This is a genomic window from Cryobacterium sandaracinum (genome assembly GCF_004403415.1).
Classification (GTDB): Bacteria; Actinomycetota; Actinomycetes; order Actinomycetales; family Microbacteriaceae; genus Cryobacterium; species Cryobacterium sandaracinum.
This window is the reverse complement of the sequence record NZ_SOGO01000017.1, coordinates 1-56,695: the sequence shown is the minus strand read 5'-3', so window position 1 is coordinate 56,695 and position 56,695 is coordinate 1. Positions and strand designations below refer to the sequence as shown.

Sequence of the window (56,695 nt, the reverse complement as noted above, 5' to 3'; positions counted from 1 at the left end):
CGGATCACAAGCTTGAACAGTGGTTTGTGTTCGGGAAGTTCGATCGGCAATCCGGCAGGGGCGGTGGAGCCGGATGCCTTTGCCAGGGTCTTCTTCACGATCCGGTCCTCGAGGGACTGGTAGGCCATGACGACGATGCGCCCACCGACCGCGACCGAATCGAGCACTGCGGGAATGGCGCGCTCGAGCACGGCGAGTTCCTGGTTGACCTCGATGCGCAGCGCCTGGAAGACCCGCTTCGCGGGGTGTCCGGCGCGCTGAACGACAACCGGTGTGACGGCGGTGATCACGGAGACCAGCTGGGCCGACCGCACGAACGGGGTGGTCTCCCTGGCCTCGACGATGGCCTTGGCGTAGCGTGCCGCCAGCTTCTCCTCGCCGTACTCGTGGAAGATCCGGCGCAGCTCCTGCTCGCTGTACGTGGCCACGATGCGCTCGGCCGTCAGGTCGCTGGTGTTGTCCATGCGCATGTCCAGCGGCGCGTCCTTGGAATAGGAGAAACCACGCTCGACCCGGTCGAGCTGGAGCGAGGACACGCCGAGGTCGAAGAGCACGCCGGACACCTCGCGGATGCCGAGGCCGGCCAGCGCGTCCTGAATACCGTCGTAGACGGTGTGCACGAGGTGAACCCGGTCGAGGAACGGCTTCAGCCGCTCCTCGGCGATCGCGAGGGCGTCGAGATCCCGGTCGAGTCCGACCAGGACGAGCCCGGGGAATCGCTGCAGAAACGCCTCGGCGTGCCCGCCCATGCCGAGAGTGGCGTCGACGAGCACGGCGCCGGGTCGTTCCAGTGCCGGTGCGAGCAGCTCGACGCAGCGGTCGAGCAGAACTGGGGTGTGGATGTCGTTGATGGCCATAGTCCCGGGTGGTTCCTGATTCCTGATTCCCATCCATTCGTCTCTGCCACCGGGGAAGTGTGTCAGGCAGAACGGCTGGGAGTCAGGCGTCAGGAGCTAGATGAGTCCCGGAATCACCTCCTCCGTGATGTTCGCGAATGGTTCTTCCTGTTCGGAGAGGTACACGTCCCAGGCGGCGGTGTCCCAGATCTCTACCCGGTTGCCGGCGCCGATCACGGTGAGGTCCCGGTCGAGCCCGGCCCAGGCGCGCAGGTTCGCGGGGATGGTCACCCGGTTCTGCTTGTCGGGCTGCTCTGCGCTCGCGCCGGAGAACATCATGCGACTGAAGGAGCGCCCGCTCTGGTCCGTGAGCGGCGCCTGGGAGATCTTCGCGTAGTACGCCTCGAACTCCCGGGTCGTGAACACGTAGAGGCAGTTCTCCTGGCCTCGGGTCATGACGATCCCGGGAGACAGCTCGTCCCGGAATTTTGCGGGAAGGATGATGCGGCCTTTTTCGTCGAGCTTGGGGGCGTACGTGCCAAAGAACATTCATCCCCCCTCTCATCCGGTCACGGTCCAGATCTTGCTCCACTTTACTCCACTTTGATCCACCAAACAGAATAAACACGCAAATATTGGAGAAATTCACCCTACTTATCCGCGGGAAAACGGGGGAAAGCGGAGTGGAGGGAAATTCAAGGCCGGGATTCATTTCGCACCGTTTTCGGGCACAAAAAAAGGGCCGATCGGATGATCGGCCCTGTCTGCGAGGTGCGGTGGAGCGGAAGTGCAGTCGAGCGGTGGTGAGAAGGTTACTGCTGGCCGTCCTGGCGACGATCCCAGCGTTCGTTCATGCGATCCATGAAACCGCGCTGAGATGACCGCTGCTGCTGGTTCGGACGGGAGCGCGGAGCGGATGCGGACATCCGCCGGGCGGACTTGCTGGGCGTGGTCGCGAACAACACCCCGGCGAACATGATGATGAAGCCGAGGACACCGAGCCAGAGCTGCTGGATGGCCACGCCGGCGATGAGAGCACCGATGCCGGCAACCGCGGCCAGAACCCCGATGGAAATCGAGCGGTAGTCGGGCCGGAGGCTGCTGCCACCGACGGTCGCCACGAAATCGGCGTCATTGTGGTAGAGGCCGCGCTCCATTTCTTCGAGGAGTCGCTGCTCTTGTTCCGAAAGCGGCATCTCATTCCTCCTGTTTGGGATCGCGCTGTGCTTCACCGATTCTAACCCCGCCGTGATGGCTAGGCTAGGCAAGTGGCGCAAAGCAATCATCTGATCGATCTGGTTCATTCTCGCATCGACGAATTCCTCGAAACCCGTTTACCAATTGTGACTACCATCAGCTCCGATCTCACGCCGCTGGTGGAGTTCTCACGGCAGTTTCTCAGCGGTGGCAAACGCTTCCGGGCGCTGTTCTGCTACTGGGGCTGGCAGAGCGTCGGCACAGGCGGATCCACTGGTGCGAACGGGGATTCCGACCACGCCCTGACCGCGCTGGAGCCGGTCATCTCCGCGGCGGCGGCCCTGGAAATCTTCCATGCGGCAGCACTCGTCCACGACGACATCATCGATAATTCGGATACCCGGCGCGGCGCGGCCTCCGCCCACAAACTCTTCGAGGGCATGCACGGCCAAAGTGGATGGGCAGGCAACCAGGTCGCGTTCGGCCGGGCCGCCGGAATCCTTCTCGGCGACCTCTTGCTGGGCTGGAGCGATGAGCTGCTCGACGAGGGGCTCGCGGCAGCCACCGACGCGTCGGCCGCGGCCCGGGCACGGATAGAATTCAACCGGATGCGCACCGAGGTCACTGTGGGCCAGTACCTCGACATCTTCGAAGAACGCGCCTGGTTCTCCCAACCCGAAACAGAACTCTTCGACCGGGCGCTGCGGGTCATCGTCTTCAAGTCGGCCAAGTACAGCGTGCAGGCGCCGCTCGTGATCGGCGCAGCCCTGGCCGGCGCCGGCCCGGACCACCTCGACGCCCTGCGTGCCTTCGGACTGCCGCTCGGCATCGCATTCCAACTTCGGGACGACCTGCTCGGGGTGTTCGGCGACGCCTCCGTCACCGGCAAACCGAGCGGTGACGACCTCCGAGAGGGCAAACGCACTGTACTGGTCGCTCTGGCGCGCGAGAACCTGACGGACACGGCCCGCGAGAACCTGGACGCGCTCCTCGGCGACCCGCTGCTGACGGAAGCACAGATCGGGATGTTGCAGCGCGCCATCGTCGACAGCGGCGCCGTCGAGCGGACGGAGGCGCTCATCGACTCGAACGTCGCCGAGGCCCTCGCAGCTCTCAAGGGATCACCGATCAGCGGCGCGGTCACGACGCGGCTGATGGAGCTGGCCGAGACGGTGACCCGCCGGGCGTTCTAGGAGCGCGGAAAAGTCAGGCGAGCGCCTGGGCGACCCGGCGCACTTCGGCCTTACGGCCGGCAAGCAGTGCCTGGACCGGGGGAACGCCGAGGCTGCCGTCGACCTCAAGGAGCCAGCGCATCGCCTGCTCGTCACTGAAGCCGTCGTCGGAGAGCACGATCAGCGTGCCGCGCAGCTCGGGCAGCGGGGCGCCGTCCCTGATGAACGCGGCGGGAATCTGCAAGGGGCCGTTGTCACGGCGCATGGCGAGCAGCTGCTTGTCGTCGATCAGCTGACGCACGCGGCTCTGGCTGACGCCGAGCACCCGGACGAGGTCGGCGATGGACAGCCACTCTTGATCTGAGAACGATTCGGTCACTCATCAAGCCTCCCATGATTCGACGGGGCGGACAAACTCTCATGGCGCAAACGCGCGTGTTGATGCCCAGAATGGGGGCCAACCTGATTGACTGGGCAATGCTGTGCCAGCACCGCTGTCGCACGCGATCGACGGGAGCGGAATGTCGGCACCAGCCAGCAGGAACAGTCCAGCCAGCAGCACCAGCGACGTGAATCCTTCGACGCCCGGTGCGGGCCACCACCGGCACGCCACCGAACGACGGGGTCTGGGCGTCCTGGTCACCGTCCCGCTCGTGCTGATCAGCACGATCGCGATCAGCCTGAACCTGGCGTCGCCGGCGGATGCCGCCACCATCGCGAAGAAGCCGCTCAAGAGCAAGAGCATCCTGCCGACCGCGGTGCCCGCCGGCGCAGGTCGGCAGAGTATCGCCGCCGTCGCGGCGCCGACCCAGTACCAGGTCGTCGAAGGCGACACCGTGAGCAGCGTGGCCGGACGATTCGGTCTCTCCACCGCATCCGTGCTCGCCCTCAACGGCCTTGGCTGGTCCGCGGTGATCTTCCCGGGCCAGATGCTGACCCTGGCCGGTCTGGCGCAGCCGTCCGCTCCGGCTCCGGCGCCCGTCGCCGCCGAGATCTCGCGGTACCTGATCCAGAGCGGGGACACGCTTTCCGGCGTTGCCGCCGCGCACGGGCTCTCCCTCGAGGCCCTGCTCCGCGTGAACGGGCTCGACGCGGGCAGCATCATCTTCCCCGGGCAGGCCGTCGTGCTGCCGCCGGGCGACGGTGCCGCGCCGGTCTCGGCCGCGCCGGCCGCAGCCTTCGCCCCGCTGAATGCTTCCGGCACGCACACGATCGCCGCCGGCGAGACCATCGGAGCCCTCGCGGCCGCGGCGGGCGTCTCGGTGCAATCCGTTCTCGACGCTAACGGCCTCGGCTGGTCCAGCATCATCTACCCCGGCCAGGTCCTGTCGATCCCGTCCGGCTCCGTTCCCGCGGCGCCGGCGATGGAATCGGCGATCCTCATCGAGGAGGCCGCCCCTGCGCCGTCTGCAGCGCCCGGCGCGGTAACGCCGCTCAGCGAGGACATGCGCCGGTACGCCGAAATCATTATCGCGAGCGGTCGCCGCGCGGGTGCCGGCGACTCCGCAATCGTGATCGCCCTGGCCGCCGCGGCCCAGGAATCCGGGCTGCGCAACGTGCAGTACGGCGACCGCGACTCCCTCGGCCTCTTCCAGCAACGCCCCAGTTTCGGCTGGGGAACCCCCGAGCAGGTGCTCGACCCGGAGCGGGCCAGCCTCGCCTTCTTCGGCGGCCCCGTGAACCCCAACCCCGGCAACACGCGCGGACTGCTCGACATCCCCGGCTGGGAGTCGATGACCGTGACCGAGGCCGCGCAGACCGTGCAGATCTCGGCTCACCCGAACCACTACGCGAAGTGGGAAACATCGGCCCGGGCCTGGCTGGCCGATCTCGGCTGACCTGCAGCTCGCATCCGCTCAGGCTTGAAAACCCTGACTTGCGAGTGTTCCGGCACAGGGAACGGCTTCGCAATCCCTAGACTCGACTAGTGAGCGATACCCCTGCCGATCCCATGGTCGGTCGTCTGATAGACGGCCGCTATCAGGTGCGCTCACGGATCGCCCGCGGTGGCATGGCCACCGTGTACCTCGCGACCGACCTGCGCCTCGAACGCCGGGTCGCCATCAAGATCATGCACGGGCACCTCGCCGACGACAACACGTTCAAGGCCCGGTTCGTGCAGGAGGCCCGCTCGGCCGCCCGGCTCGCGCATCCGAACGTGGTCAACGTCTACGACCAGGGCCAGGATGCCGATATGGCCTATCTGGTCATGGAATACCTGCCCGGCATCACTCTGCGCGACCTGCTCAAGGACTACGGCCGGCTCACCAGTGAGCAGACGATGGACATCCTCGAGGCGGTGCTCTCGGGCCTCGCCGCCGCGCACAAAGCGGGAATCGTGCATCGCGATCTCAAGCCGGAGAACGTTCTCCTGGCCGACGACGGGCGCATCAAGATCGGCGACTTCGGACTCGCCCGGGCCGTCAACAACAACACGGCCACCGGGCAGGCCCTGCTCGGCACGATCGCCTACCTCTCCCCCGAACTCGTCACGCGGGGCATCGCGGATGCCCGCAGCGACATCTACGCGCTCGGCATCATGACCTACGAGATGCTTACCGGCGAGCAGCCCTATGTCGGCGAAGCGCCCATGCAGATCGCCTACCAGCACGCGAACGACAACGTGCCCATACCAAGCGCGCGGATACCCGCGATTCCGCACGAGCTCGACGAACTGGTGCTCTGGGCCACCGCCCGCGACCCGGAGCAGCGCCCCCGGGACGCACGTGTCATGCTCGATCAACTGCTCGACCTCGACAAGCTCGTGCGCCCGACTCCCCCGGCGACCGGACAATCCGCGACCATGGTGCTGCCCGGCGGCGTGACCGCAGCGGTGGCCGACGCGGACACCCAGATCCTCGGCGGTGCCCCGCTCGCCCCGGCGGTGGCCGGCGTGGCCACGGCGGCTTCTGCCTCGGCACCCGCCACCACCATTCTCCTGGCCGACAAGGCCCGCACACGCAAGTTCCGCGGTTTCTGGCTCTTCGCGCTGGTGCTCATGCTGGCAGCCCTTGCCGGCGGAACCGGCTGGTTCTTCGGCAACGGCCCCGGCTCGGAGGTCCCGATTCCCGCCCTCGTCTCGGTGTCCCCCGACGACGCGACCGCCCAGCTCACCGGGCTCGGGCTGGAGGCGGCGCTCGGCACCGAGTTCAGCGGCACCATCCCCGCCGGCCTCGTCTCCAGCACCAACCCGGATTCGGGCACCCGCGTGGCGAAGGGCAGCACGGTGACGCTGCGTGTATCCCAGGGCCCGCAGCCGATCGTTCTGCCCGTGCTGGCGGGATTGACGGCCGATGCTGCGACCTCCGCCGTCACGGAGCTGAAGGCAGGCATCGGGGCGACCGATTCCCTCTTCGACGACACCGTGGAATCGGGCCTGGTCATCTCCGCGAGCCGCGAATCCGACGCCGGGGACGTCTCCCAGGGTGGGGACTACTTCGTGGGCATGAACGTCAATCTGGTTCTCTCACTCGGCCCCGTACCGGACGTGTCCGGCGAATCCGTCAAGGACGCCACCGCGATCCTGGCGGAGAAGGGGCTGCTCGTCACCCCCGGCGACGAGGTCTACAGTGAGTCGATCGCCGAGGGAGACGTTGTGAGCGCGGTCCCCGTGAACGAAGGTCCCGTGCGCACCGGCGACACGTATGCACTCACTACCTCCCTCGGCCCGGCACCCGTCACGGTGCCCAACATCGTCGGCCTCCCGTGGAACGAGGGCAAGCAGGTGCTCACCGACCTGGGATTCAAGCTGAGCTACAATCTCGGCGCGGATGCCATCGCACCGCTCCTGAGCGTCGCATCGACGAATCCCGAAGCCGGCACCGCCGCGCCCAAGAACAGCACCATCACCCTCAAGCCGACGAACCCGTTCGGCTAGACAGCCGTCCCGGCCTGGCCCCGGCCGTACCCGGCGGTTCCCATGCCGGAGCGGGCACCCGGGGCCGGGTTAGCGAGCGGCAAGCTCCTCGGCAACCAGGAAGGCGAGCTCGAGCGACTGCATGTGATTCAGGCGCGGGTCGCAGAGCGACTCATAGCGGGTCGCCAGCGCGGCCTCGTCGATGTGCTCGGAACCACCCAGGCACTCCGTGACGTCGTCGCCGGTAAGTTCGACGTGAACGCCGCCCGGGTGTGTGCCGACGCCGCGGTGCGCCTCGAAGAAGCCGCGCACCTCGTCGACGACGTCGTCGAAACGACGGGTCTTGTACCCGGTGGGCGTGGTCACACCGTTGCCGTGCATCGGGTCGGTGACCCAGAGAGGCTTGGCCTCACTGGCCTTGATCGCCTCCAGCAGCGGCGGCAGGGCGCTGCGCACCTTGCCCGCACCCATCCGGGTGATGAACGTGAGACGACCGGGTTCGCGGTTCGGGTCGAGCTTGTCGACCAGGCGCAGCATGTCGTCGGTTGACGTGCTCGGGCCGAGCTTGACCCCGATCGGGTTGCGCACCCGGGAGAGGAAGTCGACGTGCGCACCGTCAAGGTCACGGGTGCGCTCCCCGATCCAGATGAAGTGCGCGGAGGTGTTGTACGGCGTGCCCGTGCGGGAATCGATCCGGGTCATCGGACGCTCGTAGTCCATCAGCAGACCCTCGTGGCTGGTGTAGAACTCCGTCCGACGCATGGCTTCAAAGTCGGCGCCGCACGCGATCATGAACTTGATCGCGCGGTCGATCTCCTTGGCCACCTTCTCGTAGCGCTGGTTGGCCGGGTTGGCGGCGAAGCCCTGGTTCCAGCTGTGCACCTGGCGCAGGTCGGCGAAACCGCCCTGCGTGAAGGCACGGATCAGGTTGAGGGTGGAGGCGGCGGTGTGGTAGCCCTTGACCAGGCGGGCCGGGTCGGCCTCGCGCGATTCGGGTGTGAAATCGTAGCCGTTGACGATATCGCCGCGGTAAGCCGGCAGGGTGACGCCACCCCGGGTCTCGAAATCGCTGGAGCGTGGCTTGGCGAACTGGCCGGCCATCCGGCCCATCTTGATCACGGGCATCGACGCGCCGTACGTCAACACGACGGCCATCTGCAGCACGGTCTTGACCCGGTTGCGGATCTGCTCCGCGGTGGCGCCGCTGAACGTCTCGGCGCAGTCCCCGCCCTGCAGCAGGAAGGCATGGCCGCCGGCGGCCTCGGCGAGCCGGTTCCGTAGGATGTCGACCTCGCCGGCGAAGACGAGCGGCGGCTGCGTGGACAGTTCGGCAGATGCCGCGGCAACCGCATCCGCGTCGGCCCAGGTCGGCTGCTGCTTGATCGGGAGGGTGCGCCAATAGTCCAGGCCGGCAACCACAGATCGATCTGCGAGCACGACTGGTTCGGTGGGGTCTACCACGGGACTATTCCTTTTTTGTCTGGTCCGGCAAGAAAAATATTGCGGGCCGGGCTATCGGGTCGGGGTCTGTCGGCCCCTGGGCAACCGTCTGATTCTATCGGGTCAGGCTGGCCCGCTTTTCTTTCACGCTGGTCGCGTAGACGTCCACATACTCCTGCCGGCTGAGGGCCTGCAGCTCGTACATCAGCTCGTCGGTCACGGACCGGAGCACAAACCGGTCGCCCTCCATGCCGTCGAAGCGGCTGAAGTCGAGGGGTTCGCCGATCACGATGCCGATCCGGCGCACCTTCGGGATGCGGGTGCCCGTCGGCATGGCCTTCTCAGTGTCGATCATGGCCACAGGGATGACCGGGACCTCGGCCTCGAGCACCATCCGCGCCACGCCGGTGCGGCCCCGGTACATCTTCGCGTCGGGACTGCGGGTTCCCTCAGGGTAGATGCCGAGCACGCCGCCGGCACCCAGGACGCGCAGGCCGGTGTTGAGGGAATCCTCGGATGCCTTGCCACCCGACCGGTCGATCGGCAGCTGGCCGGTGGCCTTGAAGAACTGGCGTGTCGCCCAGCCCTTGAGCCCCTTGCCCGTGAAGTACTCACTCTTTGCGAGGAAGACGACGCGACGCGGAACGACCAGCGGCAGGAACACCGAGTCGATGAACGACAGGTGATTGCTCGCGAGGATCACACCGCCCTCTTTGGGGATGTTCTCGAGCCCGACCACCCAGGGCCGGAAGATAGCCAGCAGCAGAGGGCCGATGACAATGTTTTTCATGAGCCAGTAGAACATCGTTGCTCCCTCGGTAACCCGGAAAGCCTACTGCGCGAAAACGTGTTTCCGCGCCAGGTCGGCCGCACCGACGACACCGGCGTCGTTGACGAGCTGCGCGATGGCGAATTCGGCCTCCGGGTGGAAGCCCCTGGCCGGCAGATTTTCGAGGTACGCGGCGCGGATGGGCTCGAGCAGCAGTTCACCGGCAGCGGCGACGCCCCCGCCGAAGACGAAGATCTGCGGGTCAAGTACGGCCGCCAGGCTTGCGCAGGCCTGCCCGAGCGAGCCGCCCAACTGCCTCAGGGCGGCCAAGGCGCCGTTGTCACCGTCCTGGATCAGCCGGCCGACCTCTTTGCCGGTCAGCTTGCCCTTGCGCTCACGGGCAGCCGCGAGGCCGAGGCCGATTCCGCCGGCATCCGCCAGCTCGGTGGCAATTCGAAGCAGGGCGCGACCCGAACCGTACTGTTCGATGCAGCCGTGGGCGCCGCAGCCGCAGAGGCGACCGCCGGGCACCACGCGCAGATGCCCGAGCTCGGCGGCACAGCCGAAGCCACCGCGGAAGAGACGGTTGTCGGCGACGATAGCTCCGCCCACTCCGGTGCCGATGGTGAGGGTGACCATGTCGGTGTAGCCCCGGCCGGCGCCGAAGGTGAATTCCGCCCAGCCCGCGGCGTTCGCGTCGTTCTCGATCAGGATGGGCAGGTCGAGCCGCGCCTCGAGAGTGGCCCGAAGCGGCTCGTGGCGCCAGTTGACGTTGGGCCCGTAGTAAACGGTGGACTGGGCGGCGTCGATGAAGCCGGCCGCGGCGATCCCGGCGGCGACGACCTCCTCGCCCCCCGAGAGCTCCGTGATCATGTCGACGACGGCGTCTTCGATCCCGCGAGGATCGCTCGCGGTGGTCGGGCGTCGATCCGAGCGGATGATCGTTCCGAATTCGTCGACCAGGGCCGCGGCGATTTTGGTGCCGCCGATGTCGATACCAATGGCGTGCACAGAGGACTTCTTTCGTCGATGGATAAAGTGGGGCGCTCTGCGGGGCGAGACAACGAAGCCGGTGCGTCCCCCTAGAGTGTAGTGAACCAAGACACGGCCAGGCGAAACGGCTGCTTCCACGAAGTGACGTGGATAGAGTGAGGCAAATCGCCCGCCCGGTACCAGAGGAGCTACCGTGAAACAGTACGATCTGCCCGCCATCGTTCCCGCAGACCCACAAGCCAATGTCACCGATCTCCTGGTCGAACGCCTCAAGGCGACGCCCGACTCCGTGTTGTTCTCACTGCCGAGAAACGGAGCTTGGTCCCCCGTCACCACCACGGAGTTTCATGCCCAGGTCGTCGCGCTGGCCAAGGGGCTCGTCACGGCAGGAATCCAGCCCGGAGACAAAATCGGCTTGATGTGCAAGACCCGGTATGAGTGGACGCTGATCGACTTCGCCACCTGGTTCGCCGGTGCCGTGCTGGTCCCCGTTTACGAGACCAGCTCCCCCATCCAGATCCAGTGGATCCTGGGTGACTCCGACGCCGCGGCGGTGATCGTCGAGACCGCCGAGCACTTTTCCCGCTTCGACGAGGTGCACCCCGAGCTCGGCAGCGTGCAGAAGGTCTGGCAGATCGACCTCGGTGACCTCGACAAGCTCGCGGCCTCCGGGGTCGACGTGCCGGATGCCGAAATCGAGCGGCGTCGCTCGCTGGCCGTGGGTTCGGACATCGCCACCCTGATCTACACCTCGGGTTCCACCGGCCGTCCCAAGGGCTGCGTGCTCACCCACTCCAACTTCGTCGAGACGTCGCGCAACTCGGCGGTGGCGCTGAAAGAGGTGCTCACCGACGCGAACGGCGCTTCCACGCTGCTGTTCATCACCACCGCGCACGTTTTCGCCCGGTTCATCTCGGTTCTCTGCGTGCACGCCGGTGTGCGCGTCGGTCACCAACCCGATACCCGGAAGCTGCTCGAATCGCTCGGCACCTTCAAACCCACTTTCCTGCTCGCAGTGCCGCGGGTGTTCGAGAAGGTCTACAACTCCGCCGAGCAGAAGGCGCTGGCCGCCGGCCGAGGCAAGATCTTCGAGACGGCCGCCCAGGTTGCCGTCGACCACTCGATGCTGGTCGATCAGGGCAAGAGCGTTCCGCTGATGCTCAAGCTCAAGTTCACGCTCTTCGACCGTCTGGTCTACAGCAAGCTGCGCGCGGCCATGGGTGGCAACGTGAAGTACGCCGTCTCCGGTTCGGCTCCACTCGGCATGCACCTGGGTCACTTCTACCACAGCCTCGGCATCAAGATCCTGGAGGGCTACGGCCTCACCGAGACAACCGCGCCGACCACCGTGGGTCTGGCCACCAAGTTCAAGATCGGCACCGTAGGCCCACCGCTTCCCGGCGTCTCGGTGCGCGTCCTGGACGACGGCGAAATCGAGGTCAAAGGCGTCAACGTCTTCACGGAGTACTGGAAGAATCCCGTGGCCACCGCGGCCACCTTCCACGACGGATGGCTCCGCACCGGTGACATCGGCGCCATGGACAGCGACGGCTTCCTCACCATCACCGGGCGCAAGAAGGAGATCATCGTCACGGCCGGCGGCAAGAACGTCGCCCCGGCGGCGCTGGAAGACCCGATCCGGTCCAACCCGCTGATCGGCCAGGTGGTCGTCGTCGGCGATCGCAAGCCGTTCATCGCCGCCCTGGTCACGCTCGACCCCGACATGCTCGCGGTCTGGTTGAACAACAACGGCGAGGACGCGGGAATGACGCTGGCCGAGGCATCCGTCAACGCGAAGGTTCTCGCCGAGGTGCAGCGCGCCATCGACCACGCCAACGACCACGTATCGCGGGCGGAGTCGATCCGCAAGTTCACGGTGCTGACGACCGAGCTGACCGAAGCCGCCGGGTACCTGACCCCGAAGCTGAGCATCAAACGGGACATCATCCTGCGGGACTACGCCGATCAGATCGAGGCGATGTACCTGGGCGCCCCGGTGACCGGGACGAACCCGGTCAGCAGCTAGCACTCCCCGCGACGACCAAAACAGGTCCCGTCGTCACAGTGGCGACGGGACCTGTTTCGCGTCGTCCGGCCGCCTGGGTCGGAACCAGTAGATAAGGGAGCCCCAGCGCCGTGCGCAGCGTCGAACCAATTCGACGGAGATTCTGCCGTAGAACTGCCGTTTCTGCACGTTGGGGGCGTTTCCGGCAAAATCTCCGTCGAATTCGTGGGGGGGGCGGAGGCCCTTTAGGGCCTCGGACCCGAACGACTGGGGTCAGAACCAGCTCGACGCGCGGACCTCTTTCATGGCGGCCCGCCGGTTCTCCTTGTCGAGGCGGTCCAGGTAGAGCAAACCGTCGAGGTGGTCGGTCTCGTGCTGCAGGGCCTGGGCCATGATCCCGGACCCGGAGAGTTCGACCGCCGTGCCGTCGAGGTCGATGCCGGTCACCCGGGCGAACGGGTACCGTTTCGTGGGATACCAGAGGCCCGGCACCGACAGGCAGCCCTCGTCGACGAGCTCGGGCTCCCCCGAGACCTCCACGAGGACCGGGTTGAGGATGTACCCGATCTCGCCATCGACGTTGAAACTGAATGCGCGCAGATTCACGCCGATCTGGGAGGCCGCGACGCCGGCCCGGCCGGGCAGTCGCACACTGTCGACCAAGTCCTCGATCAGGCTCCGCACCCGGGCGTCGATCGTGCCGATCGGGTCGGAGACGGTTTTGAGGACGGGATCTCCGAAGAGACGGATCTGGCGCTCGGGCAAAGGTGACTCCAAGTCATGGATGCGGGGGTACAGGGGTACCGGATCGGTTTAGACGCCGCGGTCGGCCGGAAGACCCTCCACGACGACGGCCGCGAGGGTGCGGGCCGCGAGCCGGGTGATGGGCTTCAGATCGTCGAAGGAGATGATGCTGCCCGCGGCGAGCTGCGGGTCCCAGGGGATGCGCACGATCTCCCGCACCCGAGAGCGGAAATGCGATTCGATCTCTTCCAGCTTCACCAGATTCGTGCCCTGTGTCGCCGTGTTGAGCGCGACGACCGCGTTGCGAACCAGGTCGCCGTAGCCGTTGGCTTCCAACCAGGTCAACGTTTCGGACGCCAGCCGCGCCTCGTCGATGCTGCCCCCGGAGACGATGACGATCGAATCGGCCCGCTGCAGCGTGGCACGCATGACGGAGTGCACGATTCCGGTGCCGCAGTCCGTGAGCATGATCGAGTAGTACCGCGCCGCCAGGTCGGCGACGACGTTGTAGTCGTTCTCGTCGAAGGCCTCGGAGAGGAGCGGGTCGGTGTCGGATGCGAGGATGTCGAGTCGGGTCGCGTCGCGGGAGACCAGCGACGAGAAATCGGTATAGCCGCCGATGGACGCGGCCTTCGTGACCACGTCGCGCACGGTGGACCGGGTCTGTTTCGTGACCCGCTCGGAGAGGGTGCCCCGGTCGGGGTTCGCGTCGACGGCGATGATGCGGTCTTCGCGGGCATCGGCCAGGGCCATGCCGATCAGTGCGGTGACGGTCGTCTTGCCGACCCCGCCCTTGCGGGTGAGGATCGGCACGAAGCGGGTGCCGCCCTCGAAATCCTTGCGGATGCGCGCGTCGAGTTGTTTGGAGGCGCGCACCGTGGCCGAGTCGCCGAGGTTCACCAGATGCAGGGTCGCCGAGTAGACGAAACTGTTCCAGGCTCCGCGGGGCGGCGGTTTGGTGCGACGGTTGACGGCCAGCAGCCGATCGGGCGTGAGCATGGCGGCGGACTCGGGGGCCGATCCGCCGGCGGGGCGCAGACTCTCCCGGCGGGTGTGCGGAACGGCGTCGCTCACGGCCGGACCGGAGAGGGCGCGGACCGCCCCCGTGACGGCTGCGGACAACCGATCGGCGCGCGCCACGGCCGGGGTGCTGATCTCGATCGTGTGCGTAGCCGGGCGTTTCAGGTTCTCCGGCAGGGCCGCCGCCAGGTTCACGATCGTGTGCGGCGGTAGTTCGCTATGGTACTCGTCTCCCGGCTCGGCGAGAGGCTCGATGGAGGCGTCCGGACCGGACGCCTCGGCGCCTGTGCGCTTATCTGACAAAAAGATCAGTCCCTTCGTCGATAGATCGCACCAAGCCTAGCGTGGACGCACCACCACCAGCAGATCGCCCGCGTCGACCTGCTGGGTTCGCGGCACGGCCACCCGTTCGATGTTTCCCGCGATGGGCGAGGTGATCGCGGCCTCCATTTTCATGGCCTCGATCGAGGCGACGGCCTGCCCGGCCTCGACGGTGTCGCCCTCCTCGACCTGGAGGGTGACCACCCCGGAGAACGGCGCGGCGATCTGGCCCGGCCGGTTGGCATCCGCTTTTTCGGCGACCTTGATGCTGACCGTGATGTTGCGGTCCCTCACGAACACGGGTCGGAGCTGTCCGTTCAGCGTGGTCATGACGGTGCGCATGCCCTTGTCATCGGCCTCGCCGATGGCCTCAAGCCCGACGTAGAGGCGCACGCCCTTGTCGATCTCGACCGCGTGCTCAATGCCCTGCTGGAGACCGTTGAGGTAGTCCACCGTGTCGAGCACGGACAGGTCACCGAAGAGTTCCCGGATCTGCTCGAATTGGCGCGTGGGCGCCGGGAAGAGCAGCTGGTTCAGCATCATTCGGCAGGTGAGGCCGTCGCTGCCCAAGGCCGCGCGTTCCTCCTGGGTGAGCTCGGTGATTCCGACGCGGACGTTGCGCCCGGCGAGAACCTTGCTGCGGAAGGGCTCGGGCCAGCCGCCGGGCAGGTCGCCCAGCTCCCCCGCCATGAAGCCGATCACGGAGTCGGGCACGTCGTAATTGCCCGGGTTCTCAGCGAAGTCGGCCGGGTCGGCACGCACGGCGGCGAGGTAGAGGGCGAGGTCGCCGACCACCTTGGAGGACGGCGTCACCTTCGGTACCCGGCCGAGGATGTCGTTGGCCGCGGCGTACATGTCCTCGATCAGTTCGAAGTCGTCGGCGAGGCCGAGCGCGACCGCTTGCGTACGCAGGTTGGACAGCTGGCCGCCGGGGATCTCGTGCTTGTAGACGCGGCCGGTGGGCGCGCGCAGACCGGATTCGAAGGGATGGTAGACCCGGCGTACATCTTCCCAGTACGGCTCGAGGTCGCAGACGGCCTGTAAGGATATGCCGGTGTCGCGTTCGGTGTGGACGAGCGCGGCGACGAGGGACGACGCCGACGGCTGGCTGGTGGTGCCGGCCATCGGGGCGCTGGCCACGTCGACCGCGTCGGCGCCGGCGCGGCTGGCCGCGAGCAGCGTGGCGAGCTGGCCGCCCGGAGTATCGTGCGTGTGCACGTGCACCGGGAGGTCGAAGCGCGACCGCAGGGCGGTGACGAGCTTCTCGGCCGCGGCGGGGCGCAGCAGGCCGGCCATGTCCTTGATCGCGAGGATGTGCGCGCCGGACTCCACGATCTGCTCCGCGAGCCGGAGGTAGTAGTCCAGGGTGTAAAGCTTCTCGGCCGGGTCGAGCAAATCGCCCGTGTAGCAGAGCGCGACCTCGGCGATGGAGGAGCCCGTCGCCAGCACGGCGTCGATGGCCGGGCGCATCTGCGAGACGTCGTTGAGGGCGTCGAAGATACGGAAGATGTCGACGCCTGTTTTGGCGGCCTCGCGCACGAACGCATCGGTCACCTCGGTCGGGTACGGAGTGTAGCCGACCGTGTTGCGGCCGCGAAGCAGCATCTGCACGTTGATGTTCGGCAGGGCCTCTCGCAGCGACGCCAGTCGTTCCCAGGGGTCTTCGCCGAGGAAGCGCAGCGCCACGTCATAGGTGGCGCCGCCCCAGGCCTCGATCGACAGCAACTCCGGGGTCATCCGGGCCACATACGGGGCCACGGCGACGAGGTCGCGGGTGCGCACCCGGGTTGCCAACAGTGATTGGTGGGCGTCGCGGAAAGTGGTGTCCGTCACGGCCAGGGCGGTCTGGGCACGCAGGTCCGCGGCGAAGCCGGCCGGGCCGAGCAGCTGGAGCCGTTGGCGGGAGCCGGCCGGAGCCGGTTCGGACAGATCGAGCTTCGGCAGCTTCTCGGCCGGGTTCAGCAGGGTCAGCGGCACCCCGTTGGGCTTGTTGACGGTCACGTCGGCGAGCCAATTCAAGATCTTCGTGCCGCGGTCCTTGGAGGCGCGGCCGCGCAGCAGCTCCGGGCGCTCATCGATGAAGGAGGTGCTCAGGTTGCCGGACGCGAAGTCCGGGTCGTCGAGCACGGCCTGCAGGAACGAGATGTTCGTGGACACGCCACGGATACGGAACTCGGCCAGGGCGCGCTTGGATCGGGTCACGGCGGACGGGAAGTCCCGGCCCCGGCAGGTGAGCTTGGCGAGCATCGAGTCGAAGTGCGGGCTGATCTGGGCACCGGGGTTGATTGTGCCGCCGTCGAGCCGGATGCCGGCGCCGCCGGGCGAGCGGTAGGTGGTGATCTTGCCCGTGTCCGGGCGGAATCCCATGGTCGGGTCCTCGGTGGTGATGCGGCACTGCAGGGCCGCCCCGCGCAACACGATCTTGTCCTGCGTGAGTTCGAGCTCACGGAGCGTCTGGCCCGCGGCGATGCGGATCTGGGACTGCACGAGGTCGACATCCGTCACCTCTTCGGTCACGGTGTGCTCGACCTGGATGCGCGGATTCATCTCGATGAACACGTGCTGGCCGGCGCGTTCGCCGACCGTGTCGAGCAGGAACTCGACCGTGCCCGCGTTCACGTAGCTGATCGAGCGGGCGAAGGCGACCGCATCGGCGTACAGACGCTGGCGGATCTCGTCAGAGAGGTTCGGCGCCGGAGCGATCTCGATGACTTTCTGATGGCGGCGCTGCACGGAGCAGTCGCGTTCGAACAGGTGCACGGTCTCGCCGGAAGCATCGGCCAGGATCTGGACCTCGATGTGACGCGGCCGCAGTACGGCCTGCTCGAGGAACATGGTCGCGTCGCCGAACGCGCTGTTGGCCTCGCGCATGGCTTCCTCAAGGGAGCCGCGGAGATCGCTCAGCTGAGCCACCCGGCGCATGCCGCGGCCGCCGCCGCCGGCGACGGCCTTGGCGAAGATCGGGAACCCGATATCGTCGGCCGCGGCGATCAGCTCGTCGACGTCGCGTGAGGGCGCGCTGGACCCCAGCACCGGAACGCCCGCCGCGATGGCGTGCTCCTTCGCGGTGACCTTGTTGCCGGCCATCTCGAGCACGTGCTCGCCCGGGCCGATGAAGGTGATGCCGGCCTGGCGGGCCGCGAGGGCCAGCTCGGGGTTCTCCGAAAGGAAGCCGTAACCGGGGTAGATGGCATCGGCTCCGCTCTCCCTGGCCACCCGGATGATCTCGCTCACCGTGAGATAGGCGCGCACCGGGTGTCCCGGTTCGCCGATCTGGTACGCCTCGTCGGCCTTCAGGCGGTGCAGCGAATTGCGGTCCTCGAAAGGGAACACCGCCACGGTTTTGGCACCCAGCTCATAAGCCGCCCGAAAAGCCCGGATCGCGATTTCCCCGCGGTTGGCAACAAGAATTTTCGTAAACATGCAGACCTTTCAAGCGTGACGTCGCGCACAGCTGACGGTTAGGTTCTCCAAGACTAGTGAAGGTAACGTATCTACTTGTGCACGTACTAAGCGTTAGCTCCCTCAAGGGAGGAGTAGGCAAGACCACGGTAACCCTGGGTCTGGCGTCCGCTGCCTTCGCCCGCGGCGTGCGAACCCTGGTGGTGGACATTGATCCGCAGTCGGATGTGTCAACCGGAATGGACATCGAGGTCACCGGCCACCTCAACATCGCCGATGTGCTCGCCTCTCCCAAGGAGAAGGTCGTTCGCGCCGCCATCGTTCCCAGCGGCTGGACGCGCGGCCGCCCCGGCACCATCGACGTGATGATCGGCAGCCCGTCGGCCATTAATTTCGACGGGCCGCACCCGAGCATCCGCGACATCTGGAAGCTCGAAGAGGCACTCTCCACGGTCGAAAAGGACTACGACCTAGTTCTGATCGACTGTGCTCCGTCGCTGAACGCCCTTACCCGCACCGCGTGGGCGGCCAGTGACCGCGTTGCCGTGGTCACCGAACCCGGCCTGTTCTCCGTGGCCGCGGCCGACCGGGCGCTGCGCGCGATCGAAGAGATCCGCCGCGGACTCAGCCCTCGTCTGCAGCCGCTCGGTATCATCGTCAACCGTGCCCGCGTGGCGTCTCTCGAGCACCAGTTCCGGATCAAGGAACTCCGCGACATGTTCGGCCCGCTCGTACTCAGCCCGCAACTGCCGGAACGCACCTCGCTTCAGCAGGCGCAGGGCGCAGCGAAGCCGCTGCACACCTGGCCCGGCGACAGCGCCCAGGAAATGGCGCGCTACTTCGATCAGTTGCTCGAACGCGTGCTGCGCACGGCCCGCATCGGCGAGTACGCGGAACAGCACTAGCCAGGGAGCGTCAGCCGGACAACGTTGACCGGATAGGTTGACCGGTTAGTGTCAGCCGCACAGCGTCAGCCGATCGTGTCGACTGCGTGTGAACGCTCCGCTAAGAGACCTTGCGGCTGCCCCGGCGAAGGGACAGCTCGTCCGACGGGTCGATCGGAAGGGTCTCCAGTTCGACCAGGCTCGTCTCGACCTCGCGTAGCACCTTGCCCACGGCGATGCCGAACACGCCCTGACCGCGGCTGACGAGGTCGATGACCTCATCGTCGGAGGTGCACAGGTAGACGCTGGCGCCGTCGCTCATCAAGGTGGTCTGGGCGAGGTCGTTGACCCCCGACTCGCGCAGTTGGTTCACCGCTGTGCGGATCTGCTGCAGCGAGATGCCGGTGTCGAGGAGCCGCTTGACCAGTTTGAGAACCAGGATGTCCCGGAAGCCGTAGAGACGCTGGGAACCCGAGCCGGCAGCACCGCGCACGGTGGGCTGGACCAGGTCGGTGCGGGCCCAGTAGTCGAGCTGACGGTAGCTGATTCCGGCGGCCCGGGCCGCCACGGCGCCACGGTAGCCGAGGTTGTCGTCGAGCTCGGGCATTCCGTCGGTGAAGAGAAGGCCGAGTCCGTAGCGCGAGGCATCGTCACGCTGATTCAGCTCGCTCATACGATGGCCTCTCGGAGGTGGGTCTGCGATACGGATGATCGCTGCATCTACGCTACCGAGGCGGACCGTCCTGATCAACGACATCCGGTCGAGTAAATTGGCGTGTCGGGCTCGACTACTTGGTCAGGCGCCCCAGGGCAGAACGGATCAGACTGCCGCGGATCACTTCGAGCTGGCCGGCGATCTCGACCGCCATTTCGGCGGCCTTAGCCCGGCTCGATGCGTCTTTACGGCGGGAGAGCGGCACGAGGGCACTCTCGATCAGGCCGAGCTCGCGTTCGGCCGCGCCACGGAATCCACGCAGGTGGCGGGGCTCGATTCCGCTGCGCTGCAGTTCGACCAGGGCCCGCAGCACGCTGAGCGCGTCGTCGCCGTAGAAGTCGGCCGGCAGGATGATCGATGCGGAAACGGCGTCGTGCAGCAGCATCGCGGAGGCCCCTGCTTCGCGCAGCAGTTCGTCGCGGTCCAGCCGGCGGGCGATCGACAGCATCGACGGTCCCGGCGTCACCCCGCCGGGCAGGGTCGGCGAGAGGCCCGCGTCAAGGTCGGCCAGGTAGCCCCGGATGACCTTGAGGGGGAGGTAGTGATCGCGCTGCATGGAGAGGACCAGGCGCAGCCGGTCCAGGTCACCGGCGCAGAATTTGCGGTAGCCAGACTCCGTGCGCGCCGGCGCGACCAGTCTCTGTTCCTCCAGAAACCGAAGTTTGGACGGGGTCAGTTCCGGAAATTCCGGCGTGAGCCGGGCAAGCACCTGTCCGATGCTGAGCAGTGACGTCGCGCCCGGCGCTCTGGCCCGGGCTGCGGACGCGGGCACTACTCGCTCGCCTGAAGCTTGAGGTCGTGCCGCGAGGCGTAGAACGTCAGCCGGAACTTACCGACCTGGACTTCGGCGCCGTCGTGCAACAGCGCGGTGTCGATGCGGACCCCGTCGAAATACGTGCCGTTGAGGGACACCAGGTCTTTCACCTCGAACTTGGATTCGTGGCGCAGGAACTCCGCGTGCCGACGAGATACCGTGACGTCGTCGAGGAAGATGTCCGCATTGGGGTGACGGCCCACAGTGGTCACGTCCGCATCCAACAGGAAACGAGCGCCGGCGTTCGGGCCGCGCCGGACAACGAGCAGCGCCGAGCCGGAGGGCAGAGCCGCGATGGCTTCCTGTTCTTCGGCCGTGACGTCACCGTCGAGTGATGCCAGCTGGGCCGCGAATTCCTGCCCGAACGTCATCGTCGTGTCGGTATTGGAATAGTTATCGGGCGCGGCCTTGCGCTGGGGTTCATTCGTCTTTTTGGAATCGTTCACCGTACACCTCCTGGTCCTCCAGCGTATCGGATGGAACGGGCTGAATTGCCCGCGGAATGCGAATCACCCGGACGGTCTCGACGGCGTAGATTATGCCTGCCCACCAGTAAAGAAACGCTCCCCAGATGCCAAAGGCCCAGCCCACCGGGAGCGACCACCAGGACACCGTGGGGAAGGCCTCTCCCAGCATGATCATCGGCAGGGCGTAGAAGAGGCAGAAGGTCGCGACCTTGCCGAGCTGGTGAACGGGCAGAGGCCCGAATCCGTAATTCGCGAGGATGACGCCGAGTCCGAGCAGGAACACGTCCCGTCCCACGATGACCAGGACGATCCACCAGGGCATCAGGTCGCGCCAGGCCAGTCCGAGGAGGGCGGCGAAGATGTACAGCCGGTCGGCGGCCGGGTCGAGCAGCTGGCCGAGCCGCGTGATCTGGCCGAACCTCCGGGCCAGGTAGCCGTCGAGGAAATCGGTGAGGCTGGCCACCATCAGCACCAGGAGCGCCCAGGCATCCTCTCCGCGCACCAACACGACCAGAAAGACCGGCACCAGCGCAAGGCGCAGCATGCTGAGCAGATTGGGCAGGGTGATCACCTTTGAGCTGACGCCGGTTCCCTCTGCCCCTGTCACAATCATCGAGTCTACCGACGCGGCGGCCGAACCGGAATGCGGCCTCGTCAGTTTCCCGACACCCGTTTATGCCCCTTGTCGGCGCGTTTCTCGGATTTATCCGACGCGCCCGGCTTCGCCTGGCCGCGGCTGCGCTCCACGCTGCGGCGGAGGGCCTCCATCAGGTCGAGCACCTCTCCCCCGCCTTCCTCGCCTTCCCGGGGTTCGCGGCCGAAGGTGAGCTCGGTGTCGAGGGCTTCGCCCGCGGCGAGCTTCGCCTCGAGCAGTTCGCGGAGCTGGTCCTGGTAGTCGTCCCGAAAATCCTGCGGCGAGAACTCGGCGGCGAAGGAGTCGACCAGTGCGGCCGAAAGCTCGAGCTCCTGGGCGGAGATGCGCACCGACTCCTGGAGCATCGGGAATTCAACGGCCCGCACCTCGTCGCCCCACAGCAGCGACTGCAGCAGCAGCACGTCCCCGCGCACCCGGAGGGCACCGAGTCGGGTCTTCTGCCGCAGCGCGAACCGCACGATCGCGGTGCGGTCGGTGGCGTCGAGCGCACGCCGCAGTAGAACGTAGGCCTTGGGTGAGCCGGAGGGTTCGAGAAAATAGCTGCGCTCGAACATGATCGGGTCGAGCTGGTCGCTCGGCACGAACTCGACGACCTCGATCTCGCGGCTTCTCCCGGCCGGCAGCGTGCGCAGATCCTCGTCGGTGATGACAACCGTCTTGTCGCCGCTGTCCCAGGCCTTGTCGATGTGCGCATAGTCGACGACCCGTCCGCAGCGCTCGCACCGGCGCTGGTAACGGATGCGCCCGCCATCGGCGTCGTGCACCTGGTGCAGGGCGACGTCGTGGTCTTCGGTGGCGCTGTAGACCTTGACGGGCACATTGACCAACCCGAAGGTGATCGCGCCCTTCCAGATCGATCTCATCACTTCAGTACACACCCGGTGCGCCGAGAGGGCTAGGCACGCTGTGGCCGCGAGAGCATGCTGGAGCTATGAACGAGCGGCCGCCCTCCCCTGACTCCCGCCAGGTCGTCACCGTCGGCGGACACCGGATCACACTCACGCATCTCGACAAGGTGCTCTACTCGGAGTCGGGGACCACGAAGGCCGACGTTCTCGGCTACTACGCGTTCATCGCCGACGTGATGATCCCGCACACCGCGAACCGCCCGGCGACCCGGAAGAGGTGGGTACACGGTGTGGGCACCCGGGACGCACCCGGACACGTGTTCTTCCAGAAGAACCTGGACCAGGCGACGCCGAGCTGGGTGAAACGCCGGCCGATCCAGCATTCGAACCACGTGAGCGAGTACCCGCTGGTCAACGACCTCGCGACGCTGACCTGGCTCGCCCAGATCTCGGCGCTGGAGATCCACGTTCCGCAGTGGCAGTTCGGCCGGGGTGGACGCCCGCGCAACCCGGACCGACTGGTGATCGACCTGGACCCCGGCGACGGGGTCACCCTCGACGAGTGCGCGGAGGTCGCCCGTCTGGCCCGGGCCATCCTGCGGGACATGGGCCTGGACCCGCTGCCGGTCACCAGCGGGTCGAAGGGCATCCACCTCTACGCACCGCTGGACCTCACGCACACCTCGGACCAGGTCTCCCAGGTCGCACACGAGCTGGCCCGCGCGCTCGAAGCCGACCATCCGGACCTCATCGTCAGCGATATGAAGAAGGCTCATCGACCGGGGCGGGTGTTCGTGGACTGGAGCCAGAACAGCGCCCACAAGACGACCATCACCCCGTATTCGTTGCGCGGAACGCTGCATCCGATGGTGGCCATGCCGCGCACCTGGCGGGAACTGGCCTCCCCCGGGCTCGCACAGATCGACTACAAGCAGGCGATGCACCGGGTGCAGCGTAGCGGGGACCCGCTGGCCGCGCTGCTCGAGGCACATTCCGGCCGGGGCACCACGGATGCCGGTGGTGCCGGTGACGAGACCGGTAAAGGCGCCGGGGCGGGAGCCGGTGCGCTGGCCGTCTACCTCGGCAAACGAGACGCTTCCCGCACCTCGGAGCCGATGCCGACCGGTGCGCCGGACGCATCCGCGGGTCGGTCATTCGTCATTCAGGAGCACCACGCCCGCAACCTGCACTACGACTTTCGGCTCGAGCACGACGGGGTGCTGACGTCGTGGGTGTTGCCGCGCGGGGTGCCGACCGATCCGGCGAAGAATCGGCTCGCCGTGCGCACCGAGGACCATCCGCTCGAATACGCCACGTTCGAGGGTGATATCCCGGCCGGCGAATACGGGGCCGGCACCATGAGCATCTGGGACCACGGCAGCTACGAGCTGGAGAAGTGGCGGGATGACGAGGTGATCGCCGTGCTGCACGGCGAACCGGGCGGCAGGCTCGGTGGCACGCGGCGCTTTGCCCTGATCCGCACGAAGGGCACGGACGTGGCCGACCGGAACTGGCTGATCCACCTGATGAAGACACGGCCGGCCCGGCGGGCCGGGGACGTGGGCACCGGGGCGGGCGCGACGGCCAAAACGGGCGGCCGGTCCGCACGCCGAACACAATACGGGCCCATGCTTGCCACGCCCGGTTCCATCGCCGACCTGTCCGAAGACGACGAGTGGACCTACGAAATGAAGTGGGACGGCATCCGCGCGCTCGCCTATCTCGGAGCCGCCGGCCTAGGCCCGGACGTGCGCTTGTTCACCCGGAACGGCAGCGACATCACGCACGCGTATCCCGAGCTGGTGCGCGCGTTGCCGGGAGCGGTTTCGGCCGACTTTGCGGTGCTCGACGGGGAGATCGTCGCGATGGACGCGGGCGGGCGGCCGAACTTCGGGCTGCTGCAGACGCGGCTGGGCCTGACCGGTCGCCGACAGATCGAAGCGGCCGAGGCATCCACCCCGGTGCGGTTTCTGGCTTTCGACGTGCTCGAACGTGACGGGGAGCCGCTGCTCGACCTGACGTACACGGCCCGGCGCCGTGTGCTCGAGGAGATTGTCACCGGGTCCGGTGCGGTGCAGGTGCCGCCGGTCTTCACGGGCGACTCCACCCAGGCCGTGGCGACCAGCAGCGAGCTCGGCTTCGAGGGGATCGTCGCCAAGACCCGGGACGGGCGCTACGAGGCCGGTCGGCGGTCCCGATCGTGGATCAAGATCAAGCACCATCGCACCCAGGAGGCGGTGATCGGCGGGTGGCGACCGGGCAACGGGCGCCGAGCCGACACCGTGGGCTCCCTCCTCCTGGGGATTCCGAACGGAGACACGCTGACCTATATCGGCCGGGTCGGCACCGGGTTCCGGGACGCAGACCTCGAGGACCTGCGGGCGCGACTGGATGCCATCGCTGCGGTGGACAACCCCTTCACCGGCATCCCGCCCGCCGGCGCCCGCGATGCGCGGTGGGTGCGCCCGGTGCTGGTGGGCGAGGTGGAATTCTCCGAATGGACCGGCACGGGGCGAGCGCGCCACCCGGTCTGGCGCGGTTGGCGGCCGGACAAGTCACCGGGCGAGGTGGTGCGGGTTTAATGGCGGTGCGGGTTCAGAGGCGGGCGAGTAGGGCCGGCCAGCTGGTGGCGAAGCCAGGATGCAGCGGCAGCGCGTCGACCTCGTGGCGCGGTACCCAGCGCAACGCGATGCTCTCCTGGTCGCTGATCACGGGTTCGAAGCGCTTCGTGGCGCGCACCACGACCGTCGTGTACGACCAGAAACCGAGGTCGAGCACGGAGCTGAACTGCACGGAGACCAGCTCCGGGGGCACGCCGGCCTCTTCGCGGGCCTCCCGCAGAGCCGCTTCGAGCGCACTCTCGTGTTCGTGGCGCGCCCCGCCGGGCAGCCCCCAGGTGTCACCCTGGTGGCTCCAAAGCGCGCGGTGCTGCAGCAGCACCCCCAGCTCCTCGTGGTGCACGAGCAGGCCGGCCGCCCCGAAAAGACCCCAAAACTTGCGGCCGTCGGGCCCGTACACCCACCCGTCACCGTTTGTGCTCATGGCTCAAGCATGCGCCACGGTCCCGTGAATACGCACCGTGTTGAGTTGCGTTCGACTCGCGGCGCAGGCTTTGGATGGTGGCGCTCGGTAGATCGTGCGCCGGCTTTCAGAGGGTGCGCCACGACGAGCGAGCCGCGCCGAGTGGGTACCTGGGCGGGTTAGAGGGCGACGATGGCGTGCACAGGAGCGTCGCCGAGGCGCGTTCGGCCGACCAGTTCGGTCAGCTCCAGCACGACGCCGACGCCGGTCAGGCGGTAGCCGGCGCGCTCGATGAGCCGGGCGGTCGCGGCGATCGTGCCGCCGGTGGCCAGCACGTCGTCGACGACCAGCACGCGGGAACCCGGCGCGAGCTGGCCGATCTCGAGCTCGAGGCAGGCCGAGCCGTACTCGAGGTCGTACTCCTCGCTCAGCACCGATCCGGGGAGCTTGCCACCTTTGCGCACGGCGAGCACGGCGACATCCGCCGCGTAGCCGATCGCCGCGGCCAGCAGGAAGCCGCGGGCCTCAATGCCGGCCACCGCGTCGAATTCACCCTGGAACCGGCCGGCGAGCTCGTCGATCAGCGCTCGAAAAGCGGCGGCGTCGGCGAACACCGGGTTGAGGTCGCGGAAGAGGATGCCCACTTGCGGAAAATCCTGGTACGAGGCGAGAAGGGCGTTGACATGGTCTGCAGCGGGGGTGGGCACCCCACGAGTTTAAGCGTGCGGCCGACGGATGCCGTGCGGGCCTCCCGACGCCCCTCAATGGACGGTTCGGACAGGGCCCCGTGCTAGCCTCGCATTTGGCTAATCAGATTAGGTATTTTTTCCGGTATCTTGACTGAATCACCCGAAGGGATGGCTAATGCGGCCGGTCGAAGTGCTCGAAGAACTCGTGGTCCTGCTGGACGAGTCCGGCCGCGAAATCGGTACGGCCCCGAAGCTCAGTGTGCACGACACAGACACCGCGCTCCACCTCGCTTTCTCCTGCCACGTGCTCAATCCGGCCGGCGAGGTTCTCGTCACCCGACGCGCCCTGTCGAAGAGGACCTGGCCGGGCGTCTGGACCAATTCCTTTTGCGGCCATCCGCTCCCGGGCGAGGAATTTCCCGCTGCCATCGAGCGGCGCGCGCTGTTCGAGCTCGGACTCTCGATTGCGAACCTGACGGTCACCCTGACTGACTTCCGCTACCGCGCCGTCGACAGCAGCGGCATCGTCGAGAACGAGATCTGCCCCGTCTACCTGGCCCGCGCCACCGGCGAACCCGTACCCAACCCGGACGAGGTCATGGAATTTGCCTGGGTGGAGCCGGCCGCCCTGCAGCGCTCGGTGCGGGACGCCCCGTGGGCGTTCAGCCCCTGGTTGGGGCTGCAGCTCCAGGAATTGACCAGTTTCGATGCATGAAATCCAGGCGCTCGGGGTAGGGACGGAGTTGCAGCGTTTTTTCGCCGCCGCCCGCCTGCGTGCCAGCGACTACGGCGAACACTATGTCGCGCTCTGGGACTCTCTCGAGCAGGCCAGCAGCGGCGGCAAGCGTGTGCGCCCCGCACTGGTGCTGGCTGCGTTCACCGGCCTCGGCGGCACCGACCTCACCCTGGCCACTCCGGTCGCGGTCAGCTTCGAACTGTTGCACACGGCCTTCGTGATCCACGACGACGTGATCGACCACGACCTCGCCCGCCGCGGCGTGGCCAACATCGCCGGGCAGTTCACCGAGCGCGCCCTCGCCCACGGAGCCGGCGACCAGGCCGGGGCGTGGGCCGCGACGGCCGCGATCCTGGCCGGCGACCTGGCGCTGAGCGAGGCCCACCGCGCCCTCGCGATGCTGCCGGTCGAGCTCGAACTGCGCGGCCGCCTGCTCGACCTGCTCGATCGAGCGGTGTTCGTCTCCGCTGCCGGGGAACTGGCGGACGTCACCAACGCCGCGTCGAAGCATCCGCTCACGGTGGCCCAGGTCATCTCCACCCTGGAGCAGAAGACGGCGGTCTACTCGTTCGAGGCTCCCCTGCAGGCCGGCGCCATCCTGGCCGGCGGCTCGGCCGAGGCGATCGACGTGCTCGGCGCCTACGGCCGCCTGATCGGCGTGGCCTTCCAGCTGACCGACGACGTTCTCGGGGTCTTCGGCAACCCGGAGAAGACCGGCAAAAGCGTGCTCACCGACCTGCGGGAAGGCAAGCAGACGACCCTGATCGCCCACGCGGGCACCACCCGCGGCTGGCCAGAGATCGCCCCCTTCATCGGCAAGGCCGACCTCACCGAGGCGGAAGCGGACACCGTGCGCGGCCTGCTTCGTGACTGCGGTGCCCTGCAGGCAACGGATGAGCTGGCCACCGACCACTGCACTCGCGCCGTGGCCGCGCTCGACACGGCCGCCGTACCGGCGCCCCTGCGCGCGCTGCTCACCACCCTGGCAGGCACCGCCGTGAATCGCAGCCGATGAAACGTGACAGCCCCGACGACCACACCGGCATCGCGAAGTACAACGCCGCGGCCCGGGCCAGCTCCGCCACGGTCATCGGCCACTATTCCACCTCGTTCGGCCTCGCGGCCCGTCTCCTCGAGCCGCGCGTGCGCAGCCAGGTGCGCACCATCTACGCCCTGGTCCGGGTCGCCGATGAGATCGTGGACGGCGCCGCAAGCCAGGCCGGCGTGAACGTGGACGGCCAGCGCGACCTGCTGGACGCGCTCGAACGGGAGACCAGCCAGGCGATGGGGTCGGGCTACAGCACCAATCTGGTCGTGCACGCCTTCGCGGCGACCGCCCGGGAAGCCGGAATCGACACCAGCCTGACCACACCCTTCTTCGCCTCGATGCGCCGGGACCTCGACCCGTCGCCGTTCGACGCGGCCGGAGTGGCCGAGTACATCTACGGTTCGGCCGAGGTGATCGGGCTGATGTGTCTGCGCTGCTTCGTGCAGGACACGCGGTGCACGACCGATGAGCTCCAGGTTCTCGAGGCCGGTGCCCGGAGCCTCGGCGCGGCCTTCCAGAAGGTCAACTTCCTGCGCGACCTCGCCGCCGACCGGGACGCCCTCGGCCGCAACTACTTTCCCGGTGTGAACCTGCTGACCATGACCGAAACACAGAAGAACGAACTCCTCGACGACATGGACGCCGACCTCGACGCGGCGGCCCGCGTGTTGCCCATGCTCCCGGTGGGGAGCCGCCGCGCGGTCACCGCTGCACACCACCTCTTCGCCCGCTTGTCGGCGAAGCTGCGAGTCACCCCCGCGCGAGAACTGATGAGCGCCCGGGTACGGGTGCCGGATCCGGAGAAAATCATGATTGCACTCACCGCGTCGTTCGGACCGGGAGCGTGGAAGCGATGAGCGCACCGACCAGGCACACCGTTGTCATCGGCGGCGGCATCGCCGGACTGGCCAGCGCCGCGCTGCTGGCCCGGGACGGCCACCAGGTCACCCTGCTCGAGGCGCAGGCCACCCTCGGCGGCCGGGCCGGCTTCTGGGACGTCGACGGCTTCCGGTTCGAGACCGGGCCGTCCTGGTACCTGATGCCGCAGGTGTTCGACCACTTCTACCGGCTGTTCGGCACATCCTCCGCGGAACAGCTCGACCTAACCCGCCTCGACCCGGGCTACCGGGTCTTCTTCGAGGGCACGACGGAGCCGGTGGACATCGCGGCCGAGCGGGCCGACAACATCCGTCTGTTCGAAAGCCTCGAACCCGGTGCGGGCGCGGCCCTCGACCGCTACCTCGTCTCGGCCAAAGAGACATATGACATGGCAGTCAAACGGTTCCTGTATACAAGCTTCGCCTCCTTCACACCCCTGCTGGTTCCGGATGTCCTGAAGCGGCTCGGTCGGTTGGCCCGACTGCTGCTGCAGCCGCTGGACAAGTTCGTGGCCGGCTATGTGAAGGACCACCGTTTGCGCCAGATCCTCGGCTACCCAGCCGTGTTTCTCGGCTCCTCGCCCGACCAGACCCCGTCGATGTACCACCTGATGAGCCACCTCGACATGGCCGACGGCGTGCTCTACCCGCAGGGTGGGTTCACTCGGCTGATCGACAGCATCGCCGACATCGCGAAAGCTCAGGGCGTGACCGTGATCATCGAGGCGACTGTGACGGCGATCCACACCACCCCGGGCGCCGCAACCGCCGTCGCCGGGGTCAGCTATCGCACGGGCGACGGCACCAGTGTCACCCTCGACGCCGACACGGTCGTCTCGGCCGCCGACCTGCACCACACGGAGACCGAGCTGCTGCCGGCATCCGCGCAGACCTACCCCGAGCGCTGGTGGCGGAAACGCGTCTCCGGTCCGGGCGCCGTGCTCGTGATGCTCGGCATCAAGGGAGACCTGCCCGAGCTGAAACATCACAGCCTGTTCTTCACCAGGGACTGGGCCGAGAACTTCGGCCGTATTTTCGGCAAGAAGACCAGCGTGCCCTCGCCGGCCTCCTTCTACGCCTGTATGCCCAGTGCCACCGACCCGGGAGTCGCCCCTGAGGGCTACACGAACATGTTCCTGCTGGTGCCGATCCCCGCCGACCCGGGCCTCGGCCACGGCGGGATCAACGGCCAAGGCTCGGCCGCGATCGAGAAGATCGCGGATGACACCGTCAAACAGCTCAGCGACTGGGCCGGCATTCCCGACCTGGCGGAGCGGATCGTGGTGCGCCGCACGGTGGGACCCGGCGACTTCGCCGACGACCTCAACTCCTGGCGCGGCGGGGCCCTCGGCCCGGCGCACACCCTGCGGCAGAGCGCATTCCTGCGCGGCTCCAACGCCTCCGCGAAGGTCGACGGTCTGTTCTACGCCGGCGGAACCACCATCCCGGGCATCGGACTTCCGATGTGCTTGATCAGCGCTGAAATTCTCCTCAAGCGGATCAACTCGGACACGAGCACGGGACCGCTCCCGGAACCGCTGCCGAACTCCGTGCGGGCGCCGCTGCCGGAAGCCCAGTGACTTCGGCAGCACAGTGAATCCGGTAGTGCTGTGACGTTCGCGTATCTGCTGACCCTGCTTCTCAGCCTGGGGGCGATGGTGCTGCTCGACCGTCGCTTCCGGCTGTTCTTCTGGCGGAACCCGGTGCGAGCTGCCATCGTGCTCGGCGTCGGGTTGGTGTACTTCCTCGTCTGGGACCTCTTCGGAATCGGCCTGGGCATCTTCTACCGGGGCGAGACGACCCTGATGACCGGTCTGCAGCTGGCCCCGGAGCTGCCCGTGGAGGAGTTCTTCTTCCTCACCTTTCTCTGCTACCTCACCATGAACGCCGTGCAGGGGGCGCGCCTGCTGCTCGCCTCCCGGGCCAAACGGGCCGGCGTCGAAGAGGGGAGCGACGGGTGACCTACCTGCTCCTGAACACCGTCTTCCTTCTGCTCGGCACGGCTGTGTTCCTCACGGCCGTGCGCCGCGGCCGGCTCTCCCGGCACAGCATCCGTGCCGCCGGGATCGCCATGGCCGCCGTGCTCGTGCTCACGGCCGTTTTCGACAGCATTATGATCGGGGTCGGACTGGTCGACTACGATCCCAGCCGCATCTTTGGATTGCGGATCGGCCTGGCCCCGATCGAAGACTTCGCCTATCCCGTTGCGGCAGCGCTCCTGCTGCCCGCGCTCTGGGCTCTGCTGGAAAGAAAACCGAATGACTGAGACTCGCACCCCACCGCTCTGGAAGACCCGGCAGGTGCTGCTCTCGTCACGGCCGCTGAGCTGGATCAACACGGCGTTCCCGTTTGCCGCCGCGTATGTGGTGACGACCGGCCGGGTGGACGCCTTGCTGCTGGTGGGCACCCTCTTCTTCCTCATTCCGTACAACCTGCTGATGTACGGAATCAACGACGTCTTCGACTACGAGTCCGACCTGCGCAACCCGCGCAAGGGCGGCGTCGAGGGAGCCATGCTGGACCCGGTCCTTCACCGCACGGTGCTCGTCTCCGGAATCGTGACGGCTGTGCCCATGCTGGTGGCGATGCTCGTCCTGGCCGGCGCGGAGCATCCGTGGTCATGGTTCATTCTGGCCGTGAGCCTGTTCGCGGTGGCCGCGTACTCCGTTCCGGGACTGCGGTTCAAGGAGCGCCCGATGGTGGACTCGATCACCTCGAGCACCCACTTCGTCAGCCCCGCCGTCTACGGTCTCGTAGTGGCCGGCGCCGTCGTGACGCCCGGCCTGGTTGCCCTGCTCGCCGCGTTCTTCCTTTGGGGCATGGCCAGCCACGCGTTCGGCGCCGTGCAGGACGTCGTGCCCGACCGGGAAGGCGGCATCGCCTCGATCGCGACCGCGCTCGGCGCCGCGCGGACCGTGCGCCTCGCGATCGCATTCTGGGCCCTGGCCGGACTGCTCATGCTTGTGGCCGGCTGGCCCGGGCTGCTGGCCTCGGTGCTCGCGGTGCCCTACATTCTGGCGGCCTGGCCGTTCCGGTCGGTGTCGGACGAGCGGTCCGAGACCGCGAACGCCGGCTGGACGCGTTTTCTCTGGCTCAACTTCCTGACCGGATTCCTGGTGACCATGCTGCTGATCGCCTGGGGGAAGCTCGGGCCTTTCTAGGGTGCGGGCCGTTCGGGCCTGCGCGCCGTAGAGTCGAGGGATGGAGCCTCTGACCACCGCCCGTGTCGACAGCTGGACCTGGGCCGTGCGGATGTTCAAGACCCGTTCCCAGGCCACGGCCGCCTGCCGAGCCGGTCACGTGAAGGTGAACGGCGAGCGGGCCAAGTCCGCGCAGACCGTGCGGATCGGCGACGAGGTGCGGGTGCGCATCAGCGGTTTCGACCGCATCCTGGTCGTGTCGAAGATCATGGTCAAACGGGTCAGCGCGCCAGTCGCGGCGGAGTGCTTCGTCGACCAGACTCCCCCGCCGCCCCCGCGCGAGGAGGTGGCGCTCCTCCCGATGCGGGACCGCGGCGCCGGCCGTCCCACCAAGCGCGAACGCCGCGAGATCGACAAGCTTCGGGCGCCCGAGGTGCTGCCGCCTGGCCCCGACGACGAGTAGCAGCGTCCCGGCTCAGTCGTGGGTCAGGCCCGGCCGAGCTCGCGTGTCGCCGGATGTGCCAGATCACCGCCCGTGCAGCCGGGCGGTGCGGTTCGGACATTCACCCCTCGTTCTGGCTCTCCGCCGAAACGACGGTGGAATCGCAGCCAGACGGGCGCGGCCAGGGTGGCGGCCTACCTGCCGTTCATGCCGCGCACGGCCGGGCCCGGCAGGGTGGAGGCCGAGCAGAGGTAGAGCCAAGGAACCGGCGTCTTCCAAGATGCCGTCGACGATGCTCAGCTTCTCCGTGCGCTGGGCGCCGGCGGGCCGGCTCTCCCGCTCGGTGACGTGCACGCTCAGCCCGGTCCGGGCCAGGACGAGCGCCGCCCCCGGCCCGTGGGCCCGGCTCCAAACACGTCGACGTCAGGCACGGGACCTCCAGGCCAGGGTGATGGGGGCCACGAGCAGGCCGACCTCCGAGCGCACCCACCACTCTCGGGTCTCTCGGCGTTCGTCCGGAGTGGAGTAGCGGTAGCGGTAGACCCGGGCGCGCACGTAGCGGGGCGGGGCCTGCGGGAACGGGTTGACCCGCACCATCCGCAGCGTGGGTCGGTCGCCCTCGAGGAGGCGGGCCAGGAACATCTCGAACCAGCGGGTGCCCGGGTCGCCGAGCGCCAGGAACCACATCAGCCAGTCCAGGCGCAGGTGGTACGGCGCGAACTGGCGGGGCCGGTGCTCGGGGTCGCCGGGCTTGCCGCGGAATTCGTAGGCGCGCCAGCCCGTCTCGTCAGTCGGGTCGGCGGCGTCGCTGCCCTCGACGACCACCTCGTGGCGCTGCCGGGTGACCGTGCCGAACGCACCGTAGGCGTTCACCAGATGGTACCGGTTGAAGCTCGCATTCATCAGTTGCCGGCGGGCGACCAGGTTGCGAAGCGGCCAGTAGCTGAGCACCAGGAGCAGGGAGGTGGCCAGGCTGACCACGATCACGAACCAGAGCGGGCCATCCGGTGCGGCCTCCCCGGCCGGCAGCCACGGCAGCACCGCGCGCAGCGTGGCGTCGTCGACGGCAGAGAAGGCCAGCACGATGGTGATCCAGTTCAGCCAGGCGAAGTTGCCGGTGAGCACCAGCCAGAACTGGCTGAGGATCACGATCAGGGCCGCGACGGATGCGACGGGCTGGGGCGCAAAGAGGAAGAACGGCACGACCAGCTGCGCGAAGTGGTTGCCGATCACCTCCCCGCGGTGGAACCACGGGGGCAGATGGTGTGCGAACCAACTGAGCGGGTTCGGCATCGGCTGCGTTTCATGGTGGTAATAGAGAGCGGTCAGGTCTCGCCACTCCCGGCCGCCGCGGATCTTAATCAGGCCGGCGCCGAATTCCAGCCGGAAGAGCAGCCAGCGGCAGAACAGGATCACGAAGAGCGGAGGGGCCACCTGCTCGGAGCCGAGGAAGGCCACCACGAAACCGGCCTCCAGCAGCAGACTCTCCCAGCCGAACGAGTAGAAGGATTGGCCGACGTTGACGATCGACAGGTAGCCCACGAAGAGCAGGAGGAAAGCGACCATCGGCAGCCAGGGCGACCCGAGCTGCGGCAGGCCGGCCACGAGCGTGGCCGCCACGGCGGCGCCGGACCAGGCGAGGGAACGCAGCATCCGGTCGGAGTAATGCCAGTGGAAAATACTCGGCGACGCGCTGAACCTCACGCGGGCCACAAAACGGGCCACCGGGAGCAGGCCATGGTCGCCGAGCAGCGCGGGGAATTGGTTGACGGCCGAAACGAAGGCGATCAGGTAGCAGGCAGCCACCCCGCGCTGCAGCACCTGCCGCGCGATCTCGTATTCTCCGGCCCCGAACCAGTCCATTTGCGCACAATCTAGGCCTTCCCCGGCCTGGGTTCAATCGGACCGGCTGTAATCGGAGCCGCCCCCTTGACGGGGGAAACTAAACCGGTATAGCCTTTCTAAACCGGTTCAGGTTGGGTCGGCTGTCAATGAGGAGGCCCAGAAACGTGCCTGCGAACATTCCTGCCACCACCACCGTGAACCCCACCGCTCAGTCCACCACGAAGTCCGCCGCGAAGTCGGTCGCGAACCCCCCAAAGGTCACCATCGAGGTGGTCGCCAAGCGGGCCGGCGTCAGCAAGGGCCTCGTCTCCTTCGCTCTCAACAACCGGCCCGGAGTCGCCCCCGAGACCCGGGTGCGCATCCTTCAGGTCGCCAAGGAGCTGGGCTGGAAGCCGTCCCTCCGCGCCCGGTCGCTCTCCACGCAGCGGTCCTACGCGCTCGGCCTCGTGATCGCCCGCAACCCGGACGTGCTTGCCTCCGACCCGTTCTTTCCCTCCTTCATCGCGGGCGTCGAGAGCATCCTTGCCCCGGAAGGTCGCGCCCTCGTGCTCAGCGTCGTTCCCGACGAGGAGACCGAGTTGAAGACCTACCGCTCACTCGTGGCCGACGGGCGCGTCGACGGGGTCTTCCTCAGCGACCTCCGCCACGGCGACCCGCGCATCCCGCTCCTCGCCGAGCTGGGTCTGCCGGCGGTCACGCTCGGACGCCCCGACGGGCCCAGCCCCTTCCCCGCGGTGACCGTGGACGACACACCTGGTGTGATGGCATCCGTCGCTCACCTCGCCACCCTCGGCCACCGCCGCATCGCGCACGTCGCGGGCAGCTCGACGCTGCTGCACGGCAGCCGCCGGCGCGCGGCCTTCGCCGCCGCCCTGCGCGAGGCGGGCCTGCCGGAGGGGCAGACCGTCGAGACCGATTTCTCCGTGGGCGCCGGGTCAGATGCCACTCGGCGCCTCCTGACCCAGGACACGCCCCCGACTGCGATCGTCTACGCCAACGACCCGATGGCCATCGCCGGTCTCGGCATGGCGCACAAGCTGGGCGTGCGGGTCCCCGACGACCTCTCGATCACGGGCTACGACGACATCGACTTCTGCCGTTACGTGTACCCGCCCCTGACCACCGTCAGCGCAGCACCGATGGCGTGGGGGCGCGCGGCGGCGAGCACGCTTTTGGCCCTGATGGAGAACGGCTCGGCGGACGACGTGGACCTCCCGGCGGCCCGGCTCGTGGTGCGCGGGTCGACCGCCCCGCCCCACGGCTGACCCACAGCGCTGACACATGTTTACCGCAGCAAGGCTGCTGCGGGTTTCGAGAAATGGAGCACCACATGCACAGCAATGGAATGGCCAAGCGGATTCTCACCGTTACGGCGGCATCCGCCACAGTGGCCCTGGCACTGAGCGCTTGCGCGTCAGGGGGGACGACGGGTGACGCGGCCACCAACCGCGGGCCGATCACGATCTGGTACTCGAACAACGAAACCGAGATCGCCTGGGGCAAGCAGATGGTGGAGGCCTGGAACGCCGAGAACCCGGATGAAAAGGTGAAGGCGCAGGAAATCCCGGCCGGTAAGAGCAGCGAGGAGGTCATCGGTGCCGCCATCACGGCCGGCAACGCCCCCTGCCTCGTATTCAATACGGCCCCGGTCGCGGTGCCGCAGTTCGAGAAGCAGGGTGGTCTCGTCGACCTCTCCAGCTTTGAGGACGGCGCCGCCTACATCGAGGCACGCAGCGGCGACACGGCCGAGCAGTACCAGGGCGCCGACGCGAAGTACTTCCAGATGCCGTGGAAGTCCAACCCCGTCATGATCTTCTACAACAAGGACATGTTCACCGCCGCCGGACTCGACGCCGAGAACCCCCAGTTGGCCACCTACGACGAATTCCTCGCCACCTCGCGCACCCTCGTCGAGAGCGGCGCCGCGCCGAACGCCATCTACCCGGCCCCGACCAGTCAGTTCTTCCAGAGCTGGTTCGACTTCTACCCGCTCTACGCCGCCGAAACCGGTGGCACGCAGTTGATCGAAGACGGTGAGGCCACCTTCAACGACGAGGACGGCGCGAAGGTCGCGGAGTTCTGGAAGACCCTGTACGCCGAGGGTCTTGCCGGCAAAGAGCAGTACCAGGGCGACTCGTTCGCCGATGGCCAGGCCGCGATGTCCATCGTCGGCCCGTGGGCCGTGTCGGTGTATAAGGACGCCGTGAACTGGGGTGCGGTTCCCGTTCCCACCAGCGAGGGCACTCCGGCCGAGGAAACCTACACGTTCAGTGACGCGAAGAACGTCGGAATGTTCACGGCCTGCGAGAACCAGGCCACCGCCTGGGATGTGCTGAAATTCGCCACCAGCGAGGACCAGGACGGACAGCTTCTCGAGCTGACCGGCCAGATGCCGCTCCGCGAGGACCTCCCAACGGTGTACCCGGAGTACTTCGCGGCCAACCCGGCCTACGAGCAGTTCGGCGACCAGGCATCCCGCATGGTCGAGGTTCCCAACGTCTCCAGCTCGGTCGCCGCCTGGCAGGCCTTCCGCGACGCGTACACGAAGTCGGTCATCACCGGCGAGGGTGAAATCCCCGCCGCCCTCGACTCCGCCGCCGAGAAGATCAAAACCCTGATCTCCAAGCCGTAACGGATGTCCCAGTCAACCGCGAGTCGGACCGTCGCCGGGAGGAGCACAACTCCTCCCGGCGGGGGCCCCCGCCGCCGCAAACACCCCCTTCTGGGCAAGAACCCATTCGGGCTCCTGCTCAGCGCCCCCTACCTCATCTTCGTTCTGGCCGTCTTCGCCTACCCGCTGGTCTTCGCCTTCTGGATGTCGTTCCACGACTACTTCTTCGCAGCACCCGGCGCCGCTGTGGACCGGCCATTCGTCGGCCTGGACAATTTTCGGGAAGTGCTGGCCGACCCGGCCATCATCCGTTCCTTCGGCAACGTGGGAGTCTTCCTGCTGATCAACGTGCCGTTGACGGTCATCCTCTCGCTCATGCTCGCCACCGCCTTGAACAAGGCCGTGCGGTTCCGCACCTTCCTGCGCGTCGCCTACTACGTGCCCTACGTGACCGCGAGCGTCGCCGTCGTCGGCGTCTGGATCTTCCTGTTCAGCGGCAACGGCCTCGTGAACCAGATTCTCGGGCCGCTCGCGCCCGATCCGGCGTGGCTGATCAACGAGGACTGGGCCATGCCCACCATCGCGATCTTCGTGACCTGGAAGGGCCTCGGATTCTTCATTCTGCTCTACCTGGCCGCCCTGCAGAACGTGTCGGAGGAACTGTACGAGGCCGCTTCAACGGATGGCGCGGGCAGGATCCGAAGTTTCTTCTCGGTCACCGTGCCGGGCGTACGCCCGGCGACTGTGCTCGTGCTGCTGCTCTCGACGGTCACCGGCGCCAACCTCTTCACGGAGCCGTACCTGCTCACCGGCGGCGGCGGCCCGAACGGGGCATCCTCGTCACCCGTGCTGATGATGTACCAACGCGGGATCGAACAGGGGTCGCCCGACACGGCGGCCGCGATCGGCGTCATCCTCGTGATCGGAGTTCTCATCCTCGCGTTCATCCAGCGCAAGCTTGCAGGCGGTGACGAATCATGAGCCGCGGGCAGAACATCCTGCGGGGTGTGGTGCTCACGGTCGGGGCGCTTGTGTTCCTGTTCCCCTTCTACTACATGGTCATCGGCTCGCTCCAGAAGGAACCGGACCCGACTGTCGCCGGCGCGTTCCCGAACCCCGCCAACCTGACGCTCGACAACTACGGTGACATCAACAGCCGGATCAACCTGCTGCAGGGGCTGCTCAACTCGGGGATCTTCACGGGTGGCGTCATTCTCTTCACCGTGGTTTTCGGTGTTCTAGTGGGCTACGCCCTCGCCCAGCTGCAGTGGCGCGGACGCGGTGTCACCTTCGCTCTCGCACTGCTCGTGCAGGTCGTGCCGTTCCAGCTGCTGATGATCCCGCTCTACGTGATGATCGCCCGGGACTACGGACTGGCCGACAACTATCTGGGCATGATCCTGCCGTTCGCCATCAACTCGACTGCCGTGATCATCTTCCGGCAGTACTTCCTGCAGATTCCGAAGGATCTGTTCGATGCCGCCCGCATCGACGGCGCCGGCGAACTGCGGATCCTGCGGCGGATCGCCCTGCCTCTGGTGCGGCCGGCCCTGCTGACCGTCGTGCTGCTGACCTTCATCGGACCGTGGAACGAATTCCTCTGGCCGTTCCTGATCACCAAGGAAGCGTCCCTCCAGCCTCTCGCCGTGTCACTCGCCAACTACCTCAGCAATATCGCCGCTACAGCGGCGAACCCGTTCGGGGCGGTTCTCGCCGGGGCCTGCGTCCTGGCCGCCCCTGCTGTGATCCTGTTCCTCCTCTTCCAACGGCACTTCGTGTCGAACAATATCGGCTCCGGCGTGAAAGGTTAGAAATGCCCAACCCCACTGAATTCCCCTACACCCTGACCCGAATGGGCGTCATCATGACGCCCGAAGCGGGCAACGACCTCGAGGCCGAGGGGGTGCTGAACCCCGGCACGGGGCACTCTGCCGACGGCACTCTGTATCTGCTCCCCCGACTGGTCGCCACCGGAAACGTCTCCCGCGTCGGACTCGCAAAGGTCATCATCACCGACGGCGTACCCACGGGCGTCGAACGCGAGGGTGTCGTTCTTGCACCGGACCGCGGCTGGGAGCGCGGCGCGAACAACGCCGGAGTGGAAGATCCCAGGATCACCTTCGTTCCCCGGCTCGGCCTACACGTGATGACCTACGTCGCCTACGGCCCCCTCGGCCCGCGCACGGCCGTGGCCGTGTCCTCGGACCTGCGCGAGTGGCGCCGGCTCGGTCCGGCGCTGTTCGCGTTCGACGACACGCTGGACATGGACCTGAACCTGTTCCACAACAAAGACACCGTGTTCTTCCCGGAGCCGGTCGCCGGCCCGAATGGAGTCGAGTGCTTCGCCGTGCTGCACCGCCCGATGTGGGATCTGGGCGAGGTCAAGCCGGGTGAGGGCATCCGTGTTCCCGCCGGCGTCACCGACACCCGGCAGAGCATCTGGATCAGCTATCTGCCGGTCGCGGATGTGCTCGCCGACATCACGAAGCTCACCTTCTGGAGCGGCCACCGTTTCCTGGCCGGGCCGGAGTTCGCGTTCGAAGAGCTGAAGATCGGCGGCGGCCCTGCCCCGTTGCGGGTGCCGGAGGGCTGGCTGCTGATGCACCACGGCGTCACCGGAACCATCGACGGCGCGTTCTCGCAGCAGCAGAAGGTGAACTACTCGGCCGGAGCGATGATTCTCGACGCGGACGACCCGACCATCGTGCTGAAGCGCACGTCGGAGCCGCTGCTCAAGGCGGAGACGCCCGATGAGATCAGCGGCATCGTGCCGAACGTGGTGTTTCCGACCGCGATCGAGGAGATCGCGGGGCAGCTGTTCGTGTTCTACGGCATGGCCGACTCGAAGATCGGCGTGGCGCGCCTGGATCGCATGGGCTCGTAGGGGCTCAGGTTCTGGCGTTGGCGTGCGTGAGCGCTTGAGCGCTTGTCTGTTGATGGCGGTCTCGGCGGGGCTCATCCCCGGGAGGCCGCCTTCGGCTTTCGTGGCGCAGGGTGTGGAAGCAGGCGCACCGCTGACGCTGCAAACGATCATCGGTGGCGCCGCGCGGCCAAACAGCCGTACTGCTGAACAAAGATACGAAACTGCTATCCACAAAGTTGAGTGACACTCGACTACGTGTGCTCCTTAAGGTATCCTCATAACATGACGAACCTCGCGGATGACCTCAGGCAGGCGGCCGATGCCGTCGCCTTGCTGGGCTCCTCGAGCGCCGACCTCGCGGCTCTTCCCGACGCCGAGGCTTTGGCCGGCCAGAAGCGGATGGCCGGCGCGCGGCGTCTGCTCGACACCTATGCCGCGTTGATGGCCGCAACCATCGCCCGCCGGTCCCGCCCGGAACTCGGCCACTCGGGGCTGGCCGCGCAGCAGGGGTTCCTCTCGCCCGAGGCCCTGATCCAGAACTGGACCGGCTCATCCAAAGGTGACGCGTACAAGCTGGTCGCGGTCGGCACGATGATGGCCGACACCGAGGCGGCCGACAGCTGGTCGAAGAGGCGCTCTCGACGCTCTCGACGCCCGACGCCCGACGCCGACGCCGACGCTGTCGACGTCGCGGCGTTCACCGCGAGGGTGCCCTGGCAGGCGCCGATCGCCCGGGCCGTCACCGCCGGCACGCTCTCGGTTGACGCGGCCGAGGCGATCCGGGCCGGGCTCGGCCAGATCGACGCGGCAGTTNCGGGCCGGGCTCGGCCAGATCGACGCGGCAGTTACCGCGGAGAAGCTCCGGGTGGCCCTCGCGGCGCTCCTCACCGAGGCACCGTCACTGAATGCCGACGAGGTCTTCAAACGGGCCCGCCGGATGCGCGACCGGCTCGATCAGGCCGGCATCACCGCCCACGAGAAGCAGGCCCACGACGACCGCTCCCTGAAGGTCTACCGGCTGAGCAACGGCAACGTGCGCCTGAACGGGCTCTTCGCCCCCGAAGACGGCGAATTCGTGCTCTCCACCTTCGACTCCATCACCAGCCCCCGCCGCGGCGGAGTGCGGTTCGTCGACGCGGAGCGGGCAGCCTGGGCAAAGAAGATGCAACAGGACCCGCGCAGCACCGAGCAGATCGCCGCTGACTCCCTCGTGCAGCTGCTCAAAATCGCCGGCGAGGCCGACCCCGGCCGGGTCTTCGGCGGACGCCGCCAGGCGGCGCGTGATCGTGACCGAGAAAGCCCTCACAGCCGAACCCGCCGCGCCGGGTCCCGCCGAACCCGCCGCTCACGGGCAGATCGAAGGCAACCCGGTCCCCATCTCGCAGGAGACCATCGACCGGGTGCTCTGCGACACCGGCACCCGCGGCATCAAATTCGACGACATCGGCCAAATCATCAACGTCGGCCGTGACGAACGACTCTTCACCGAGAAACAACGCGCCGCGATGGGAGTGCGCGACGGCGGATGCCGGTGGGTCGACTGCGACCGATCACCGTCCTGGACCGAAGCCCACCACATCAACGAATGGCTCACCGACAGCGGAGACACCAACCTCGCCGAAGAAGTACTGCTCTGCCACCCGCACCACCTACTGCTACACAACCAGCACTGGAAGATCACCCGCACCGGAACGCAACACTGGCTGCGGCCACCGGTGGAGAACGACCCGGAACAGACACTGATCGCACTGCCGAGCAAGCGGGTGGGGCTGTAGGGCGCGGCTCTCGTCCCGGGTCTTAACAGGCTCGACCAGCGTCGTGGGGCGGCGGGGCGCGGCGGGGCGCGGCGGGGCGGGGCGCGGCGTGCTATTCGGCGGGCGGCGCGGTGGGAAGGAGGGCGAGGGTGGCCTTGAGGCGGGCCTCGGCGTCGTCGTCACCCTGACCCGCGAGACTCGCCGCGATGTTCGCCTCGGTCACGGCGCGGAGCACCTCGTCCCGCTGGATGCGCACGCCCCGGGGAGCGTCGACGCCGATCCGGATGCTGTCACCGCGCACGTCGAGAACGGTGATGACGATGTCGTCACCGATGAGGATCTTCTCCCCCTGTTTGCGTGTTAGAACCAGCACTCGTCCAGCCTAGCTTGACCGGTCGGGCCGGCCCGCGAGCCGTCGCCGCATTCCGGCCACGGTGCTGGCCTCGGCGGGGGCGCCGTCGACCCAACCGATGGGGATCTGCAGCTCATCGACGGTCTCAGGCGAGACGGTGTCGCCATAGCCCGTCACCGCGATCGCGTCGACGTGCACGCTCTGGGCAACCTCAGCCGCCCACCGGGCGGTGTCTGCGGGCTTGCGGCCGGCATCGACGACCAGCCAGACCTGCTCGGCACCGAGCGCGGCCACCAATGCGGCGTAGATGTCCGCCGTGGCCGGGTCGGCACCCAGACCGAAGGCCAGAATTCCGGTCTGTCCGAGCTTGACTCCCCTGGCCCGTGCCTCCAGCGCCGTGCGCCGGTCGAGGATGCGCGCGAGCCCGGCCGCGGCAGGCGCTCCGTCGTCGATCGCGCCGGCCACGAGGACCTCAGCCGAACCATGCGCCACGGCCAGCTCCCGCGCAATCCGCACCGCGGCATCCTGCCACCCGACGACGAGAACGAGGTTTCCGACACCCGGGAGCGGCCGCGGCACCGCCGCTTCGGCGGCCGCCTGCTCACTCTCTCTCAGCCGGGCGTCCCTGCGCCTGCCGCCCCCCTGGGCGGCCGCCGGGGCGGGGGCGGGCGGCGCGGGAGTGGGCAGCACCGGCGGGATGGGTTCCTGGGTGGCGAAGGTGAGTTCGTCCATCAGTCGGGCGAAGCCGTCCGTCGCGGTCGACAGGGGCGGGGAGGAGACGGGTGCCGCGGCCCGGGGAAAACCCGCTTCCGCCGCGTCGGCATCGTCGAGAAGCGCGGCGATGCCGAGCCGGGCCTGCACGTCGAGTCGGGAGTGGGCCGCGCGCCGCCGCCGCTCCGGCACCTCGACCGTGACCTCGATGTGCCGGCGGGCGAAGAAGCCCTTGATTCCGCCGACGGTGACCCGTTCGGCGGCCACGATGCGCGCATCCGCACCGTGCTCGGCGAGGATGCGTGCCTTCAGCTCCTGGAGGGATGAACCCTCAAGCTGAAATCGACTCGGTTCCACGTACCACTCCCACCGTTTCGATGGCCACGTTCGCCGAGGTGACCTCCTGATAGGACAGCACGGAGATACCGCCGGACTGCGCCGACACCAGTCGACGGATGGCCGGGCGCAGCGCCGGCGCGCAGACCAGCACCGCGGAGAGTCCGGCCGCTTCCACGTTGCCCAGCGCCTCCTTCAGCGACCCGAGAATGGCGTCGACCCGGTTCGGCTCCAACATGATCTGGGTGCCCTGGTCGGAGGGACGCATCCCCTCGAGCATGGACTGCTCCAAGGCAGGCTCGATCATGATCACCCGGAGCAGCCCGTCGTCGAGATACTGCGCTGTGAGAGCCGGGCCCAGCGCCTGACGGGCCGTCTCGATCAGGCCCTCCGGGTCATTCGACACCTTGGCGCGCAGGGAGAGGGACTCGTAGATGCGGGGCAGGTCGTTGATCGGGATCTGCTCCGCGAGCAGACCCTGCAGCACGCGCTGCACCTCGGCGAGGGAGAGCAGTCCGGGGATCAGATCCTCCACGGCGGACGGATTGACCAGCCGCACCCCCTCGGTGAGCACCCGCACGTCCTCGCGGGTGAGGAGCCTCGCCGCGTTGCCGGTGATGATCGAGGACAGGTGGGTGATGAGCACCGACACCCGGTCGATGACCGTGGCCCCGGTCATCTCCGCGCTGTGCCGCATCTCGCTGGGCACCCACTTGCCGGTGAGGCCGAACACGGGCTCCACCGTGGCCTGGCCCGGCAACGAGTCGAGGGCGTCGCCGAGGGCGAGCACCTTGCCGGCCGGGGCGACCCCGCGGCCGGCCTCCACGCCGGCGATCCGGATCGAATAGGTGGAGGAGGGCAGGTCCATGCTGTCGCGGGTGCGCACGGGCGGCACCACCACGCCGAGGTCGATGGCAACCTTGCGGCGCAGGGCACGCACGCGAGCCAGGAGGTCGTCCTGGGCTCCGGAGACAAGGTCGACGAGGTCAGGGGCCAGCAGGATCTCCAGGGCGTGCACCCGCATGGTTTCGATCAGGTCTTCTGGTGTGTCGGAGCGGGGCGCCATCGCCTCGGCGGCGACACCGGCATCCCGGCCCGCCTGGTCGCGGCTCTCCCCTGCCTTGATCCGGCGGGCGAAGAGGATCAGACCCAGCCCGATCACCACGAACGGGATGATCGGCATGCCCGGGATCAGGGCCATCAGGAGTGCCGCGCAGCCCGCGATCATCAGTGCGTTGCGGGACTGGGTGAGCTGGCCGGAGGCTGCCTCGCCGATGTCGGACTCCGCGTTGGAGCGGGTCACGATCATGCCGGTCGAGACCGCCATCAGCAGGGCCGGGATCTGCGTCACGAGGCCGTCGCCGATGGTGAGCAGGGAGTAGGTGCTCATGGCCTCGGTGACGGACAGTCCGAGCGAAATCATGCCGATCGCGATGCCGCCGACCAGGTTGATGATAATGATGACGATGCCGGCGATCGCGTCACCCTTGACGAATTTCGACGCGCCGTCCATGGCACCGTAAAAGTCCGCCTCGGCGGAGACCTCGGCCCGGCGTTCCCTGGCCTGCACGTCGGTGATCAGGCCGGCATTCAGGTCGGCGTCGATGGCCATCTGTTTGCCGGGCATGGCGTCGAGGGTGAACCGCGCACCGACTTCGGCGACGCGTTCGGCACCCTTGGTGACCACCACGAATTGGATCACGACGAGGATCAGGAAGATCACAGCGCCGATGATGAGCGACCCGCCCACGGCGACGTCGCCGAACGCGGCAATCACCTGCCCGGCGTAGCCGTCGCTGAGCACGAGCCGGGTCGAGGCCACGTTCAGGCCCAGCCGGAACAGGGTGGCGACGAGCAACAGCGACGGGAAAACGGAGAAATCGAGGGGCTTTTTGACAAACATCGTGGTCAGCAGTGTGACCAGCGCCAGGAGGATGTTGACGATGATCAGCACGTCGAGCAGCACGGCGGGCACCGGCACGACGAGCAGCAGGATGATACCGACAACCCCGACCGGCACCGCGAGTTTGGCGAGATTGCTGTTCATCGGTGGCCTCCGGCCGTCAGGACACGATCGTTGAGGGTGTGCACGCGGGAACCGCGGCCGGTGCGTTCGCCGGCTCCAGAGCCGCGAGACTTCAGCGCGAGCACGAAGGCGAGCACCTGCGCGACGGCGTTGTAGAGCTCCACCGGGATCTCGTCACCCAGCTGGCAGGCGCTGTGCAGGGCACGGGTGAGCGGGATGTCCCGCACGATGGGGACCCGGTCGGTCTCCGCCTGTTCCCGGATGCGCGCCGCGATCACTCCCGCTCCCGTGGCCACGACCCGGGGGGCGGACTTGCCCGGCTCGTAGCGGAGGGCGACGGCGAAGTGGGTGGGGTTGACCAGCACGACGTCGGACGTGGCGACGGCGGCGATCATGCGGTTGCGACTCATGGCGAGCTGCCGGGCCCGGCGCTGCGACTTCACCATCGGGTCACCCTCGGAACTCTTGTTCTCATCAGTGACTTCCTTCTTCGTCATGCGGGTGCGCTTGCGGTTGCGCTTCATCACGACGAACACATCCGCGGCGGCGAGTACCAGGCCGGCGATGACAGCCGACTGCACAAGAGCGGTCGCGCCGTCACTGGCCGCTCCGATCAGCACGGAGACGGGCAGTCCCCCGGCCGTCATCAGGATGGGAGCGAGCCCCTGCACCACGAGCACCAGCACGAGACCCACGGCGATGGTCTTGAGCAGCGCCGTGACGCCCTGCCAGACGGCCTGGCCGCCGAAGGTGCGAACGAGGCCGGTCACCAGGTTGAACTGCTCGTATTTTCCGGCGACCTTCTTGAAGTGCACGCCGCCCTGCGCCACAGCGCCCACGAGGACGACCACGAAGACCGTCGCGAGCATCGGGGTGAGGATGGTTCCCATCGAGGCCAGCGAGTCCACCAGCATCTGCACGGCGAGGTCCGGCTGCGGGTTGGCGACCAGGCTGCGAATACGGATCATCTGGTCGGTTCCGGCGTCCGCGGCCAGACCGGTGGTGACGGGGGTCATGGCGGCGGCCGCGCCGATGCCGATCCACGCGGTCAGGTCCTGGGACTTGGAGAGCTGGCCCTTGGACCGCACCTCGCGCATCCGTTTGTCGGTGGCTTGTTCGGTCTTCTCACCGGAGTCGGACAGCTATCTCACCCCCAGCATGGTGGCGACGGCGTCGTCGGTCAGCGACGCGACGATGCGCGGCAGGGCCACGAACCCGGCGGCGCCCAGCGTGAACGTGATCAAAATCTTGAGCGGGAACCCGAGCGCGAACGCGTTGAGGGCCGGGGCCACCCGGGTGAGCAGGCCGAGGCCGACGTCGGCGAGGAACAGGACGACGATCAGCGGTCCGGCGATCTGCACGGCGGAGAGCAGCATTTGGCCGACCGCGACTGTGATGGTCTGCATCGGCACCGCGAGGTCGATGCCGCCCCCGATCGGCAGGGCCGCGAACGTACGCGTGATGCCGCCAAGGATCAGCTGGTAGCCGCCCGAGGCGAATAGGAGCGCCAGCGCGGTCATCTGGTACAGCCGCGTGAACTGGGCACCGTTGACCATGGCCTGCGGGTCGAAGCCCTGAGCGAGCTGGAAGCCGCCGAACATGTCGATCAGGTTGCCGGCGGACTGGATGGCGGAGAAGACCACGAGCACGAGGAAGCCGAGCAGGCCGCCGACCACGATCTCGAGGAGCAGGGCGGCGAAGAAACCGCCGGTGTCGGGCGAGACCCAGCCCGGCGTGACCCGAGGCGAAACCGCCAGGGCCAGGCCGAGGGCGAGCATGCCCTTGATCCGCAGGGGGAACGCGTTGTAGGAGAACGGCGGCGCCACGATGAGGAACGCCACCATCCGCACGCCCGCGAGCATGGTGGCTTCGATCCAGGCGAAGTCAAGGGTGATGTTCATCAGCCGCCACCGATGAGACCGGGGATCTTGGCGAAGAGCATCTCCGTGAAGGACACCATCTCGGAGATCATCCAGTGCCCGGAGATGATCAGCGCCACAGCCACGGCGATGGCCTTGGGCACGAACGACAGCGTCACCTCCTGGATCTGTGTGATCGACTGCAGCAGGGAAATGGCGAAACCGACGACCAGGGCGGTGATCAGGATCGGCGCGGACAGCTTGCCGGCGATCAGGATGCCCTGCAGTCCGATGTCGAGGACGGCGTTGGTATCCATCAGCCACCCCGGTAACTGGAGACGAGGGTCGTGATGATCAGACCCCAGCCGTCGACGAGTACGAACAGGAGGATCTTGAACGGCAGCGAGATCATCACCGGCGGCAGCATCATCATGCCCATCGACATCAGCGCCGCGGACACGACGAGGTCGATCACCAGGAACGGCACGAAGATGACGAACCCGATGATGAACGCGGCACGCAGCTCGGAGATCATGAACGCCGGGATCAGCGTGAGCAGCGACACGGCCTCGCGGGTCTCCGGGTTCGGCTGATCGGCGGCCCGGGTCATCAGGGCGAGGTCCTCCTCCCGGGTGTGCGCGAGCATGAACGTGCGCAGCGGCTTCGAGCCGAGTGTGACGGCGTCGTCGAAGGACATGGTGCCGTTCAGGTACGGCTGCAGGGCGCTGTCGTTGATGTCGGTGAGGATGGGCGACATGATGAACAGCGACAGGAACAGGGCCAGGCCGGCCAGCACCTGGTTCGGCGGGATCGACGGCAGCGCGAGCGCGTTGCGGGTCATCGCGAGCACAACGAAGATCTTCGTGAAGCTGGTCATCATCAGCAGCAGGGCCGGCGCGACCGACAGCAGGGTGATCCCGATCAGGGTCACGATCGCCGAGGACGGTTCGCCGTTCGGGCCGTTGATCTGCACGTTGAGCCCGCCGCCGCCCGGTTCCGTGGGGGTGACCGGGTCGGTCGGCGTGACCGGATCGGTCGGGGCGGCATGGCCCGCCGGCGCAACGAGCAGCACGAACGCCACGACGATCACGAGCACGAGGGCCGCCATCATCAGGTACCGGGCGATGTCCCGGCTTCGATCCGGGCGCACGGCCGCGAGTGTCACCGGCCCTGCCGGAGGGCGGCAGCGGTCTGCTGCCAGGTGGCGGGAGACAGGATCGACCCGCCGATCCGGCCCGGAATGGCGCGGTCCCGGCGCCGCCGGAGGATGAGCGGCGGCGTGAGTTCCTCGCCGTCGTGAGTGGCGCCGGCGTGCGCGGCGTGCGTTGCCTGGTCGAGCTCGCGGGCGAAGTCGGCCGCGGCGTGGTGCGCGCGGCGTCCGGGAAGGGTAGCGGTGAGGGGCACCGGGAGGGGCGCCGGGAGGGGCGCCGGGAGGGGCGCCGCGGCATCCGTCGGTGCCTGACCGTCGTGCAGCACGCTGACCGACTGCTCGGTCACGCCGAGCACGAACCGGCGGCCCTCGATGTCGACGACGACGACGGATGCCTTCTGGCCGACGCCCTGCCGGCCCACCACGGTGACCAGGTTCGGGGTGCGGCCACCGAGGGAGCCCTTCGTCAGCTTGCGCTGGAGCACCCAGAGCAGCCCCAGCACGGCGGCCAGGGACAGCGCCACCCGGAGCGCGACCAGGGTGGTTTCCACCTAGGTCAGGCTCTCGGCCACATCGAGGATCTGGGTGATCCGCACCGCGTAGTCCTGGTCGACGACCACGATCTCGCCGTGCGCGATCAGCCGGCCGTTGAGCAGGATGTCCGCGGGAGCCCCGGCGGACCGGTCGAGTTCGATGACGGCACCCGGTTCGAGCGAGAGCACGTCGCGCACCGACATGCGGGTACGCCCGATTTCCACGGTCAACGACATCTGCACACTGTTGATCCGGCCGAGCTTGCCGGACACGGACTGGCTGGACCTGGCCGCACCGTTGGAGACGCCGTTGTCACGCAGCCGCACGGCGAACCAGCCGGTGATCTGGCCGTCGCCGGACAGCTCGAAGACGCTGGTGGCAGGATCCGCGAACAGGGCCGTGGCGTCGTCGGACCGGGTGTCCCCCAGGACCCCGATCCCGAAGACGCCGGACGCGCTCTCCAACGCCGGGCGCAGCACGTCCTGACGGGAGATCAGCGAGGAATCGAGGCCGGACGCGGAGTCGAGGGCGGCCGGGTCCGCAAGCACGACGGCGAGATCCGCGGAGGTGACGCCGACGAAGGAGGCGACCGCGGCGGTGCCGAGCCGGCCGGCGAGGGCGGCACCGGAGCAGGACTCGGCCCGGAGCCGCGTCACGGTGGGGAGCACGTCCAGCAGGGCCTCGACGGCCGCCGTCTGCACGGCGATGGGGATGACGGTCATGGGGTGGACTCCTCGGTGTCGATGACGATGCAGGCCAGTCGGGAGCCGTTGGAACCGACGGCGGCGCGGGCGAGCGTGTGGCCGTCGACGACCACGTCGAGCGGGCGGTGCTGGGGGTGCGGAAGGGGCAGCACATCATTCACGGCAAGACCCAGCACGACGCTGGGCAGAACCAGCGCGGGCGTCAGCTGCAAGGAGACATCCACCGGAACCTGGGCCAGCTGGCCGCGCAGCAGCTCGGCCGGGTCGGCACTTCCGGTCTCCGGAGCCGACTCGACGAGTTGAGGCAACAGTGCCTCCGCCGGAAGGGCGACCGTGGCGGCGCAGGATGCGTCGCCGATGCGCATCGTGAAGCTGGCGACGATCATCAGGTCGGCGGTGGCCGCGGCCTGGGCGAACTGGGAGTTGTACTGGATGCCGCCGACGGTGATCGTGTGCACGAGCAGGGAACCCAGCGAGTAACGCAGGTCCTCGAGGGCGTCGTCCATGAGCCGGCGCACCAGGGCCAGCTCGATCTGGGTGAACGCCCGTTCCGGCGGCATGGTGACCGCGGTTCCGCCCAGCATGTGGCTCACCCAGGACAGGGCCGCGGAGGTCGGGAACTGCACGACGGCTTTCGCGGGGATGCCACTCACCGGGCAGAGCACCATGGCGGTCGTGGCAGGCAGCGACGACGCGTATTCGTCGTAGGTGCGCATGAGCACGTGGTCGCATTTCACCTGGGACATGACGCGCACCTTGGCGGTGAGCTGGGTGCCCCACTGGCGCGCGAAGGTTTCGAAGGCGAGTTCGAGCACCCGGGAGTGCTCGCGGGCGAGCGTTGTCGGGCGACGAAAGTCGTACACCTCGACCGTGCGCTTCGCCGAAGCGGGCACACCAATCACTGCTTGTTCCTGGACCGTCACGGTGAGGACTATCGGTCAGGGCAAACGGATGGTTAGCAGCTCAGTGTGCTTTTTCCGCGTCTTTGTCGACGTCGGTTCCCGCGGTCTTCGTGGTTTTCGTCTTTTCCGTGGTATTCACGGTTTCCGTGGTTCCCGTGTCTTCAGCAGGTTCCGTGCCGGCGGCGGTGAAACCCGAGACGATGTCGGGGATCAGCGTGCGCACCGCCTCCGGCTGGCTGGAGAGGAGCACCACGTCGACCCGTCGGTTCTGCGCCTGGGCCGCCAGATCGGCTCCCTCCGCGACCGGCCGGGCCGAGCCGTAGCCGACGGCGGAGACCCGTTCCTGACCCACGCCGCCGAACTCGACCAGGCGGCGGAGTACGGCGGTCGCCCGGCCGGCGGATAGCTCCCAGTCGGTGGGGTAGTTGGTGGTGACGCCGTGCCGGTCGGCGTGGCCCTCCACTTTCACCTCGCGGGTGTTGGCGGAGAGGATCGGCGCCACGGCGTCGAGGACCTGCACGGCTTGGCGGCTCAGGTTGGCGAGGTTGGGTTCGAAAAACGCCTCGGAGCCGATCAGCCCGATGACCAGGCCGCGGTCGTCAATGGTGAACTGCACCTCCTGGGCCACGCCCTGGGCATCCACTGCGGCCTGCAGGGCGTCCCTCACCGCGGTGAGGTCCGTGACCTCTGCCGCCGCGAGGTCGATGTCGGTGAACCCGGTCACCTCGGACTGGGCGACCTTGTCCTTGGTCACGACCACGCCCTTGGCCGTGTCGACCTTACCGACGTCGGTGGCCCCGAACCCGGTCGCGAGCGAGTTCTTCAGCTGCAGAAACTTCTCCTGGTCGACGGAAGACATCGCGAACAGCACGATGAACATGCACATCAGCACGGTGACCATATCCATGTACGACGCCATCCACCGCTCGTCGACGTGCTCGACGTGCTCCTCCTCGAGGCCCCGCCTGCGGCCGTGCCCGCGTCCGTGCCCGCTCATGCGGCCTTCGGCAGGGACGTGTCCGCCTTGTCCGCCTTGGGGCCCTTGCCGGGTTTGCCCGGTTTGCCTGGTTTGCCTGGTTTACCTGCCCTGGCGGAGGCCGGCGCGGGCACCATGGCGCGCAGTCTCTCGCCGAGGAGCCGAGGCTGGCTGCCTGCCTGCACGGCCAGCGCACCCTCCAGGAGCAGGGTCATCCGTTCGACTTCGATGTCGCTGAGGCGCTTGAGCCGGCTGCCGATCGGCAGCCAGAGGAAGTTGGCCGTGAGCAGGCCCCACAGGGTCGCGACGAACGCGGCCGCGATCATCGGGCCGAGGGTGGACGGGGTGTCGAGGTTCTCAAGCACGTGCGTGAGCGAGACGACGGTTCCGATGATGCCGACCGTGGGCGCGTAGCCGCCGAGGCTGGTGAAGAACTTGGCAGCGTTGCGGCTCTCCTTGGTAGCGGTCGCGAGCTCGTCTTCCAGCAGGATGCGCAGTTCATCGCCGTCGGTGCCGTCGGCGATGTTCTGCAGGGCGCCACGCAGGAACGGATCGGCGACGTTGTCAGCCTCCTGCTCGAGGGCGAGCAGACCGGAACTGCGCGCCTTCTCGGCCAAGCCGACGACCTGGTCGATGACCTGCTGCGGCGGGGTGGTCTTGCCGATGAAGGCGGCGGGCACGGCTTTGAACGCGGAGATCGCGTCCCTGATCGTGCCGCCGGCGATGCCGACCGCGATGGTGGCGCCGAACACGAGAATCATCGGTGCCGGCAGAAGGATCGAGTGCAGGCTGCTGCCCTCGAGGGTGATCATGGCGAAAAGTGAGCCGAAGGCGATGGCGATTCCGACCAGGGTTGCCGGATCCATCAGAGCCTCCGCGGGCGGGCGGGAACAGTGCTGCCCGATTCGATGATTTCCTCGATCGCGTGCGGCCCCTCGACGATTTCGAGCGAACGGATGCCCGGCCGGTAGTCGGCATCCGGCGTCAGGTAGGCCAGCGAGATCACATGGGCCCGGAACCGGGCGATCTTCTCGATGACGTCGTCGAGGGTCTCCGTGACGATGAACTTGGCGCCGTCGACCATGACCAGGGTCGTGTCAGGGCTCGCGTGGATGCGCTCGATCAGGTCCGGGTTGATCGCGAACTGGCTGTTGTTCAGCCGCGTCACAACGATCATGATGTCCACCCCGGGTTCAGAACGGTTCCAGCAACCGTTACGCCTCACTGTCGGCCGCCCGGCCGGGCGCGTTAGCTGCCGGCCGCATCGAGCCCGTGACCTGACCTGGAAAGCCGCACGACCACATCCGTCGCCGATTGTGGCCAACTCAGGAGATCCGTCTGGCCGAGCCGGAAATCCGGTCTGCTTCCGCACAGGTCCGCGGCGGACGGTCAACCCGGCCGCCGGATGTCCTGAGTTGGCCGCACACACGGGCACCGCCGGGGCGGCACACGCGGAAGAGTGTGGGGAGCCAGAATCTCCGTCGAACTGATTCGACGGAGATTCTGCCCAAAACGCACTCAAAGACGAGAAAACCGCGCTCTGTCGCGAAAAACTCCGTCGAATTGGTTACGCCGCGCGCACCAGGATCTCGCCGGGCGCGGCCGCAGCGCTGCCGAAGATCAGGTGTCGGGTGGCGATCTTGTCGGTGAAGAACCGGTCGTGGCTGACCACCACCACGGCCCCCGGAAAGTGGATGAGGGCGCGCTCCATCACCTGGGTGCTGGCCAGGTCGAGGTGGTTCGTCGGTTCGTCGAGCAGGAGCACAGCGGCCCCCGACAGCAAGCACTGTGCCATGGCGACGCGGGCCCGCTGCCCACCGGAGAGGTTGCCGATCTTCTGCTTGAGGTCGGCCTCGGAGAATTGAAACATCGCGAGGAACCGGTTGACCGACTTGCGGGTCGCTGTTAAGGCGAGACTGCCCGGCATCGCGTTCACGGAGTGGCTGACGGTGTCATCGTCGTCAAGGCCGTCGAGCACCTGGTTGTAGGAGACCACGGCGGCGCCGGAGGCCCAGGCCACCTCGCCGAAATCGGCCTTCTCCTCCCCCGCCAGAACCCGTAGCAGGGTGGTCTTGCCGCTGCCGTTGGAGCCCAGGACCACGATGCGGTTGCCGCGCCGGATCTCGAAGGTGAGGTCGGTGAACAGCGCCTTCTCGCCGTAGGACTTGCTGAGCGACTCGATGCGGCAGAGCGAGTCCTTCACGTGCAGCCCGCCGTAGATCTCGGTGATGATCGTGTCGACGGGCCGCGGGCTGCGGGTCTTCTTGATGTGCGCGAGTTGGCTGTCGAGGGTGCGGCTGGCAGCCTTTGCGGCCTCGCGGCGGTCGCTGATCCCCTCCGCCTCGAAAGCGAGCAGTTCCGACTCGTGCAGGAACTGCAGCTCGAGGGTTTTCAGGCGAAACTGCTTCTGCACCACGTAGTCGCCGAAATTGCCGGGGTACTCGTGCAGGTGGTAGTTCTCGACCTCAATGATGCGGGTGACGACCCCGTCAAGGAACCGGCGATCGTGCGAGACGATGATGGCCGCACCGCGGAATGAGCGGAACCAGGCCTCGAGCCACTCGACGCCGGCGACGTCCAGGTAGTTGGTTGGTTCGTCCAGGAGCAGCACGTCGGGCCGCTCGAGCAGGATCTTCGCCAGCGCCGCCCGGTTGCGCCAACCGCCGGAAAGCAAATCGATGGCGCAGACGCGGTGGGCCTCGTCGAACCCGAGGGTGGTCAGCGCGGCGTCGATACGCCGCGGGTAGTCCCAACCATCGAGGCGGTCCATGTCTTCGAACAGCTCGGCCTGGCGGTGGATCAGCCGGTCGAGTTCGGCGCTCTGCGCAGAATCCGCCGCGATCCGGGCGTCGATCGACGCGAGCTCGGCCTCGAGGGCCTTGATCGGGGCGAACAGGCCGTCGAGCACCTCGATGATCGTGGATTCGCCGTTCAGTTCGGAGAACTGGGAGAAGTAGCCCACCCGGGTGCCGGCCTCGAGGGTGACGGTGCCGGCATCCGCGCTCACCTGGCCGAGGACCAGCTTGAGAATCGTCGACTTACCTGACCCGTTGCGGCCGATCAGTCCAACCCGGTCGCCTGGTTCCAGTCGGAAGAAGGCCTCACGCAGAATCTGGGTGTTCTCGAAACGGATGCTGACGTCGTTCAGCCTGATCAGGCTCACTGTGGCCGTCCTCTCGGGTTCGGTTCAGCCCCCGGGCGAGGCGGACGGCCAACTTTACCGTGTCAGGCAGGCGGTTCAGGGCGTGTGGTCGTCACCCATGGCGGATGCGCCCTTGTGGTCGTCCATGCGACCGAACGTGGTCTCGAGCACGCTGGCCAGCTTGTGCAGCGCACCGCTGACGGCCCCGGTCATCGTGGAGGAATGGTCGGTTGCCGCGAGGGGGTTGCCCCCGGCGGGACGCACCTCGAGCAGGCAACGGATGTCCTCGGTCGTCGCCCTGCCTGCGCTCTCGTCGCTGAGGTGGACCTCGACCCGCGTCAACCGGGAGCGAAACCGGGCCAGAACAGTTTCGACCGAGGACTCCACCTCCGCCACGACTGCGTCCGTACCCGCGATGTTGTTGTCGGTGTTGACCAGGATTTGCATCTTTGCTCCTCAGTTGAAACGTCGGTCATTCCAGTATGGCGCGCAAAAATGTGCGGCCTGACGACCCGCCGACGCCGGTTATCGGCGTAGGCGCTACCGCTTCAGGTTGGTGAGCTCCTGAAGCACCTCGTCGGAGGTGGTGATGATGCGCGCATTCGCCTGGAAGCCGCGCTGGGCGACGATCAGGTTGGTGAACTCCTGCGAGAGGTCGACGTTGGACATTTCGAGGGTGCCGCCGCTGAGCGAGCCGAGGCCGCCGTCACCGGGGGCGCCGAGAGCCGCCTGGCCCGAGTTGAAGGTGGCGCGGTAGGCCGAGGAACCGGACTTCTCGAGGCCGCTCGGGTTGGTGAAGGTGGCCAGGGCGATGCGGGCGATGGCTGTCTGGCTGCCGTTGCTGAACAGGCCCACCAGGGTTCCGTCCTTGCCGAGGGTGAAGGACTGGAGGGAACCCGCCGTGGAACCGTCCTGGCTGCTGATCGTGGCCGTGCTCAGGCCAGCCTGCCCGGTCAGGGCGGTCAGATTCACCTTGACGTCGTTCACGATGAACGGACCGGTTGCCGTGAGCACACCTTCTGCGTCGAGGGTCAAGGCCGTGGAGCCGGTACCCACTGCGTCGGTGCCGCTCGCGGTCCAGCCGGTGGTCGTACGCGCGAAGGTGACCGACAGGGTACGGGCGGCACCCAGCGCGTCGTAGACCTTGACGTCGCGCACGATGGCGGAGCCTGCCGCCGCATCCGCCGGCAGGTTTCCGACCATGGTGACGCCGCCGGTTGCCTTCGCCGGGATCATGGCCTGCAGCGGCAGGGTGATGTTGCCCACCGGGCCACCCTCGTTGATCTGCCCGTTGGCGCCGTTCCAGCCTTGCACGATCGCACCGTCCGGGGAGACCAGGCGACCCTCGGCGTCAAAGTCGAAGGCACCCGCACGGCTATAGAGCGTCTCGCCGGCCAGTTGGGTGACGAAGAACCCGTCGCCGGAGATCGCCATGTCGGTGGCCCGCCCGGTGGACTGCGCGGAGCCCTGGGAGAAGTTCGTGGCGATCCCGGCCACCTGCACGCCGAGCCCGACCTGGGCCGGGTTCGTGCCGCCCACCTGCTCCTGGGGGCCACCCGCACCCTGCTTCAGCTGCGAAAGGGTGTCCTGGAACTGTACGGCCGACGCCTTGAACGCGGTGGTGTTGACGTTGGCGATGTTGTTGCCGGTGACGTCGAGCATGGTCTGGTGCGAGCGAAGGCCGGAGATGCCGGAGTACAGGGAGCGAAGCATGGGGTGCTGCCTTTCGGTGGGAAACGAGAACGAGAACGGATGTGAGGTGTGGGTCAGGCGGAGAGGCCGGGAGTGGTGCCGGCGGCGGCGCTCGCGCCCGAGGTGACTCCGGTCACCAGGTCGAGGGCGACGAGGGTCCCGTCGACGGTGACCTGGGGAACGGCCCCGGCGTAGGAGACGCTCGAGGCGGTACCGGTGCCCACGGTGCCGTCGGCCCGCGTGAAGGTGACGTCCTGTCCGACCAGGGCCGCTGCGGCGACGCGCATCTGCAGGGAGAAGTTCTCGTCGGCGGTCGTTGAGAGCGCCGCGAGCTTCTCCATCATGGCCAGCTGCGTGGTCTGAGAGATCATCTGGTTGGTGTCCATGGGCGAACTGGGATCCTGGTTGCGCAGCTGAGTGACCAGCAACGACATGAACGCCTCGGAATCCAGGGTCTGTTTCGGGGCGCGCACGGGGGCGGTCGAGTACATCCCGGCCGGGGCGGCTGCTGCCACTGCGTCGATGGTCAAAGGGTCTCTTTTCTGGGATGGTGGGGTCTGTGTCGGTGGGGTCTGAGGTGGCAGCAGGTCAGGCGAGAACGTCGATGGTGGTGTGTGAGCCGGCGGCGCGCAGGGAAGACAGTCTGAGGTCGGCGGCACGGTCAGCGGCACGGTCGGCGGCACGGTCGGCGGCAGGGCCGGCCGCACGGTCGCCTCGGGTCGCCCTGTCGCCTTCGGCCGGCCACTCCTGGCGGGCGTCGGGTCCGCCCTGTCGGGAGGCCGAGGGGTCCGAGGCGCGGGCGTCGGCCGACAGGGTGAGCTGCGCGTTCAGCCCGCCGCCCGACAGGTCCCGGCGCAGGTCGGGCAGGATGGCCCGAAGCGCCTCTCGGGCCAGGTCCGTGGGCGCGAACAGCTCGACCCGAATGTGCTCCCCGCGCACGTGAGCCCGCACGGTGACCGGGCCCAGATTGTCGGGACTCACGCTGATGGTCAGCACGTGGTCGCCGTTGGCGGCGCCCACCAGGGTGAACAGGGGTCGGGACACCTGGCCGGCCAGTGGCGCGGGCGGTGCTGCCGGGGCCGAGGCCGGGGCGCCGGGCGGCACAAGGGGGGCGGTGGCCGGGGTGGCCGCCGTGGCCGGCGTGCC

At 67.7% G+C, this 56,695-nt stretch carries 57 protein-coding genes and 1 pseudogene (1 of these 58 cut by a window edge); 21 read left to right on the top strand and 37 right to left on the bottom strand.

Annotation, left to right across the window (positions count from 1 at the left end; translation table 11 throughout):
- From rsmH to E3T25_RS05625, 3 genes are all read right to left on the bottom strand, one after another.
- Positions 1–857, bottom strand: partial view of a 16S rRNA (cytosine(1402)-N(4))-methyltransferase RsmH gene (gene rsmH / locus E3T25_RS05635; RefSeq protein ID WP_134372922.1) — the 5' portion only. 97 nt of this gene lie to the left of the window's left edge; only the first 857 of its 954 coding nucleotides appear in the window; its start codon is at positions 855–857; its stop codon lies off the left edge, out of view.
- Between the two features lie 96 nt (positions 858–953).
- Positions 954–1,385 carry a division/cell wall cluster transcriptional repressor MraZ gene (mraZ, locus tag E3T25_RS05630; RefSeq protein ID WP_134372919.1) on the bottom strand — a complete coding sequence of 144 codons (432 nt, stop codon included), beginning with the start codon at positions 1,383–1,385 and terminating at the stop codon, positions 954–956.
- Positions 1,386–1,648: 263 nt separating this feature from the next.
- Positions 1,649–2,140 (bottom strand): DUF3040 domain-containing protein, encoded by a 492-nt coding sequence (locus tag E3T25_RS05625; RefSeq protein ID WP_338145468.1) that lies wholly within the window; start codon positions 2,138–2,140, stop codon positions 1,649–1,651.
- Between E3T25_RS05625 and E3T25_RS05620 the strand changes: the two genes are divergently transcribed.
- Entirely contained in the window at positions 2,105–3,226 is a 1,122-nt protein-coding gene (locus E3T25_RS05620) for a polyprenyl synthetase family protein (RefSeq protein WP_134372916.1), read from the top strand. The two genes, E3T25_RS05625 and E3T25_RS05620, sit on opposite strands and share 36 nt — an antisense overlap.
- A 13-nt stretch (positions 3,227–3,239) precedes the next feature.
- Here the strand turns inward: E3T25_RS05620 and E3T25_RS05615 are convergent, their stop codons facing one another.
- Positions 3,240–3,584: an Rv2175c family DNA-binding protein gene (locus tag E3T25_RS05615; RefSeq protein ID WP_104099531.1), complete on the bottom strand. Its 345-nt coding sequence runs from the start codon at positions 3,582–3,584 to the stop codon at positions 3,240–3,242.
- A gap of 190 nt (positions 3,585–3,774) precedes the next feature.
- Here E3T25_RS05615 and E3T25_RS05610 point away from each other — a divergent pair, with 190 nt between their 5' ends.
- Positions 3,775–5,043 carry a lytic transglycosylase gene (locus tag E3T25_RS05610; RefSeq protein ID WP_241980655.1) on the top strand — a complete coding sequence of 423 codons (1,269 nt, stop codon included), beginning with the start codon at positions 3,775–3,777 and terminating at the stop codon, positions 5,041–5,043.
- A 113-nt stretch (positions 5,044–5,156) separates the two neighbouring features.
- The gene (gene pknB / locus E3T25_RS05605) at positions 5,157–7,082 is read left to right on the top strand and encodes a Stk1 family PASTA domain-containing Ser/Thr kinase (RefSeq protein WP_420898229.1); all 1,926 of its coding nucleotides are present in this window, start codon (positions 5,157–5,159) and stop codon (positions 7,080–7,082) included.
- 69 nt (positions 7,083–7,151) lie between these two features.
- Here the strand turns inward: pknB and E3T25_RS05600 are convergent, their stop codons facing one another.
- The 3 genes from E3T25_RS05600 to E3T25_RS05590 form a co-directional block, all read right to left on the bottom strand.
- Positions 7,152–8,522: a class II 3-deoxy-7-phosphoheptulonate synthase gene (locus E3T25_RS05600; RefSeq protein WP_370295429.1), complete on the bottom strand. Its 1,371-nt coding sequence runs from the start codon at positions 8,520–8,522 to the stop codon at positions 7,152–7,154.
- 94 nt (positions 8,523–8,616) lie between these two features.
- On the bottom strand, positions 8,617–9,306 hold the full coding sequence (locus E3T25_RS05595; RefSeq protein ID WP_104099533.1) for a lysophospholipid acyltransferase family protein: 690 nt from the start codon (positions 9,304–9,306) through the stop codon (positions 8,617–8,619).
- Between the two features lie 27 nt (positions 9,307–9,333).
- Positions 9,334–10,281, bottom strand: coding sequence for an ROK family glucokinase (locus tag E3T25_RS05590; RefSeq protein ID WP_134372907.1), 948 nt, complete (start codon positions 10,279–10,281; stop codon positions 9,334–9,336).
- Between the two features lie 175 nt (positions 10,282–10,456).
- Here E3T25_RS05590 and E3T25_RS05585 point away from each other — a divergent pair, with 175 nt between their 5' ends.
- Complete coding sequence (locus E3T25_RS05585; RefSeq protein ID WP_104099535.1) at positions 10,457–12,289, top strand: AMP-dependent synthetase/ligase; 1,833 nt, start codon at positions 10,457–10,459, stop codon at positions 12,287–12,289.
- A gap of 252 nt (positions 12,290–12,541) precedes the next feature.
- On the opposite strand, the gene def is transcribed toward E3T25_RS05585, so the two are convergent.
- The 3 genes from def to E3T25_RS05570 are packed head-to-tail and all read right to left on the bottom strand — an operon-like array spanning position 12,542 to position 17,776.
- On the bottom strand, positions 12,542–13,033 hold the full coding sequence (gene def, locus E3T25_RS05580) for a peptide deformylase (protein WP_104099536.1): 492 nt from the start codon (positions 13,031–13,033) through the stop codon (positions 12,542–12,544).
- 48 nt (positions 13,034–13,081) lie between these two features.
- A complete protein-coding gene (locus E3T25_RS05575; protein ID WP_241980653.1) occupies positions 13,082–14,335 on the bottom strand; it encodes a MinD/ParA family ATP-binding protein in 1,254 nt (417 codons plus the stop codon).
- Positions 14,336–14,371: 36 nt separating this feature from the next.
- Entirely contained in the window at positions 14,372–17,776 is a 3,405-nt protein-coding gene (locus tag E3T25_RS05570) for a pyruvate carboxylase (protein ID WP_134372904.1), read from the bottom strand.
- 77 nt (positions 17,777–17,853) lie between these two features.
- On the opposite strand from E3T25_RS05570, the gene E3T25_RS05565 reads away from it, so the two are divergent.
- Positions 17,854–18,660 carry a ParA family protein gene (locus tag E3T25_RS05565; RefSeq protein ID WP_134372980.1) on the top strand — a complete coding sequence of 269 codons (807 nt, stop codon included), beginning with the start codon at positions 17,854–17,856 and terminating at the stop codon, positions 18,658–18,660.
- A gap of 100 nt (positions 18,661–18,760) precedes the next feature.
- Here the strand turns inward: E3T25_RS05565 and E3T25_RS05560 are convergent, their stop codons facing one another.
- The 5 genes from E3T25_RS05560 to ku form a co-directional block, all read right to left on the bottom strand.
- Entirely contained in the window at positions 18,761–19,312 is a 552-nt protein-coding gene (locus E3T25_RS05560) for a MerR family transcriptional regulator (RefSeq protein ID WP_134372901.1), read from the bottom strand.
- 115 nt (positions 19,313–19,427) lie between these two features.
- Positions 19,428–20,126 carry a transcriptional regulator FtsR gene (gene ftsR, locus E3T25_RS05555; protein ID WP_134372898.1) on the bottom strand — a complete coding sequence of 233 codons (699 nt, stop codon included), beginning with the start codon at positions 20,124–20,126 and terminating at the stop codon, positions 19,428–19,430.
- Positions 20,126–20,539: an FHA domain-containing protein gene (locus tag E3T25_RS05550; RefSeq protein WP_104099541.1), complete on the bottom strand. Its 414-nt coding sequence runs from the start codon at positions 20,537–20,539 to the stop codon at positions 20,126–20,128. The genes ftsR and E3T25_RS05550 overlap by 1 nt, the downstream gene beginning before the upstream one ends.
- Positions 20,540–20,588: 49 nt before the next feature.
- A complete protein-coding gene (locus E3T25_RS05545; RefSeq protein WP_255409007.1) occupies positions 20,589–21,242 on the bottom strand; it encodes a CDP-alcohol phosphatidyltransferase family protein in 654 nt (217 codons plus the stop codon).
- Positions 21,243–21,289: 47 nt separating this feature from the next.
- Complete coding sequence (gene ku, locus E3T25_RS05540) at positions 21,290–22,153, bottom strand: non-homologous end joining protein Ku (protein ID WP_134372895.1); 864 nt, start codon at positions 22,151–22,153, stop codon at positions 21,290–21,292.
- A gap of 68 nt (positions 22,154–22,221) precedes the next feature.
- Between ku and E3T25_RS05535 the strand changes: the two genes are divergently transcribed.
- Positions 22,222–24,720 (top strand): ATP-dependent DNA ligase, encoded by a 2,499-nt coding sequence (locus E3T25_RS05535; protein ID WP_134372892.1) that lies wholly within the window; start codon positions 22,222–22,224, stop codon positions 24,718–24,720.
- 13 nt (positions 24,721–24,733) lie between these two features.
- Here the strand turns inward: E3T25_RS05535 and E3T25_RS05530 are convergent, their stop codons facing one another.
- Positions 24,734–25,180, bottom strand: coding sequence for an NUDIX hydrolase (locus E3T25_RS05530; protein WP_104099545.1), 447 nt, complete (start codon positions 25,178–25,180; stop codon positions 24,734–24,736).
- Positions 25,181–25,338: 158 nt separating this feature from the next.
- Entirely contained in the window at positions 25,339–25,866 is a 528-nt protein-coding gene (locus E3T25_RS05525) for an adenine phosphoribosyltransferase (RefSeq protein ID WP_134372889.1), read from the bottom strand.
- A 157-nt stretch (positions 25,867–26,023) separates the two neighbouring features.
- On the opposite strand from E3T25_RS05525, the gene idi reads away from it, so the two are divergent.
- The 8 genes from idi to E3T25_RS05485 are packed head-to-tail and all read left to right on the top strand — an operon-like array spanning position 26,024 to position 32,113.
- Complete coding sequence (idi, locus tag E3T25_RS05520) at positions 26,024–26,563, top strand: isopentenyl-diphosphate Delta-isomerase (protein WP_134372886.1); 540 nt, start codon at positions 26,024–26,026, stop codon at positions 26,561–26,563.
- Positions 26,556–27,599 (top strand): polyprenyl synthetase family protein, encoded by a 1,044-nt coding sequence (locus tag E3T25_RS05515; RefSeq protein ID WP_104099327.1) that lies wholly within the window; start codon positions 26,556–26,558, stop codon positions 27,597–27,599. The genes idi and E3T25_RS05515 overlap by 8 nt, the downstream gene beginning before the upstream one ends.
- Positions 27,596–28,489: a phytoene/squalene synthase family protein gene (locus E3T25_RS05510; protein WP_134343338.1), complete on the top strand. Its 894-nt coding sequence runs from the start codon at positions 27,596–27,598 to the stop codon at positions 28,487–28,489. The genes E3T25_RS05515 and E3T25_RS05510 overlap by 4 nt, the downstream gene beginning before the upstream one ends.
- A complete protein-coding gene (crtI, locus tag E3T25_RS05505) occupies positions 28,486–30,090 on the top strand; it encodes a phytoene desaturase family protein (protein WP_134372883.1) in 1,605 nt (534 codons plus the stop codon). Before E3T25_RS05510 ends, crtI begins: the two co-directional genes overlap by 4 nt.
- Positions 30,091–30,120: 30 nt before the next feature.
- A complete protein-coding gene (locus tag E3T25_RS05500; protein ID WP_134372880.1) occupies positions 30,121–30,471 on the top strand; it encodes a lycopene cyclase domain-containing protein in 351 nt (116 codons plus the stop codon).
- Positions 30,468–30,776 (top strand): lycopene cyclase domain-containing protein, encoded by a 309-nt coding sequence (locus E3T25_RS16680; protein ID WP_166785956.1) that lies wholly within the window; start codon positions 30,468–30,470, stop codon positions 30,774–30,776. Before E3T25_RS05500 ends, E3T25_RS16680 begins: the two co-directional genes overlap by 4 nt.
- The gene (locus E3T25_RS05490; protein WP_134372877.1) at positions 30,769–31,671 is read left to right on the top strand and encodes a prenyltransferase; all 903 of its coding nucleotides are present in this window, start codon (positions 30,769–30,771) and stop codon (positions 31,669–31,671) included. The genes E3T25_RS16680 and E3T25_RS05490 overlap by 8 nt, the downstream gene beginning before the upstream one ends.
- 40 nt (positions 31,672–31,711) lie before the next feature.
- Positions 31,712–32,113: an RNA-binding S4 domain-containing protein gene (locus E3T25_RS05485; protein WP_104099321.1), complete on the top strand. Its 402-nt coding sequence runs from the start codon at positions 31,712–31,714 to the stop codon at positions 32,111–32,113.
- Positions 32,114–32,515: 402 nt separating this feature from the next.
- Here the strand turns inward: E3T25_RS05485 and E3T25_RS05480 are convergent, their stop codons facing one another.
- Positions 32,516–33,955, bottom strand: coding sequence for a lipase maturation factor family protein (locus E3T25_RS05480; RefSeq protein WP_134372874.1), 1,440 nt, complete (start codon positions 33,953–33,955; stop codon positions 32,516–32,518).
- A 146-nt stretch (positions 33,956–34,101) separates the two neighbouring features.
- Between E3T25_RS05480 and E3T25_RS05475 the strand changes: the two genes are divergently transcribed.
- The 5 genes from E3T25_RS05475 to E3T25_RS05455 all read left to right on the top strand — a co-directional run bounded on the left by E3T25_RS05475 (position 34,102) and on the right by E3T25_RS05455 (position 39,432).
- Positions 34,102–35,202, top strand: coding sequence for a LacI family DNA-binding transcriptional regulator (locus E3T25_RS05475; RefSeq protein ID WP_241980652.1), 1,101 nt, complete (start codon positions 34,102–34,104; stop codon positions 35,200–35,202).
- A gap of 80 nt (positions 35,203–35,282) precedes the next feature.
- Positions 35,283–36,569: an extracellular solute-binding protein gene (locus tag E3T25_RS05470; RefSeq protein ID WP_104099318.1), complete on the top strand. Its 1,287-nt coding sequence runs from the start codon at positions 35,283–35,285 to the stop codon at positions 36,567–36,569.
- A gap of 3 nt (positions 36,570–36,572) precedes the next feature.
- Complete coding sequence (locus E3T25_RS05465; protein WP_104099317.1) at positions 36,573–37,529, top strand: carbohydrate ABC transporter permease; 957 nt, start codon at positions 36,573–36,575, stop codon at positions 37,527–37,529.
- Complete coding sequence (locus tag E3T25_RS05460; RefSeq protein ID WP_104099316.1) at positions 37,526–38,359, top strand: carbohydrate ABC transporter permease; 834 nt, start codon at positions 37,526–37,528, stop codon at positions 38,357–38,359. Before E3T25_RS05465 ends, E3T25_RS05460 begins: the two co-directional genes overlap by 4 nt.
- A 2-nt stretch (positions 38,360–38,361) precedes the next feature.
- Positions 38,362–39,432, top strand: coding sequence for a glycoside hydrolase family 130 protein (locus E3T25_RS05455; RefSeq protein ID WP_134372868.1), 1,071 nt, complete (start codon positions 38,362–38,364; stop codon positions 39,430–39,432).
- Positions 39,433–39,839: 407 nt separating this feature from the next.
- Here E3T25_RS05455 and E3T25_RS05450 read toward each other — a convergent pair whose 3' ends face one another.
- Positions 39,840–40,154, bottom strand: a complete 315-nt coding sequence (locus E3T25_RS05450) for a hypothetical protein (RefSeq protein WP_134372865.1) — start codon at positions 40,152–40,154, stop codon at positions 39,840–39,842.
- A gap of 17 nt (positions 40,155–40,171) precedes the next feature.
- Here E3T25_RS05450 and E3T25_RS17890 point away from each other — a divergent pair.
- Positions 40,172–40,582, top strand: a pseudogene (locus E3T25_RS17890) (DUF222 domain-containing protein); the annotation flags it as partial.
- Between the two features lie 115 nt (positions 40,583–40,697).
- Positions 40,698–41,186 (top strand): hypothetical protein, encoded by a 489-nt coding sequence (locus tag E3T25_RS16675; RefSeq protein WP_241980648.1) that lies wholly within the window; start codon positions 40,698–40,700, stop codon positions 41,184–41,186.
- Between the two features lie 91 nt (positions 41,187–41,277).
- Here the strand turns inward: E3T25_RS16675 and csrA are convergent, their stop codons facing one another.
- The 18 genes from csrA to E3T25_RS05355 form a co-directional block, all read right to left on the bottom strand.
- On the bottom strand, positions 41,278–41,538 hold the full coding sequence (csrA, locus tag E3T25_RS05440) for a carbon storage regulator CsrA (RefSeq protein ID WP_104099312.1): 261 nt from the start codon (positions 41,536–41,538) through the stop codon (positions 41,278–41,280).
- Between the two features lie 9 nt (positions 41,539–41,547).
- Complete coding sequence (locus E3T25_RS05435) at positions 41,548–42,585, bottom strand: hypothetical protein (protein ID WP_134372862.1); 1,038 nt, start codon at positions 42,583–42,585, stop codon at positions 41,548–41,550.
- Entirely contained in the window at positions 42,560–44,611 is a 2,052-nt protein-coding gene (locus E3T25_RS05430; RefSeq protein WP_104099310.1) for a flagellar biosynthesis protein FlhA, read from the bottom strand. The genes E3T25_RS05435 and E3T25_RS05430 overlap by 26 nt, the downstream gene beginning before the upstream one ends.
- Positions 44,608–45,732 (bottom strand): EscU/YscU/HrcU family type III secretion system export apparatus switch protein, encoded by a 1,125-nt coding sequence (locus E3T25_RS05425; RefSeq protein WP_134372859.1) that lies wholly within the window; start codon positions 45,730–45,732, stop codon positions 44,608–44,610. Before E3T25_RS05425 ends, E3T25_RS05430 begins: the two co-directional genes overlap by 4 nt.
- The gene (locus tag E3T25_RS05420; protein WP_104099308.1) at positions 45,733–46,491 is read right to left on the bottom strand and encodes a flagellar biosynthetic protein FliR; all 759 of its coding nucleotides are present in this window, start codon (positions 46,489–46,491) and stop codon (positions 45,733–45,735) included.
- Entirely contained in the window at positions 46,491–46,766 is a 276-nt protein-coding gene (gene fliQ, locus E3T25_RS05415) for a flagellar biosynthesis protein FliQ (protein ID WP_104099307.1), read from the bottom strand. The genes E3T25_RS05420 and fliQ overlap by 1 nt, the downstream gene beginning before the upstream one ends.
- Positions 46,766–47,560, bottom strand: a complete 795-nt coding sequence (gene fliP, locus E3T25_RS05410) for a flagellar type III secretion system pore protein FliP (protein WP_174843145.1) — start codon at positions 47,558–47,560, stop codon at positions 46,766–46,768. Before fliP ends, fliQ begins: the two co-directional genes overlap by 1 nt.
- A 50-nt stretch (positions 47,561–47,610) precedes the next feature.
- Positions 47,611–48,150 (bottom strand): FliO/MopB family protein, encoded by a 540-nt coding sequence (locus E3T25_RS05405; RefSeq protein ID WP_134372856.1) that lies wholly within the window; start codon positions 48,148–48,150, stop codon positions 47,611–47,613.
- Positions 48,151–48,855: a flagellar motor switch protein FliN gene (gene fliN, locus E3T25_RS05400; RefSeq protein WP_104099304.1), complete on the bottom strand. Its 705-nt coding sequence runs from the start codon at positions 48,853–48,855 to the stop codon at positions 48,151–48,153.
- Positions 48,852–49,730 (bottom strand): flagellar motor switch protein FliM, encoded by an 879-nt coding sequence (locus E3T25_RS05395; RefSeq protein ID WP_241980646.1) that lies wholly within the window; start codon positions 49,728–49,730, stop codon positions 48,852–48,854. Before E3T25_RS05395 ends, fliN begins: the two co-directional genes overlap by 4 nt.
- A 70-nt stretch (positions 49,731–49,800) precedes the next feature.
- Complete coding sequence (locus E3T25_RS05390) at positions 49,801–50,736, bottom strand: OmpA/MotB family protein (protein ID WP_134372850.1); 936 nt, start codon at positions 50,734–50,736, stop codon at positions 49,801–49,803.
- On the bottom strand, positions 50,733–51,581 hold the full coding sequence (locus E3T25_RS05385) for a motility protein A (RefSeq protein ID WP_134372847.1): 849 nt from the start codon (positions 51,579–51,581) through the stop codon (positions 50,733–50,735). The genes E3T25_RS05390 and E3T25_RS05385 overlap by 4 nt, the downstream gene beginning before the upstream one ends.
- A complete protein-coding gene (locus tag E3T25_RS05380; protein WP_104099330.1) occupies positions 51,581–51,892 on the bottom strand; it encodes a flagellar FlbD family protein in 312 nt (103 codons plus the stop codon). Before E3T25_RS05380 ends, E3T25_RS05385 begins: the two co-directional genes overlap by 1 nt.
- Positions 51,893–52,282: 390 nt before the next feature.
- Complete coding sequence (locus E3T25_RS05375; RefSeq protein WP_134372844.1) at positions 52,283–53,878, bottom strand: ABC-F family ATP-binding cassette domain-containing protein; 1,596 nt, start codon at positions 53,876–53,878, stop codon at positions 52,283–52,285.
- 75 nt (positions 53,879–53,953) lie between these two features.
- Positions 53,954–54,304, bottom strand: a complete 351-nt coding sequence (locus E3T25_RS05370; protein WP_134372841.1) for an HPF/RaiA family ribosome-associated protein — start codon at positions 54,302–54,304, stop codon at positions 53,954–53,956.
- Positions 54,305–54,397: 93 nt separating this feature from the next.
- Entirely contained in the window at positions 54,398–55,570 is a 1,173-nt protein-coding gene (locus tag E3T25_RS05365; RefSeq protein ID WP_104099148.1) for a flagellar hook protein FlgE, read from the bottom strand.
- 53 nt (positions 55,571–55,623) lie between these two features.
- Positions 55,624–56,079, bottom strand: a complete 456-nt coding sequence (locus tag E3T25_RS05360) for a flagellar hook capping FlgD N-terminal domain-containing protein (RefSeq protein ID WP_369827908.1) — start codon at positions 56,077–56,079, stop codon at positions 55,624–55,626.
- A 58-nt stretch (positions 56,080–56,137) separates the two neighbouring features.
- The coding region (locus tag E3T25_RS05355; RefSeq protein ID WP_166785953.1) for a flagellar hook-length control protein FliK at positions 56,138–56,695 on the bottom strand (558 nt) is incomplete at its 5' end.

Coding starts and splice junctions, on each gene's coding strand:
- mraZ (WP_134372919.1), bottom strand. CDS start 1,385: ATGTTCTTTGGCACGTACGCCCCCAAGCTCGACGAAAAAGGCCGCATC.
- E3T25_RS05625 (WP_338145468.1), bottom strand. CDS start 2,140: ATGAACCAGATCGATCAGATGATTGCTTTGCGCCACTTGCCTAGCCTA.
- pknB (WP_420898229.1), top strand. CDS start 5,157: ATGGTCGGTCGTCTGATAGACGGCCGCTATCAGGTGCGCTCACGGATC.
- E3T25_RS05595 (WP_104099533.1), bottom strand. CDS start 9,306: ATGTTCTACTGGCTCATGAAAAACATTGTCATCGGCCCTCTGCTGCTG.
- E3T25_RS05570 (WP_134372904.1), bottom strand. CDS start 17,776: ATGTTTACGAAAATTCTTGTTGCCAACCGCGGGGAAATCGCGATCCGG.
- E3T25_RS05560 (WP_134372901.1), bottom strand. CDS start 19,312: ATGAGCGAGCTGAATCAGCGTGACGATGCCTCGCGCTACGGACTCGGC.
- E3T25_RS05550 (WP_104099541.1), bottom strand. CDS start 20,539: ATGACGTTCGGGCAGGAATTCGCGGCCCAGCTGGCATCACTCGACGGT.
- ku (WP_134372895.1), bottom strand. CDS start 22,153: ATGAGATCGATCTGGAAGGGCGCGATCACCTTCGGGTTGGTCAATGTG.
- E3T25_RS05535 (WP_134372892.1), top strand. CDS start 22,222: ATGAACGAGCGGCCGCCCTCCCCTGACTCCCGCCAGGTCGTCACCGTC.
- E3T25_RS05530 (WP_104099545.1), bottom strand. CDS start 25,180: ATGAGCACAAACGGTGACGGGTGGGTGTACGGGCCCGACGGCCGCAAG.
- idi (WP_134372886.1), top strand. CDS start 26,024: ATGCGGCCGGTCGAAGTGCTCGAAGAACTCGTGGTCCTGCTGGACGAG.
- E3T25_RS05515 (WP_104099327.1), top strand. CDS start 26,556: ATGCATGAAATCCAGGCGCTCGGGGTAGGGACGGAGTTGCAGCGTTTT.
- E3T25_RS05510 (WP_134343338.1), top strand. CDS start 27,596: ATGAAACGTGACAGCCCCGACGACCACACCGGCATCGCGAAGTACAAC.
- crtI (WP_134372883.1), top strand. CDS start 28,486: ATGAGCGCACCGACCAGGCACACCGTTGTCATCGGCGGCGGCATCGCC.
- E3T25_RS05490 (WP_134372877.1), top strand. CDS start 30,769: ATGACTGAGACTCGCACCCCACCGCTCTGGAAGACCCGGCAGGTGCTG.
- E3T25_RS05485 (WP_104099321.1), top strand. CDS start 31,712: ATGGAGCCTCTGACCACCGCCCGTGTCGACAGCTGGACCTGGGCCGTG.
- E3T25_RS05480 (WP_134372874.1), bottom strand. CDS start 33,955: ATGGACTGGTTCGGGGCCGGAGAATACGAGATCGCGCGGCAGGTGCTG.
- E3T25_RS05470 (WP_104099318.1), top strand. CDS start 35,283: ATGGCCAAGCGGATTCTCACCGTTACGGCGGCATCCGCCACAGTGGCC.
- E3T25_RS05465 (WP_104099317.1), top strand. CDS start 36,573: ATGTCCCAGTCAACCGCGAGTCGGACCGTCGCCGGGAGGAGCACAACT.
- E3T25_RS05460 (WP_104099316.1), top strand. CDS start 37,526: ATGAGCCGCGGGCAGAACATCCTGCGGGGTGTGGTGCTCACGGTCGGG.
- E3T25_RS05455 (WP_134372868.1), top strand. CDS start 38,362: ATGCCCAACCCCACTGAATTCCCCTACACCCTGACCCGAATGGGCGTC.
- E3T25_RS05430 (WP_104099310.1), bottom strand. CDS start 44,611: ATGAACAGCAATCTCGCCAAACTCGCGGTGCCGGTCGGGGTTGTCGGT.
- E3T25_RS05420 (WP_104099308.1), bottom strand. CDS start 46,491: ATGAACATCACCCTTGACTTCGCCTGGATCGAAGCCACCATGCTCGCG.
- fliQ (WP_104099307.1), bottom strand. CDS start 46,766: ATGGATACCAACGCCGTCCTCGACATCGGACTGCAGGGCATCCTGATC.
- fliP (WP_174843145.1), bottom strand. CDS start 47,560: ATGATGGCGGCCCTCGTGCTCGTGATCGTCGTGGCGTTCGTGCTGCTC.
- fliN (WP_104099304.1), bottom strand. CDS start 48,855: ATGACCGTCATCCCCATCGCCGTGCAGACGGCGGCCGTCGAGGCCCTG.
- E3T25_RS05390 (WP_134372850.1), bottom strand. CDS start 50,736: ATGAGCGGGCACGGACGCGGGCACGGCCGCAGGCGGGGCCTCGAGGAG.
- E3T25_RS05385 (WP_134372847.1), bottom strand. CDS start 51,581: ATGGATCCGGCAACCCTGGTCGGAATCGCCATCGCCTTCGGCTCACTT.
- E3T25_RS05380 (WP_104099330.1), bottom strand. CDS start 51,892: ATGATCGTTGTGACGCGGCTGAACAACAGCCAGTTCGCGATCAACCCG.
- E3T25_RS05370 (WP_134372841.1), bottom strand. CDS start 54,304: ATGCAAATCCTGGTCAACACCGACAACAACATCGCGGGTACGGACGCA.
- E3T25_RS05365 (WP_104099148.1), bottom strand. CDS start 55,570: ATGCTTCGCTCCCTGTACTCCGGCATCTCCGGCCTTCGCTCGCACCAG.